The organism is Shewanella sp. S1-49-MNA-CIBAN-0167 (assembly GCF_040310145.1).
GTDB classification, from domain to species: domain Bacteria; phylum Pseudomonadota; class Gammaproteobacteria; order Enterobacterales; family Shewanellaceae; genus Shewanella; species Shewanella psychromarinicola.
Genome location: NZ_JBEOPO010000034.1, coordinates 1 through 57,671, shown reverse-complemented (window position 1 = coordinate 57,671; position 57,671 = coordinate 1). Strand labels below are relative to the sequence as shown.

Genomic DNA, 57,671 nt, shown 5'->3' with positions numbered 1-57,671 from the left:
TAGACACCGCAGATTTACCTGCACCTGACATATCTTCAATTTGCTTGTTCGTGTAACCCTGTTCGACCATCAGCTTGGCATATTCTAATTTTTGAAGAGGGCTGACAGTGATTTTAGTTTTTCTAATCATAATAAATACCTTTAAGATTTTGCTTATTTTAAGCTATAAATCTCTACAGTTTCATTAGACCATTACAAAGAGAACCGCAATCGCGATCCCCCAACCTTCAATATTTGGCATATTATATAAAAAACCCATAGTATTTCACTTCCTTATAATTTAAAAATAATCAGAGTTGTTTTCTACTTAACGTCATTCGGTTTATTAACTGGAAATTTAATTGGCCTTAACATTAGCAAGCTAAATATCTCTCTTATTAAATCGATACTATCTGCAGTTGCATAAAATCGCTTAACTCGAATAACGTCGAGCAGTATTTATAGCAAAAAAGCAATGGTACATTTTTTTGAGATGGTGAAAAATTACTAATCTCAAGTATCAACAATAACCATCAAGTGGCGAGTAACTTACTCCTATAATCAACGATTTTCAATAATCTAAATCACAAATTAGTGTATTTACTCTAAAAATATATGAAAATCACTATATATGGCTGTTTTTAAAGGTTTTAATATTATTATTTAAATTGAATTATAGAGCGGAAATCGATGTCGTGGCTAGACTATTATCAATTTTTTACGATAAAATAAACGTAAAAAGAACTAATATTTCTATGGAGTGGTTTATATAATAAATCACTAATAAAACATCGAGGTTTAATTTTGTGGAGTGAGTTGTACTCGAACACTTTATATTACCGATTACTAAAAAAGCACTTCAAGAAGTAAAATAAAAAAGGGTTCAGGATGTTTATAATCTAAAGTTTAATTAAATTTCTCTTTAATAAAATTTTATAAACTGCTGTGGTTGTAAATATTTCATTTTTGATGGATTAGGTTTGTGTCTACGGCTTTTTTTAACGGGTAGACTAAAAGTGCAAGATTTTTCTTTGCCGTATTCATTGCTAGGAACCGCTTTCGTTGGTCAGAACAATATAGTAAGTATAATTGGAAGTACAATTAGAGAGAGTGATAATGCCTCATTTTTTAGAACTACCCAATGGATTGAAAGCCATTAAAGAAAAGAACACTATTTATGTCGAGAAGCAGGCAAATTCAAAGCCAGCGGACCATTTTTTGCACGCAGTTGCTGGTGTTAACCTAATTGTCGTTCAGTGAAAACATATCTCGAGGTCGCGGCATTAGTATGACCAGTCTGCCTGAAGATGTTGTACTGACCCAATCTAAGATCAGTCAATGGGTCATCAACTAATCGAGGACAACGCTGCAGAGCATTGCAGATTATTTTTTATGGTGCGTTAAGACCCAATTAAACCAACCCATGCATTGACGGACGCCGCCAAAGTAGATCAGAACTTGAAAGGCGCGACACAACTGGTGCAACAGTTTTATGGTCATAGCAAAAAACACAACAATCGCTCGAAACAAAATTAACAATGTTCTCTGTGATCTTGACCATTACATTCAGGTGAGGGGGCGGGTTCACAATTTGAAGAATATCGATGTTGATCTTGTTGTTGCTCAAGGTTTACCTGCGAAAGTAGCAAGGTCGAAGACCCGCCGAAGGGCTCCCTTCTTGATACTGTAGCGCAAGTGGTCAGCCTATGGCTGAAGGTCAAGTCTTTGTGTTCGCCTTTTTTTGATCATGAGCATCTTTTTTAAGTCGCAAAGCGGGGTGATTGTGGCTTAAAAATACTGAGCATTAAACGCTAAATGAGTGAGCCATTAATGCTAGCCATTACAATGATCCGTTCATCAGGCCTTGCTCATTTTAATCATGCCGAATAACAATTTTCATATTTACTTTTTAGTTTCAATAGCTTAATAAATTGCACCGTGATGACCAAATAAAATACGATTCCTCGTTCTGCGCGAAGGTAAGCCACCGTATGCGATCTATTTTCGGTTGAGTTACAAAGGCGCTGAGCTTGTTAACTTCACCACTTTAATAGATTGGTGTGTGCTGAGAGGGTACAGTCAACGTCATAACGGCTAGAGGAGATTAAACCGCGACTTATACGAGTCTTGCAGTGTTTTAGAACGATCTTTATAATCAATCATGTCACCAATATTGATGATGATTTTTAAATCTTTAGTATTATTTTTCACCGACTCACCCAAGACTTCATTGGCATTGGTTTTTATAAATACTGGTAATATCGGCAATCTATTTTTCATCGCGATGATTTGAGCGCCTTCTTTAAACTCAGTCAATGTTTCATCACTCTTATTACGCGTACCTTCAGCGAACACACTAATAGAATAACCTTTGGAAACCTTGTTTTTAATGTCAGTAAAAAACGAACTCATTGTACTTGATTCTCTATCTAGCAATACTGTGCCAGCATTTCTGGTAAACATACCAAAGAAAAACGAATTATAAAGTTCTTTTTTCGCAATCCATAAACTGTTAATTCCCTTATGCTTTAGAGCAATCTCGACAATTAATGGATCGATAATACTTCGATGATTCGACACGATAAGATATTGACCACCTTGATTAACCTTCTCAATGCCTTCAACCTCTACACTAATATTTAAGCGTGATAATAGCGTTTCTGCATACTCCAACCGAATTCTCGTCATGTCATCGGGTGTGTGATCACCTTTTAGCTTAATACCGAACTTATTGGTTAAATAAAGGGCGTATATTGCTTGTTTAATTTGATTTAGTGTCAAGGGCGCTCCAGAAAATGACTGTCATAAAGTTGCTGCATCATAACAGTTTCGTCAGGGGCGGGTCTTTACTTTCTACTTTCTACTGTCAATGAGTTTGACTCGGTTGAAGACCTACTTGCTAAGACGTTTAGCCGTGTTAACGTCTTATGTGATAGTCAGTCGTTAAGATAAAGGTTTAATAACAGCTGCTGAAGACGTACTTGCCAAGAGACTATGAGCTATTGATCTTTCGAGATGCATTTTGCAGTATTTTGCAGCAATGTGTGGCCATTTTATCTAAGGCAGAGCCTATGAAGTATGGTTTTTCTACATCAACAATCTATAACGCAGCACCAATCCAAAACATTATTTACAGGCTCATTCCGCCCGAAAAATGCAGCTAAATGGTTGTACTTATTTCTAAGCAAGGGGGCATTATTACAAGCTATTAGCTTAAAATGACTCGGCGTCACCCTTGAAGCACGATTAGCCTTGGTTTATTTTAACAACATGTGAGCCCCAAAGATAAACACTCCCTAGTTGTTTCACCACTCACCGCTTCTTTAAGCCGTTTATAAATGTTTATTAAAACGCTTGGCCGCGAGCAACACCCCAATACAGGTAAAGCCGAGTAACCAAAGTGCATCCTGGCCTAATGACATAACTTCGGCTTCTCTAAGCACAATGCCTCGCACCATACGAATAAAATGGGTTGCAGGCAGAGCTTCCGCTACCCATTGGGCTCCAATGGGCATAGCTTCATAAGGGAACATAAATCCAGATAACAAAATTGATGGCATCAGCACAAAAATGGTTAACTGCATCGCTTGAAGCTGGGTTTTCGCAATGGTACTAATGACCAAGCCCAATGCTAAACTGGCGCAGATAAACAAGAAAGAAGCGAGTAGTAACGAATCTAAGCCGCCGCGGACCGGTACTGAAAATATCCAGTGTCCAGCACTGAGAATAATCGCCACTTGGATGAGTCCAACCAAGATATACGGAATGATTTTACCCAGCATAAGTTCCAGTGGGCGAACCGGCGTTACAATTAAAAACTCCATATTCCCCAGCTCTTGCTCACGAACAATCGCCGCAGAGGTGAACATAATCATCGTCATCGTTAGGATCACCGCCAGTAAACCGGGCACAATATTGACCACTGAGCGCTGCTCTGGATTAAAGTATTCAACCACTTCAAATGTCGGTACACTCATTGTGATTGAGCGGTTAGCCACTTCATCCAGTGGTAGTTTTCTTAGTGATCGGATTGTTGCGGCAACCATGGTATCGGAACCGTCCAATAGCCATTGTCCAACGGGTCGAGTAATTTGTGATGATCCCTGTTTTGGATCAAATGCAGGGTGAATTAACAGTCGTTGAGGCAAATCGACGGGTAAATAAAGCACGGCTTTGACTTCGCCATTAGTAATGGCTTTTTCAGCTTGATCGATAGAGTAATATTGATGTTTAAAGTCAACTGCTTGCGTAGCAATTACGGTCTGTTTGATTGCCCGGCTATAGGTGGTTTGACTCATGTCGATAATGCCAGCGGGCACATGGCGAATATCGGTATTGATGGCATAACCAAATAACATTAATTGCAGTAATGGGATCATCACAATCATGCCAAATGTCATCCGATCTCGAGACAGCTGTTTCATTTCTTTGAAGACAATGGCAACTAATCTACCCCACATGTCGACCTCCGGTACTGGTGACAAATACATCTTCAAGACTCGGACGAACGATTTCAAGCTGATGTTGATCACAAACAGTGCTCAGAAACTGCAAAGGCTCCGTTATAGACTCATTGACCAGTACTCTTAAGCGAGTACCAGATTGGGATGCTGAAATAACCGCGTCCACAGCAGTTAGTTTTTGTTTTAACTCCCTTATATTATCGCCACTGACTTCGATAACCGTGGCCCCCATTGATTGCATTAACTCACGCGGGGTTCCATTTGCCCGTTTGATGCCATTTTCTAAAATGGCCAATTGATGACAGCGCTCTGCCTCATCCATATAGTGCGTCGACACCAAAATCGTTGTGCCACTGTCACTAAGATCAAACAGGTGCTCCCAAAAGTCCCGTCGATTTTGCGGGTCGACAGCAGAAGTAGGTTCATCAAGAAACAGCAGTTCAGGGCGGTGCATGGTGGCGCACGCCAGCGCCAAGCGTTGTTTTTGTCCACCGCTCATGGTGCCGGCTAACTGCTTTTGTTGCGGCTCGAGGCCATATTGTTCCAATAAGCTTGCCACGCGGGTTTTATCTTTAACACTATAGATGGCCGCAACGAAGCGCATATTTTCCAATACCGTTAAATTGTCATACAAGGAAAATTTCTGCGTCATATAGCCAATTCGGCTTTTGAGCGACTCTTCATTACCTTGCAGTGGTAAGCCTAAAATAGTGGCCTTGCCAGCACTGGGTGTTAATAACCCAGTTAACATCCGTATGAGTGTTGACTTACCACAGCCATTGGGACCAAGAAAGCCATAAATACTGCCTTTCGTAACCTGTAAATCCAGTTGATCTACCGCGACTAAATCACCAAATCGACGGGTTAATCCTTGTGTTTCGATCACATATGCGGGTTGTTTCATGGTAATCGAACCTCGACACCAATCCCTATGGGTAAGTTTTGATCGCTCGGTAAGTCAATCTCAGTTAAATACATTAACCGGGCACGATCTCGCTCGTTCAGTGCGAAGTAGGGCGTAAAAGCTGGAGTACTTCGAATGTTACGCACGGTTCCCATGACAGGTTGTTCTTGACCATCAATCCATACCGCTACTGTGTCTCCTTGGCTAATTTTACCCAGAGCAGTGGCAGGCAAATACACCCGCGCATAAAGTCGGTCACTGGCAAGCAGTGTCACTAATTGAATGTTGGCCGCGACGCGGTCGCCAAGCTTCCAAGGTAAAACATCTACCACTCCCGCTTTGGGTGCTCGTATGCTTAATTCGGCTAAAGATTGTTGTGCATCGGCTAATGAAGCTTGTGCTATGTCAGCTTGCGCTTGCGCCTGCGCTACTTCTTCGCTGCGGGTACCATTTTTAAGCTCTAACCATTGCTGCTTAGCTTGAGTCAATTGGGCTGCCGTTTGATCTCTTACTGCTTTGGCAGAATCAAAATCGGCTTTTGCCACTATTTTTTTAAACCAAAGATCTTTCATACGCAGATAGTTTTTGTCTGCATCTTGCGCTTGTGCTTGCACTGCAAGCATCGCGGCATAGGCCGCAGCAAGCTGCTCTAAACGAGTGCCCGTTTGCAGTTGATTTAGCTTTGCTTGTGCTTGGACGAGGGTTGCTTGTCGCTGGTCAATCAGCCATTGCGCATGACGGGGATCAAGTTGTAGCAACAAGTCTCCAGCGTTCACTTTTTGTCCCTCTTCAACCAAAACCGAGCGGATCTGTTCCGCAACAGGTGCAGAAAGCATCATTCTGTCTCGTTCAACTAACCCCATTGCGCGATTACCTTCTTCCCCAGAACAACCTGCGAATAGAAGCATAATAGGTAACCAAAATAGCAGACGTTTCATCATTAAACTCCTGATCCTGAAGCTCGTATCGATGAGTCTCGGAATAATCCTTGATTCATCACCAGCATATTGTGTGCAAGCAGTTGGTCTAACATGGACTCGCTAAGGGGTAAATCCAATTCTTTGAGTAATACTTTGGGCGCAATCAGTGGAAAGACCATTAAGCTGATAAAACTTAAACGTACCCATTTGGGATCGAGCTGTGGATTGAGTTTTTGTTGATCGGATAATTCCTTAATCCAGTCTCCGGCATAACCGATCATCTCATGAATTACATTCGATACAATGGTGAACGCTTCATCACTATCCTGTTGATTCAATGATTGGAAAATTAATCTAGGCAGTGCAGGGGTTCTTTCCATCATTCGATAATAAGCCCGCATTAGTGCTTCTGGAGAGTCTTTTTGATTTTTTACATCATGTTTAAACACAATGGCCACGGGGGCAATCGTTTCTCTCACCATGGTTTCAAATAAACCTGCTTTGGAATCAAAGTAGTAACGGATCATCGCGGCATCGACACCAGCACGCCGAGCCAGTTCGCGAATAGACACTCGATCATAGCTGTTGTGAAGAAAACATCCTTGTGCCGCGTCGATGAGTGCAGCGCGAGTTTGGGTCTCCCCTTTGGGTCTTCCCGGTTTATCTGCCATCTCAAACTCCATTAATTCATCTATTGATGAATAATAGCAAAAACGGACAAAGAAAATAGAACATTAATTCCACAATGTATGATCCCGTGCGGAATTACATCAAGGAATGGTGTCTTATTAAGATTAATAAATAGTCAACAATGAGGTGCAAAATCATTTTATGACCAAAGCCATTGGAGGGGAATAAAAAAAGGGGCCGCGATAATTATTGTTGGTATTTGTGGCGATCTTTGTCGGGGTTAAGTCAGACAATATATTGTTGTTTATAAAGCGATGAATTGTTAATAAACGGATTGAGTAGTTGAAGGCATAAAACACTAGCCCCGATCAGATAAAATCTAATATCCTACCTGCAGAATATTCACCATCACAGCTGTGGATGAATATAAGCCTGTGGCGACTCTAATTTGACTCCCTTTATTAACTTATAACGATGCGATGGAGATCTGTTTATAGATTGTTTTTTATTTAGTTTGCTGTTGCCGTGTTTGTCCACACCGTGAAGACTAAAAACTAATTTGCTAAATCGATACCAACGGCTTTAATTAACAATGTCCGGACTCTCTTTGATTGAATGTTTGCACTTGTAATATGGCACATAGTGCCATTTGGTCAGGGGAGTCCATAACATTGGTTAGCTAACAAATTACACAGGGGACTAAATGAATCTAAACCTGTTTGACTCCTTTCCTATCGCTGGCGGCTATGTTGGTGTCTCGATACTCATGTTGGTTTTCAACGAAGTGGGCTATCAGTTCGGGGTACATGCGCGAACGAGTCAAGACAAGGAGGCTCCGAGCTCGTTAGGTTCAATGGTGGGGGGTTGTTAGCCATGCTCGATTTTTTGTCCTCGCCTTCACATTTTTTATCGCTTCTCATCAGCACGATCTTAGAAAACAGAATGTTCTCGAAGAAGCGAATTCAATTGGCACGGCATACCTGCGAGCTGACTTGCTTGATAAGCAATACGCAATAAAAGTGAAACACCTGTTGCGAGAATATGTCGACATTCTCCTAAAGGCCGCAAGTGGCAGCGCCCTAGACACGGCCATGGCAGGATCCGTTGAGATCTATGACCACCTGTGGGCACTGGTGTCAGCAGCAGCGAAAGAGCGCCCAATACAAACTCCTCACTAATGAACCAATCCATCAGTGACATATTTGATATGCACGAAAAACGATTGACTGCTGCGCAATCGAATTCCCAGCAGTGTCTGGACGGCGCTCATAGGCATCATCGCACTCACAATGATAACTATGGGTGCTGAGGTTGGGCTTACTGGTAAGCGAAGATTGGTGGCAATGATCCCTTTGGTACTGGCTTTTGCAGTGCTTGTGGCGCTCGTTGTGGATCTCAATCGTCCTCAAAGCGGGTTAATAACAGTAGGGCAGCAGTCGATGGTCGATCTGCAGCGCAGCATGAGTTGATAACATAAATAGCCAATGACGTTGGGCATGCCGCTATAGCTAACAACTTGCACAGCGAACACGTCACTTTATTGAAACCGCAGCATCGAAAAAGTGCAGACGCTGTAAAAGTGACAACGAGTATCTAACAAGCCGTGTTTCTGTTTGTTAAGAGGTGTGAGTTAATTAATGACAGCGAATAAAATCCGTTTCAGAATGTCAGCGTGGGCAAAGCAAAATAAAGCCCAATCAAGGCAGAAACCGATGGCGTTATGCTGAATTGAAAGACTCATACACTTTACTGAATTTAAAATGAAGACTTTAAGTGGGTGATAGCTATACTTACACTGAGGTTTGGTGCGCTGGCTTCTTTATTATTGATTTAACCTAATGCTGACAAGTTACTCATGATGGATACCGCGGTGATATTACCAATGCCTTTAATGCTTTGAAGGATAATTTTATTAGCCAGACATTCAGGGTTAAAACTCTGGCTGGCATTGTTTGCTGTCGACGCAATGGGTGAATATGAGCGATTGGTTAATTTAATTTGGCTCCCTTTCTTCACTTATAATGATAAGAAATATAGATGCCTGTTTATTTTTTATTTTGAAATAAGCCTGAAATTAGCAGCTGATTTTGTTAACATCCGTCCACAATATTCAATCGACTGTTAAATCGAAAGCTAAATTAAAAGCGCAAGGCCGCTCTAATCGAGGATTTATGAAGAAAAATCAGGATAAATACAGTATAGATAATACCGATTATACTGTCGGGCAAGATAACATTCAAAAATGGGGTTTTGATATACATAACCCTGTATTTGGAACGAGTGCAGGCTTAATCGCTATTTTTTTAATTGCTATTTTAATTATCGACCCAGCAACATCAAAAGAATTTTTAGACGGTATAAAATGGCAGATTATAGGTGCATTTGACGGCCTCTTTATGTGGTCTATGAATATTTTTGTGATCTTCTGTCTGGGATTAATTGTCTCACCTTTTGGTAAAATTCGCCTAGGTGGTGACGGCGCAAAAGCCGATCATTCAAGACTTTCCTGGATAGCGATGCTTTTTGCTGCAGGTATGGGCATTGGTTTGATGTTTTGGGGGGTTGCTGAGCCTGTAGCGTATTACACGGGCTGGTATGAGACACCACTCAATGTCGTCGCCAATACCCCAGCAGCAGCAGAGCTTGCACTGGGTGCTACTATGTTCCACTGGGGATTACACCCTTGGGCGGTTTATGGCGTAGTCGCCTTATCGTTATCTTTCTTTGCTTACAACAAAGGCTTACCGCTTTCCATACGGTCTGCTTTTTACCCGATATTAGGCGACCGCACCTGGGGTTGGCCTGGACATGTCATTGATATTATAGCTGTGATAGCCACATTATTTGGTCTGGCAACATCACTTGGTTTAGGTGCCCAACAAGCTGCGGGTGGTTTCCAGCACGTGTTTGGCATTGACGGTGACCTCTCCTTGCAAATCATTATTATTGTCGTAGTGACTATGCTGGCGGTTGTCTCTGTGGTACGCGGCCTTGAAGGTGGTGTTAAAGTAATCAGTAACGTTAATATGTTACTTGCTGCTGTTTTAGTTATTTTTGTTGCGCTTGTGACCGCTGCAGTTTCTATGGGTACTATTCCCACAACCATAATGGGTTATGTTAAGAATATTATCCCCTTGAGTAATCCAGTAGGTCGTGAAGATGAAGCTTGGATGCACGGCTGGACCGTCTTCTATTGGGCATGGTGGATTTCATGGTCTCCATTTGTGGGTATGTTTATTGCTCGTATTTCGCGCGGCCGTACGGTACGTGAATTTCTTACCGCAGTATTGATTATACCAACATCAGTGACTATCTTATGGATGTCTGTCTTTGGTGGTGTTGCTATTGACCAAGTTGTTAATGAAGTCGGCATATTAGGCAGTGAAGGGTTAACGGACGTTCCGCTTGCGATGTTCCAGATGTTTGATGCGCTGCCATTAGGTAATATTTTATCAATGATAGCTGTGCTACTGGTACTGGTTTTCTTTATTACCTCTTCCGATTCCGGGTCGTTGGTAATAGACAGTATTACTGCTGGTGGTAAAATTGATGCGCCGGTTCCACAACGTATTTTTTGGGCTACAATCGAAGGTGCTATTGCCGCTGTGCTACTGTGGGTTGGTGGTACTGAGGCTATTGAGGCATTACAAGCGGGTGCCATTTCGACGGCCTTACCCTTTACCATTATTTTATTGGTAATGTGTGTCAGTTTGTTGATGGGTATGCGTACTGAAAAGCATAATAAAAGCTAGTTTTTACACGCACAAAAAAGCCGATGATTGATTCATCGGCTTTTTTTTGTCTAGTAATGTGCTCTCATCACAGAGACGTTATAACCACAATTTTTTAATCGCAGTGTCGGGACTAAAATGATATTTAATTTGAGCCTGCAGTAATTCTGCGGTGGCAATCGCATCGGTTAAAGCATCGTGAGGCGCGTAAGCGGGTAAGTTGTAGCGATCACGACTATTAGCAAGACGAATGGACTCTGGGCGTTTTCTTTTAAAGAAATTAAGCAAGCCCGACGTATTAACCCGTTGCAAATTAGCCTCAATCTGCATGGTATCTATAACCGGAAAGATAATACCTTCATTAATCAACAAGCGTAAAGTGTGATCAAGAAAATCACGCTCAATATGCCGATAATGTACCACCACCACTTTTCCTGCCAGTTCAGCTAAAAGCTGCTCTAAAATACGCAACAGATCCGGTGCATCTTGTAAATCCGAGTGGGTGATACCATGAATAATAATTGAGTTTTCTTGTAATTTATCCTGTGGATTGAGATACCATTCTTTTGCTTTGCGGCAAAAAATACGCTGTAAATTAAAGGGTACCAAACCAATGCTAATGATGCCGTTTTTCTGTGAATCTAAGCCTGTCGTTTCAAAATCAAGCGCGACAAACTCAATATCATTTAACGGCGTTTCATTGCTATAGGTACCGGTATTATAAAAATCAGCCAAGCGTGGATCTTTACTGTTTTTGGCTTTTAATTTTAGCAAGGCTGCCCAGTTTAAAATCTCCTGGTTACTGAAATTGTTCATGAGTTAACCTTTAAAGTTTGTTTGAAGTATAGCGATATTTTAAAAAGTTTTGTGCATTGCTTAACACTAAAAAAGCATCTTTAAGATTGCGTCTTTCAAAATCAGACATACTTTCCGGTTCAATATTATTATCAGGCTCAATCCCAGACTCTATATCGGATGACTGATGACGCAAACGTACCAAAGAGATAAGCTCCATTGCATGTTGTAAATCTTCGCCTTTTGATTTAGGCAAAATACCTGCTTCGATAATATCATCTAAGCGTTGAAATGAGTTTTGCGATTGTGAGCCGATCGCCAAGGCATGCACTCGGATCAGATCCGCCAATGGTGCAGTACCACGACGTTTTAAATTAATAGCGTTATTATGGCGGCCATCTTTTTCCATCACAAAATCTTTAAAAAATCCCAGAGGGGGTTTACGATTAAGGGCATTGTGCGCCAAACAGGCTAAAAATCGGTTGTTTTTCTTGGTTTTGCGCAGGATAAATGCATTTAATTGCTCAGCCCATTTTACTCGGCCATAGACACCCGTAAGATCAAAGAAAATAGAGCAGTTTAATAAAGCTTGAGGGTTTGGATTATCTATCCAATCACCGAAACAATCTTCCCACTGAGATCGTGTTTTGCGAAACTCAGGGTTGCTTGCCATAATATCACCAGTGCAGTAACTGTAACCGCAGGCAGCTAAACCATCACAAACAAAATTGGCTAGCTTTTCAAAATAGGCACCATGCAACGCGACTTGATAGCTATTATCAAGGATTATGGCATTATCTTGATCGGTTACCATCAGTTGCTCATCACGAGCCATCGAGCCCAATGCTAAAAAGCAGTAGGGAACCGGCGGGGGGCCGAACATCTCTTCGGCAAGTTCTAATAAACGCTGTTTAAAGTTGCGACCGATTTCAGACATTGCCCGCCCGACCATATGTGAATTGGCATCTTCGTTAACCATGCGCACAAAACAGTTTTTTAACTGTGCAGAAAGCAGCACTAAATCCTCACTACTTTTCTGCTGAAAAATACTGCTTACAAATAACAAACTATTTTGCGATTCGTAACGGATAATATCTGCAACTTCAATCAGACCAATGGGCTTTTTATTTTTTAGAATAGGTAGATGATGAATGTTATAACGCAGCATGAGTAGCATTGCTTCAAAAATATAAGCGTTATGATCCAGTGAAATCAAATTGGTCGACATGACTTGTGAAATAGGATTATCAACATTTACCCCAGCTGCAATGACGTTAGCGCAGAGATCATGTTCAGTAATAATACCAACGAAACTGCTATCCTGCGGGTCTTCTATATCAGGATCATTTATTAATGCAGCAGAAACATTTTCTTCGGCCATTATCTTAGCTGCCGCTTGAATAGTGCTATTACAGGAAATAACGACTGCTTCTCTCGTCAATAATGTTTTCACTTTGGAAGTGGTCAGCGCATTAGCATCATCGCTTTTACCTTTTACCGCCTGTTTTAAACGGGTAGTATCTTCCACTTCAACAAAATCAGCAAAATCGTCATAAAGCTCGCATAAGTTAGTGAATACCGATTCTGGAATACAGTATACCAAGGTATCTTTTACCGCTTTGGCTGGGAAACGCACTTTATTATTGGTGAGTAAGCCCATTTGGCCAAATAACTGTCCCTGATCTAGACGATTGTACAGTTCACCTTTACGGCGATATAACTCTACTACCCCGCTGCGGATCATATACAGTTCACTGATTTTGTCATTAAAGTTAATAATCATGCTATCGGTACGGTAATAAGAAATCTCAACACTTTGCGCAATGTCGATTATGACTTGTTCTGGAAGCTGATCAAAAGGGGCGTACTGAGCGATAAAGCTTTTAATTTCGTGTAGTTCGGCTGACATTAATAGGCCTGCTAGTTGGTGATGACTGGAGCTTTTGTTTATATCGATTTAGATATTATACGAGTAAAGCTAAAATATGAGCAGCCATAATTTTTGCTGAATATTTAACTGTTGGTCTCGTCTTTAGTTACCTTGATTTGCTTGTCAGTAACAAATAATCGTTAGACCAAGATAAACAATCGTCAGTTTAAATGACACACCATACTATCACTGTGTTGGCGTATTGTACTTAAGCATTTCTGGGGGGCTGATAATATGACAGGAGAATTACACCTATATATTAACTATGAACATCGCCAAAAATGGATAAATTTTTTACTGGCAACCATCTTGGTGAATGAACGCTATGTTTATGCGGTGATAAGTAAATTGTTCATATATGACATGATAATCTTGATAGATCTCCCATTTATGTAAACTAACCTACTGTGATGATAACCCGATAATGCGGAGGTATTGGAGAACCGTAAACACGATTGTTCACAAAAATTTACCTACACGTTAATCTACACGTTAATTGAGACAAACAATATCAGTGTATTTGTACGGTATCAGAAACTGAACAGCAGGGTTTTAAGATGGAGTTCTACCGTAAAAAGGATAGCGAACAAGTGCTGCAACGGATTTTGTGCACCGTAGTGGTCTTTGAAAGATAGGCAAAATATGCACCAGCAAACTTTACTGCTGAGAAAGACGTTAATTCAAAGATACAAGATAATAGCAATCGATTCCAAAGAATTAACAAGAATATTGTCTATAATTAAGTGACTCGATTGTCTTATTTTTAATAAGACAATCTATTAATGATGAACTTAATGATGAACTTAATGATGAACTTAATGATGAACTTAATGGGAGATAAATCATGAGCAGTTGGATTTTAGTCGCAGATAGCGCTCATGCACGTCTATTTAACGCCGAAACAGCAAAATCTGCATTAAATGAGATTAAGAGCATGATCCACCCCGAATCAAGACAACATGAACAGAAGCTAACCTCTGATCTACCAGGACGTCAGGCTGGTGGTGCAACGTTTAGTCACCATGCTGTGGGAGGTAAAACAGAGCCCAAAGAGTATGAGGCGGTAGAATTTGCTAGAGATATATGTAGATACCTTGAGGCTGAATATAATGCGCAAAAATTTAGCCAATTGATCGTGGTTGCTGAACCTCAGTTCCTTGGTAACTTACGCAAGGTAATGAGCGACAACGTCGCTAAGCTTATTACCCTAGAAATAGACAAAGACATAGTTAAGCAGGACATTGCCACGATTCGAGGTCATCTGCCCACTATTCTTCCACATTTAACGTCATAATGCGGCCTAAGCATATTTTATTAATCCATATACAGTGGAGGCAACAAAATTTAACAAGACCCAGTAGACTATTCGAGGGTAATGCTTACAGTCCTTTGTCGCGTTTGTTGTTGGTATCGGTTTGTTTGTAGAGTTGCCTGCACTGAATCGAACGACGACAAAAAAAGCTTTAGTTGCAGCTAAAGCCTGGGTCTCATATTTCCCGAAAGGAGAATTATTTGTTATTAGATGGGGGTATCCATACCAGTTGCTATAGTAGACATAAAAAAGATGCACATAAGCAATGCATGATACCTAAAATGGACGCTTCAAGCATGGAGTACATCTACTAAATAAGTCCACAAAAACAACATAAAGCCTTTGTTCATTTCGTTGAAAAAAGCAGCGATCATCAACCAGTCTATTCATGACGCAAGGTTTCTATCGAGTCTAGTTGCGCGGCCTTACGGGCAGGGAAGTAACCAAAGATGACGCCGACTGCTGCAGAAAACAGAAAAGAGACAACTATTATGTCCAGATTGAAGACAAAAGGAATTTGCATCAAATCGGCCAGCGCAACTGAGCCCAGTAGCGCCAGTATTATGCCAACCATTCCGCCCAGAGAAGTCAGCATCACGGCTTCTACCAAAAACTGTAATAGCAGTTCTCGTTCCATGGCGCCGATGGCTAGACTGATTAAGACCCTGCGTTGGACAAATATCGGCACCCTGTGTTGCTGTCGGTTGTTGTTTATCTGATGCCATGTCACGAGCCTCTCATTATTTGAATATCTATCTCAAGGCTGGAGACCTTTGTGTTAATCATTCCTACAATACACTTGTGGTGATATTTTAACTGTGTAATGAGTTTATAATTCACTCCTTGTGCAAAATATATTATCCCGAGTCTGATGTTATTGATGGCATCTACCCATACTTTTCTTCAGCGTGGAGGCGTTTATTAATGGCCCTCTTAGTCCCACATAATAGAACGAGAGTACTGTTTTGGTTTTGACTGAATAAGCTTGATATTAAACGTGAACACTTGGATTATTGATACCGAGGTGTGCGGTAATTTATTATCAATAAAATCAGTTGTATATGATCTTTAATATGCAATATCTTTTCATTTAACGGTTATTTTTGTCATCATTTGATGCTTATTAACTAAACTAGAGATATTGTAATAGAGTTGATCAAGATCAAGCGTGTTCTTTCTCCCTGGGCCTAAACTTGTTAATGTTGATTAGTTCCAAGCCGTCTGATGATCCGTTGCAAACTTGTTTTTTGTTAGGGGATAAAATGAATTTTAAAGACTATTACACTGTATTAGGGGTAGAACCTGATGCGGATGATAAAGTAATAAAAAAAGCGTATAAAAAACTCGCGGTGCAGTACCATCCTGATGTGAGCAAACATCCTGAAGCAGAAGCAAAATTCAAAGAAATTAGTGAAGCCTATGAGGTATTACACAATACTAAAAAGCGTGCCGAATATGACGAGTTGCGCCATCATCACCTAAATAGAACCCAACATCGCTATGCCAATCAAGGTGGTGCAAATGGTGCAGGTCAAGATTGGGGCCAACAGCAAAGTGATCCACAAACTGATCAAGAATTTGCGGACTTTTTTAATTCAATGTTTGGTGGAAGGCATTCAGGCTTTGAGCATGGCGGGCAACAAAGAAGTCGCCAAGCTCAGCAGCCAAAAGGCCAAGATATCGAAATTGAGTTCCCGATGTTCCTTGAAGAAACCTTGGTCGACACTCTTAAGCCGGTAGCGTTTACCTTACAGCAACGTGATCCCCAAGGTCATGTTGTTGAGCAGCCCAAATCTCTAAAAGTTAAAATTCCAGCCGGGGTTATTAATGGCGAACGTATTCGCCTTAAAGGCCAAGGTGGACCGGGACCGACCAAAGCCGATAATGGCGATTTGTATTTACAAATTCGTTTTGCGCCGCATCCTTTATTTGATGTTGATGGTCGAAACTTGAGCATTGTTGTGCCTATTGCACCTTGGGAAGCCGTATTGGGTACCAAGCTTAAATTGCCCACGTTAACGGGTAATATTCAACTCAGTATCCCCGCCAATAGTCAGTCAGGACAGCGATTACGCATAAAAGGCAAAGGTTTACTCAGTAAAAAAGTGCAGGGCGATTTATTTGCGGTGCTTAAAATTGTGGTACCGACATCACCAGATGAGACAAGCAAGCCATTGTGGACTGAACTAGCCGAAAAAAATACATTCGACCCTCGTGCCAGTTGGAGTAAATAACCATGCTGCAGATTAATATAAACGAACAAGATTGTTGGTTGAGTAGCAATGAACTGTGTGAATGCAGCGATATTAGCTCGACATTATTACTTGAGCTCGTAGAGCATAGTATAGCCATTCCACTGCAGGGCGAGGTGATAGAACAATGGCAATTTAGCGTGGAAAATTTACATCAAGTTAAAAAAGCCACTCGAATTCAACGTGATCTTGCACTGGATTGGGGGGGCATTGGCTTAATTTTGCAATTACTCGATGAAAGAGAACAATTGGAGCATGAAGTCTATAGGCTCAAACAGCAACTTAGTCGATTTAAATCATAGGTACAAGTCGATTATCTGTCGGTGTGTTAGCAAAAAACACTAGTCGATCCACAGTGCTATTCGTATTTTCGGATCTTCCTGTAAGGATTGAGTCACGCAATAAATGCTGAAAGAGGCTATGATATTGATTAAAAAATGGATGGCATGGTTGCTGGCTAGTGTTGCTGACTAGGGTTGCTGTCTTTCGCTCATCATCTCAATATTTTAGATAAAGCGACTCTTAATCAGGAGGTTGCAGCAAGGTAACAAGTACATATGTAGGTTAGTAATTAATTAAAACGGGTTAATACGTATAAACCTTCCGCCAATCAATAACCTAATTTGACTGCGATTACGTTGATTAGCATCAGCGTTTTATATTCAACCCCAGAGTCACGTTAACAGGGTAAATTGCGGCTTACTCCCCATCCCACAAATGCTCGCTATTGTTAAGACACACAATCATTGTGTGTTGTTGGCGTATTAACCTTAATGACCGGCATTTAATACTCGCAAGATGGCTTTAGGTATGTACTCGAGTAGATCACTGGCAAGCACCCCATATTGGCTTAATTCATTTGCGGCTAACTCGCCTGCTAAACCATGCAAATATACCCCTAGGCACGCAGCGTTAAGTGGGCTGACGCCTTGGGCGCAAAATCCTGCAATCATACCAGTCAAGACATCTCCAGTACCGGCTTTGGCTAGCGCGCTGTTGCCAGTAGGATTAATGAAAACGTGATCCCCATCGCTTATGACGGTGTGCTTACCTTTAAGCACCACGAGCGTATTTAATTGTTTAGCCGCTAAGCTAGCAAAATGAACCCGTTGCGCTTGAATCATGTTGACATCTATATTTAATAACCGTGAGAGCTCTTTTGGATGTGGGGAAATGATGCTATTTTTGGTGAAACTAATCGATTTTTGCGCGGTGCTTGTAGGATGGTGAAGTAAACGACTCATAAAGTTCAGTGCATCCGCATCGAATATCACCGGATGAGTATTCGCTTGGATTTCTGTTAGCAGGGCATAAAAAAATTCACTATTACCATCAGGGACTATTAAGCCATTTATAGGGTTAGGGTAACGGTTCAATTGATCTGTACTTTGGCTAATGCTCAATCCACTGCCTATTGAAATTACACTGGCTTGTGCGAGTTTACCCCGAAGTTGTAAAACAGCTTGGGGGGCTATGGGTTGTGTATTTATATGTTTTATATCAATAGCTTGCTGTGCTTGGTGAGGTGGTAGGGGCAAGGTAACTACATTTGGGGTTTGCGAGCTCACACTGTCACAGACCGATGGGCTACTGGCTAATGTGACGTAACCTGCACCAACCCGCAGCGCTGATAAACTAGAAAGATATGCCGCCCCTCGATAATGTATCGAACCGGCAATATTCAGCACCTGGCCAAAGGTCATCTTATGACTGTCATCTGGCCTTGGCGGCAATATACTATTGATGTATTCGAGCGTTAGTGTATTCATTGGTCTTCGCTGATTAATATTAAATATTCATACAATAAAGTAGCACAAACAGAAAATGCTTAATGGCACCTAATGCAGAAATATTATGATATTTTTTACTCTGTGATTAACCCGTTAAGCTTGAATGTACCGTGGGCAATATTGTATCGATTATACCGCATGGGGTTAGGCATAATGTTAAGGGAAATGAATGACGAGAGTTGATAGGGCACAGGGATCATCTTTATGTATTTTACTGGTGATGATCAACGCTTTCTCGATTTAGCCGTCTGCCGTAGGTCAATGGCATTGATAACTAAACTAATGATAATAACGCATCATTTACAGTTAACGGGATTATGATTAAGTCTATCGCAACAATATGAGACTCATGTATGACACTGTGGCAAGCGAGTAAGCAAGATGACCCTCTGGCTCCCAATAAAAAGGATATTAGACAAGATCCTTTAATCGCTAAGTTACTTGGGAGGTTACCAGCACAACTGGTTCAATCTTATACTGATGAACAACTTGAGGGTATTAAAGGCGCGTTAGGTCCAAATACATGGGGCAGCCACTTTATTGATAATCGGGGAACATTTAAATTTCCGTTTATAAAGTGGCGTTTTTATTATGTATTTCTACTGGGACGAAATAAACGTGCTTACACACGTCGTGAAAAAAATGCCTCGTTAGCGATCATGGTAATGTTAGTTTTTACGGTTATATTTGCCTCGATGCTACTTGGTTTGCTGGTGCTTTATATTATCAAGTCAGCATTAGGTATCGATTTATTTTCTGACACGTCATTAGGTATTTGGGATCAGTTTAAGCAATGGTTAGGCTAACCACGTTTATTGATTGCTTTTAGCTAGGGTTTGTCTGATTGTCGGAATCAATATTTTATTGAGATGGTAAGTTGGGCTGTTTTTCCCCTGTAAACGCTAACAGGCCGTCGTCATCATCTTCTGCAAAGTTTAGGTAAGTGTTCTCCATCTTTTGGGTAAATAACCCTACTTTTTACACATACCGCTCACGCGACAACTGATGGTGTGCATTTGATTGACTATATCATTATGGGTAGGCGCTTTAATGTGCGTAATTTTGGTGTTACCTAGCTTATCTCCGCTCCGCGCACCTTCTAAAACAGCATGTGAAACTGAATGTTCAAATCTAGCGTACTGCCAACGCGTTTAATAAGTGTTACTGCACCGGTTTTGGCTTAACCCATTAATGAAGCACTGTGTTTTAGAAAAATTAGCCATTTAATAGACTACAATATGTATTCATAACATTGTTTATTAGTAATTTTTCAATCATTAAAACATCACAAGTCATTGATTGATATACACACCTAAATATCACAGACGTTTGTGTTACGTTCGCACCAGCATCATATATTTAATTAAAATAATTAGGATGTTTATGCAAGGTAATCTATTTAATACGACCAAAGGCCGATTGTTTTCCTTTGGTATGATGTATATTTCTGAGGGTATCCCATTTGGATTTACCAGTATTGCACTCGTCTCTATTATGCGTCAGTCTGGTTTAGGTCTAGACGTAATTGGGATTTTCACCGCTGCACTCTTTCTTCCTTGGACCTTTAAATGGGCGGTTGCCCCATTTGTCGATATTATCAAGTTCACCCATTATGGCGGTAGAAAAGCATGGATTGTTGCCTGTACCATAATGATGTTGATCACGTTATTGATCTCAGGGTTACTGGATGTTGTTGAAAATTTCGATGCACTAGTGAGTCTATTTATTCTACACAACATCTTTGCCGCCACACAGGATGTGGCTATTGATGCATTAGCAATAAGTAATTTGAAACCTGATGAGCGGGGCCGAGCCAGTGGTATTATGTTCGGTGGCCAGTATTTAGGTATTGCGATTGGTGGTAGTGGTGCGATTTTCATCTATGGCTATTGGGGTTTTGATGTTGCTCTTATGGTCATTAGCGTACTATTATTTCTGAATTTATTGTTTATTTTGTTTTTTGTAAAAGATCTACATATACAAAAAGCAAAAATAGTCACAGAAAAATCAGTTCTTCATGAATTATACGTTAGTTTTATCTACTTCATTAAAGCCGTCTTCGATAGTTTTTGGCTTTCGGGTAGAATACCGATCCTAGCCTTATTGTTTGCTTTTCTTCCTACTGGCACCATGGCTTTGGCTTATGCTTCCTTGCAGACTATTCAAGTCGATCTAGGCCTTAGCAATAATGAAATTTCTCAGGTAACATTACTCAATACCATTTTTGCGGGCATTGGGTGTGTCATCGGCGGATATTTGGCTGATATCTTTGGCTTGCGAAAGATGTTGTTTACTTTCTATTTCCTACTGATATTTCCCGGACTATATTTAGGTACAAGAATATATATGGCTGGCTTAGAAGATATTCATACTTATGAGTTTTACACCATTGCTACAGCGCATGGATTTATCTTTGGTATGGGCTTTGCCGTATCGATAGCTTATTTTATGGGTGCAACCAATCCTATGGTAGCGGCAACCCAATTTACAGTTTATATGGCCTTTGGAAACCTAGCCATTATGGTATCTAACTATTGGCAGGGGATTGTCTCAGAACATATGGGCTATGCTAATATGTTCTTTATAGAATCAGTAATTGTTATATTACCTTTAATACTCATACCGTTTTTAAGAACTAGAGAAGAGATGAAAGCTGAACAGACGTTGATTCGTTAACTTTATGGCGCTGGTGTTTCATCTTTTTTGTTATTGGCAGTGCCATTCAAACACTTTTTAATTAGTAAACCAAGGGGGGTAGTGGCAACAGTGGCTTGAGCGAATAAGCTGCCATTGGTACAATTTATTATCTTTGGTCGTGCTATTAGTGATATTACGCTGCGCCTTAAAGTATATGGCGCCATAGGAAAGTCACCATATCGAAAACCTGTCATTGAGTGTGTTCTATTTGTTTTATTTTTCGCAGGCATGAGTTTGTTACAAGTGACGTTATTTGGCGCGCATTAACCACCCATCTACATCGATATTTAAGCTGCCTGTTAGTGAGCTCATTATTGAATTATGCTTACTATTATTCACCGGATTTAAGCCCTTATTTGTCGTTAACTGCCCGTTAGCAATTATGGTGGTTGGTGTGTGTTTTAGTGTCATGGAGTGGATTATTAACCCCGACAGGTTACGTCAATGCCCATATAATCCGCACTCCGACGTGGTTACATCTAACCAATGAATTGATCTATTCATTTTATATTTAGCATCAGCTTTAGCCTTATATATTGTCTGTGCATTGCTGTGTTATTGGCTTATTAAACCTTTAGGCGACAACTGTCTTGAAAAACCCCGTTATTACCTAAAAATGAGTAAGTATGCCTCTTTAGGCAAAATAGACTAAAGCTTTAGTGATGTTCGGTGACATAGGTGGTTTGGGTTGATTTATCTTCAGAGGCTTGTGAGCATACCGCGATTTGTAAAGGTAATGCTGCAGCGTAAGGATGCAATGTATACACTGAATTTAGTCGCAGTTTGTGGTGCACAATTTACCCAATAGCCATTTTCTTGCCAAACATTTTGCCCAGGTACATCGTGAGCATTGGTAGTTTCACACTGATGGTAAAGCGCACTTCGTGATTGATGAGCTTGAAGTACGAGAGCGTTTAAACCCCATAGTTCAATTAACTGCGACAGGTAAAGCCTGCAACGTTTACTGGCTAGCCTTCGTGGGCTAAATATTGAATAATTTGTTCCATGTTTAGGTTAAAATCATCGGCGCGAACACATTTTACGATTAAGTCGTCAGTCACTGTTGCCAAATCAATCTTTTGCCCGACTTCGAAATGATCCGGTTTTAAATGATAAAACGGTTTCACAAGCGGGCGGATTGGGTCTTTAGGATTATGACTTTCAACAATAGCAAGTCTATTCGACTCAAGTTGAACCACTGAGCCGACAGGGTAAACCCCCATACAACGTATAAATTGATCGACTAGGTCTTTATCTAATTCATTTTTTTCAGCCAATGCCCGCAAAATACTAAAGGATTTGACTTGTGCATAACCTTGTTTGTAGCAACGATTGGAGGTGAGAGCATCGAAAATATCGCAAATACTGATCATCCGTCCGTATAGGGTAATTTTTTCTGCTGGCACACCAAATGGGTAACCTTGTCCGTTAAGTTTTTCATGGTGTAAAGTTGCCACCTCTAAACTTAGCGGGCTAATGCCTGGGGTGTTTTTCATGATTTCAATTGAATAGCTGGCGTGAGTTTTCATAATATGAAACTCTTCATCTGTCAGTTTATCAGGCTTATTTAAAATGCGATCGGGGACCATAATTTTACCCACATCATGTAAAAATGCACCGACTGCTAATTGATTAACAATATCTTTGTCGATTTTTTTATATACAGAAAACATAGTCATCAATACCGATACTGACACCGAATGTTCAAGTAAATATTCATCTTTATTGCGGATGTTAATCACACACGACAAAGCATTGGGATTATTGAAAATCAAATCTGTCGATTCGGAGGTGATTTTCTGCACCGGGTCCATTTCTAATGGCAAACCGTGTTGGGCATTATGGAATAACTGTTTTTGAATGTTTTTTGATTCATTAAATACTTGGCGAGCTTTAACTAATTCTTGATTAAAGAAATTTGCTTTCACATCGGTGCGTGCAGGCGTGACTTTACGAGGCGGTTGAGGCTTGAGCACATTGATTTTTTGCTCGACTTCTTTGATAATAACTTCAGTTTTACTGGTATCAATGAGTAGTTTAGTAACCGATTTTCGCTTTAGTGCTTCGATAACTCGTGCATTGTTAAGCACACCAGGTTTAGTTAGCGAAAACGTATCTTTGGGCTCGGTGATTTCGACCACATACATTCCAACACAAACGTCAGTAATGTCATGTTCAATCAGCATAAATCGGTTCCTCGGGCTATTTATCAGCATCAGAGCTATCAACTGTATCGTATAATTTAGCATACGATAGGCTACAATATCACGAATTTGATGCTGTAATATAAGCGAAATAACGCTTCGTAGAACAAGCTTTACCACAACCGTTATTCAAGGTTTATTTGTGGTGTTAATCAACTATGTTACAGGCAACATCATCAGAGTTTATGCCGAAATCACCTAAGGCTCAATGGCTTTGAACAATCGTTGTTTGGTTGTATATTTTTGTGCGGTTAATTAACTATATATCGTCAATACAGAATGTTAAACCAAAGTGTACAGCGGATGATATCTCAACAATTGATAATTCTCAAAATAGAGCCAGTATCTTTTACAAGCTGTAAACGGTATAAAAACTAGGTGTGAAACAAAGTATAAAGTCTGCTGTTTGAGTTGTTGTATTTTTTTAAAAATAATAGTTAACCCCACTATAATCACTAGCCTGGGTGTACTCTTTGCTACACGACTAAGGCTGAATCAGTAGCGCTTTTTTTGATGTTAATCATAAATGGGTTGGGATAAGCCGTGTTTGTCACCGCTCAATTGGGAATGTTTTTACATGTTGTTCAGCAAGGTTCGTTTGTCAAAGCCGGTTCGATATATGACATGGAGAATAGTTATTATCAACGTAAATTATGGCGTCAGTAATTGCCGTAGCGAGTGTCTAAGTTGCTTAAATACCGGCTCGTGACTGTAACAATGGTGCTGTATAACATCCACATTAGCTTGCCAGCCAATCTCTTTAAATTCAGACGGTAATAATACTAATTGACCGCTATTAACATAGTTATTGGCAATATGATTGGGTAGTAAACACCAACCATGTCCCTGCAATGCAAGTTCGAGCAAAATATAGTAATTGTCGGCGTACCAAGCATCTGGGCTAATTGCTGTCTGAAAGCTACTGGATTTAGTATTCCGCGAACGGATTAAGAGTTGACGATGCAATTTTAAGTTGGCTAAGTTATCACATATCTGTTGTGCTAAAGGGTGAACACTCGCCACATACATATCAAACTTAATTGACCCGATAGATTCAAAGTCGATGTGAGTCGGGATCGTTAACTCGCTGAAAATAATTCCGGTAACAGCCCGCTCAGTGTCAATCATATCGATTATATCAATGCTCGATGCCGTTAAAAACTCAAGCGTGATAGTTGGAAATTGAGCTTCGAGCTCATTAATAATATTAGACAGCTTTTGCAGCGGAATGCCTTCATCTAAACCAATTGTCAGCTCAGATATTGCTTGTTGGTCTAGGCTTTTGGCGCAATCGCGCAGGCGTTGATGTTGGCTCAGTAATACTTGGGCATGGGGTAGCAGTTTTTTTCCTGCTGGTGTCAATTGAGGATAACGTCCACTGCGATCAAATAGTTCGCTATTGCAGTCTATTTCAAGGTTTATCACATGCTGACTGATAACTGATTGCGCTTTATTAAGCGCTCTTGCCGCAGATGAAAATGACCCCGTTTTTACGGTTGCCACAAAGGCCTCAAGCTGTTCAATACTATACATATCGCTTTTACCGATACTTACTAACTTTAATGTATCTTTATATTGGATGAAAATAGTTAAAACGTCACCCCCCAATTGAGATATAAATGCAAAGTAGAGAAAGAATGTTTCACGCCGTGTCTTTTGAACTGATCGCCATGGCCTTTATTGTGCCAATAAGTGCGATAGTGATGAAGCAAAATAGCGCTGATATGTTACTGGTCAGTTTCGCTCTGTCGGTGTTTGCCGTGTTGTGGAATTATGTTTATAACTTATGGTTTGATCGTTTGTTTGGTGCGGAACGACTCGCGCGCACGATGTTTATCAGGGGAGTACATGTTTGCGGCTTTGAAGGAGGAATGCTTATAATCACAATCCCCTCAGTGTCGTGGTATTTAGGGTTAACCCTTGTCGATACCTTAATGCTGGAGGCGGGCCTGTTAGCTTTTCTTTTTATCTATACCTTTATATTTAATTGGCTTTACGACGTGTATCAACCGTACCAAAAATGGTTTGCTAATCTGGCACATTAATCTGGCTTATTAGTCTGGCCTTATATAGATTTACCCATTGATGTAAAAGAAGATTTAATCAAGAAACAACGTTTATATTCTATTACTGTCATCGTTGCTGTGGCATCATAATGCGTGAATAATGAAAAGCTGGATGCTAATAGTGAAAAAATACCGCTTAAATTGCGCTGCCATGTTTATCGCCAGTATGTCGATGCTAGGCAATCCTTTACAAGCCGACACACTCGTGCCGTTTACCAGTGATGGCTGCAGTGCATTTCCTGATGGCACTTTTGCACAGCAACAATTATGGTTGTCCTGTTGCGAACGTCATGATTATGACTACTGGAAAGGGGGGACATCTGATGAGCGTTTGGCATCAGATAAGGCATTACGTATTTGTGTGGCTCAAGTCGGCCAATCTGAAGTGGCATTATTGATGTTAGCCGGGGTCCGCGTTGGCGGTACACCTTATTTACCGACCCAATTTCGCTGGGGTTATGGCTGGCCATACCCAAGAGATTACGGTGCACTAACCGATGATGAGCGTCAACAAATCGAGCTTTTATCAGCCCAAAATCAGTAACTTCACCGTTTAAGTTGGACGAGGTGTTTACGTTACTTACTTGTAAAAATGAATCGGTATTGACGACTAAACACGTTAACCGAAGTGCTTTTTTGTCGGGGAAATATTAATCGCCATCGTCATTGTCACAAGCTAATATTAGCCGGCTTGCTTTACCGGAAATTGGAAACGCTACACAATGAAGCACTCGAATAAAGGTGTACGTGCCGTTGCGGTACTTGAAGCATCTAAAGGTCTATTGTCGTTACTGGTCGCGATTGGTCTACATATCTATGCCGGTCAAAACTTGTCAACGCTGGCAATTGAGCTAGTTACTCATTTACACCTAAACCCTGCTAGTCATTACCCTAGTATTTTTATTTCAGCAGTGGGTTCAGTGTCGCAATCAAGCCTGACGATACTGGCACTAGGCGCTGCGGCATATACTTTGGTGCGCTTTATTGAAGCCTATGGTTTATGGCATAACATGCGCTGGACCCAATGGTTTGCACTGCTTAGCGGCGCAATATATTTACCTTTTGAGTTTTATGAAATGATGAGCCACTTTAGCTTGCTCAGTGTGATTGTACTGCTGATTAATCTTGTGGTGGTCATGTATATGTATTTTGTGTTGTTTCCTCTTCGAGCATCAATATGAGATCCGCTTCAATGTTTGGTTACAGTTATTAATATAAAAGTATTAACAGAGTTTAATGGCCAGCGGTTGATCCATTAAGTGGTAATGTTAGTATGAATACTCACTAACATTAACGATGAGTTAGCGTAATCGCAATTAATTTACCCGAGTTTATTACGTTAATTTATGTAGACATTCAATAAACTTATTTATTAAATAAATGTTATTTGAATTGAGACCCGTTTTATTAGTGGTGTAATATTTGTTTTAACAGCGTGTGCTGTTTTCGTTGGTGTCATAATACGACGATAAAGACTCGCTGAGATACAATGTAAGCAACATGTTAAGAATAAACCATATTTATTGTTAATCTTGCTAGCTTGTCATCACCATTTATACAAATGCTGTAATGTTATGACTAATTAATTCTACTTTACGAGGAATAAAATGACTGACATCGATATTGGTATAAAAAAAGAAGATCGACTAAAAATTGCTGATGGCTTAAAAAGTTTATTAGCCGATTCCTATACACTATATTTGCAAACCCATAATTTCCATTGGAATGTCACCGGGATCCACTTTCGCGAACTGCACTTAATGTTTGAAGAGCATTACACTGAACTTGCGCTAGCGGTTGATGATATTGCCGAACGTATTCGCACCTTGGACGTGGCCGCACCAGGAACTTATAAAGAGTTTGCCCGTTTAAGCTCCATTAAAGAAATTGAAGGCGTACCGAGTTCAGCTGACATGGTCGATTTACTGACCAAAGGTCACGAGCAAGTGATCAAAACCGCGCGACAAGTGCTCAAATTAGCCCAAGCCGCTGAGGATGAGTCTACGGCAGCATTAGTGTCCGATCGAATGCGGATACATGAAAAAACCGCATGGATGTTAAGAGCGATGAGCAAGTAATCTACTTTAAGCATCATATTTAGGCTAACGTAGCCAAATCATTGGATGTAAAACTAAACCGCTGACTATGTTGCAGCGGTTTTTTTTTATTATACGGTGACGAAATCTATCGATCCAAGTCGCTAAAAACGATAATGTAGCATTTTGATTGTTTTGATGATGCTATTTTGACTGATAACCCCGCTCTTATTAAACTTGCTATGCATTTATTTGCTCAGCGAAATACTCTTCATCCCGACTCTAACTACCTAGCGGTACTTCCTCAAAGTATTGAAGAATCAATTGCTGTACAACAATTGATGATTAATCTTAATGGCACCATTGCGGGGTGGAAATGCTTAGTTCCACAAGCCAATGGTCAATTAATTGTAGCGCCCATTTTGCAAGGTCCGGTGAGTCATAGTATTGATTGCGCGATTATACCCAGAGTGACAGACGGGCAGGCGACAGCGCTGATAGAGCCAGAAATAGCGTTTATACTAGGGCAAGACATTGAAGCTTATCGTCAATACAGCCATAGTGAAATTGACCAAATGATTTCAGCTACGCATATGGCATTAGAGCTGATCCAGAATCGATTTAGCCGTGAGAGTCAACCGAGTTTTTATCAAAAACTTGCCGATGGACTAAGTAATCAAGGCCTGTATATTGGCCCTAAAATAGATAAGTCTGTCGCGTATAAAGCCAGTCATATCGATGTGGTGGTGAGCGAGTTTAAGACCCAAATGGTGCAGCAGTTTTCTGGGTTCCATCCGTGTGAATTACCACAAATGCCTGTGTATTGGCTGATTAATTACTTAGCAAAATTAGGCATTAATCTCAGTGCAGGGCAAGCGATCATTACCGGATCATACTGCGGTGTGGTAAAAGTGCCATTAGCGACAAAAATCAATATTGGCTATCATGGCATTGGTCAATTTGATGTGAGGTTTTACGATGCGCTGGCCTAATTTTACCGCTAAATAAATCTTGGCAGTAAAATAGGTGCAAAACTTTGTCGTTGCGTTATTTAAAAAGCGCCTTAGGCGCTTTGTTAACTTTGTATCTGAATAAAAAACTCTTCGAGTTGCTGGCTTACTGTTTCAGTATCGCCGGTGGCTTTTAGGTAAGAGCGTAAACCGATAATATGCACTTGTAGCTTTTTCGCGAGCTTATGTTTATCCAATTGAGCAGGCAAATCACCTTCGTTTTGAGCTTGCTCAATGATATTGACAAAGCGATGCTCAACTTGAGTCAATAAATCACGAGCGATGCTAAGGGTTTCTTGATGTGACTCATCAAGTTCTGAAAGCGTGCGCATCAACATACATAATTCACTGGGTACGGTTTCACTGCAAGGAGCCATTAAGCTGCGCAGATACTGCTTCAACCCGTCCCATACGTGGTCATTCTGCTCGATTTTATCATTTAAATTGCTAGCGGACGTTTGTGCATAATGAATTAATGTCTGATTATATAAATCAGCCTTACTACCGAATGCGGCATAAATGCTGCCCGGCCGCATGTCCATGATAGTTTGAATTTCTCGCGTAGAAGTGGCTAGAAACCCCTTTTGCCAAAACAGGTTTTTTGCTTTTTTGAGTACGTCTTCGCGATCAAATTTAGATATATTAGCCATTAGCCCCTCTTTAGTTAGATTATTATTTTACGTTAACTCGATGAGGTAAGGCCAGTATCTTTTGGTTATTTTTAACCATAACGGCCATTGTTGCTGATTATGCTTAATTATGGATGTGATATGAACTATTGATATTTAAACCAATAAAGCCGATTAAACAACAATGCAGCATTTGTGTGAGATTATTTGAATTCAAAATTGAGGGAAAAAGACAGCTGCAAGCATAAGTGGTGCTGTGATATTGGCGTTGTACTAGTAGTGATGTAATGGTGGCGTTGTACTAGTAGTGATGTAATGGTGGCGTTGTACTAGTAGTGATGTAATGGTGGCATTTTGATAGTGGCGTTATAGTTAGTACGGCTGTAATGAGTTGTTATAAACGATAAAGCGGAATTGAACTCATTTATTCAATTCCGCTTTGAAAACTAACCGCTACATTGACGCTAAAGTGAAATCTATCGTAAAAAACTGCCTTAATGAACGGCTAAGACCAAACCCCTTTTTCGGTTTTACCTTGAATCTCTACATCGGCCAGCTTGAATTCAGGCTTATTAGTGGTTTTAAGCTTAACTTGGTAGTCGCGGGTTAAGTTTACGATGGTCGGGGTGAGCAGCATAATGGCACTGATGTTAACTACTGTCATTAATCCCAGCGCCATGTCGGCCATGTTCCACACTTCTTTTAATGAGGCATTGGCTCCCCAATAAACCATGCTTAAATACAATAGTGTGTACCCGGTGCGACCATAGATGTTGTCGAGTTTAAATAAATGTAAATTACTTTCGGCGTAGGCGTAGTTAGCCACTACAGAAGTAAAAGAGAATAGAGTAATAATGATGGCAACAAACATATCGCCGCTAATGCCCATATGATAAGTCATGGCGTTTTGAGTGATACGAATACCTTCCATTTCACTGCCAATACTGCCTTGAGCCAGTAGAATTACAATGGCGGTACAGCTACACAACACCATAGTGTCAATAAACACCCCCAGCATTTGTACGTAACCTTGCGCAACCGGGTGATTTGGCACCGGCGTCGCGCCTGCGGCGGCATGTGGCACACTGCCCGCACCGGCTTCGTTAGAATACAAACCGCGTTGGATACCATTTTTAATGGCTGCACCAAGTGCGCCGGCCGCCGCTTCATTTAATCCAAAAGCAGAGTTAATAATATCCATCAATACTCCGGGAACTTGTTGGATATTAATGATGGTGACGGTTACCGCTGCCAAAATAAATGCCAGGCCCATAAAAGGCACCACGAACTCTGCAAACCGAGCAATGCTGCGAAGGCCTCCCATAACAATGATGCCAGCAATGAAGGTAATGACTGCCCCAGAATATACTGGCGAAATTTCGAAAGTGTGGTTGAGTGCGTCGGTAATGGTGTTGGCTTGCATGGCACTAAAACTAATGCCGTAACCGAGGAACAAACACAGGGCGAATAATACTGCTAACCAAGGTTTTTTGAGTCCTGCGCGGATATAATAGGCGGGTCCTCCGCGGTATTCTTTATGATCGTCTCGTACTTTATACAGCTGGCCTAAAATGCTTTCCGCAAAGCCGGTCGCCATACCCAGCAGTGCGATAACCCACATCCAAAAGACCGCGCCACTGCCGCCTAATGATATGGCCATGGCGACACCGGCCAAATTACCGGTACCGACACGGGCTGACAAACCTGTACACAAGGCTTGATAAGAACTAATGCCTGATCTGTCACTTTGGGTACTGCCTTTCATTACCTTAAACATATAGCCAAAATGGCGAAATTGAATAAACCTTAACTTCAATGAAAACCACACTCCGGCGAATACCAAGATATAAATGAGTACTTGGTATTCGCCCCACAGCACATTGTTGGCGAGCGATATAATGTCGTTAATCATTGAACAACTTCCTTGGTTTTATCGTTTTATTATTAGATATTTAAAAAGGTTACATTTAGAAAAAATGGCCTATAAATGCAAACACAGCCAAAGTCCAAATGCGTTAATAACCGTGAAAGAGGGGTTATAATGCGGTTGGTTGATTTTATGGCGTGAATTTATATGCATTGTAGCTACATATTTAATGCTAGGCGAGGCGTTTTTGTTACTTGTTAACTTTATTTTTGACTAAAAAGTGAGTCTGTTTCGCTGAATTAATATCGTTAATATTGGCACTGCAAGGGTAAATATTTGATAAAATACCCCCATAATTGCCGTGTTGTAAGGCACTCATATTTGAAAGCGGGTTCTTTAGCTTAATACATCATAAAAATTAGGATAAATAATAGTATGACAAATGCGAATCTGCCTTTTAATGCCAGCCAGCAACAATTAGCCTTACTGCGATTGGTTAATTGGGGGCTTAAAATTGGTCTTATTTTGTTTGCCACCGACTTATTTGGTTTAACAACTCCTCCAGTAACCTTGTCTTACGTGTTAATTTTTGAAGCCTGTTATGTGGGTTTTAGCTATCGCTTTCATCGACTCAGCATGAACAACAATGGTTTGTTGTTCTTAACCTTATTATTAGACACCTTGTTTTGGACTACGTGGTTATATTTCACCGGCGGAGCAACCAATGCCTTTGTCTCATTACTGCTATTACCGATTGCGATTTCAGCCATTACCTTACCCCGATGGGCTCCTTGGTGCTTAACCATAGTGTCGACGATATTTTATAGCTTGATGATTGTTGATATCACCGAACAAAATAGTGGCTCGGTAATGGAACACGACATAAGCCAAATACCAATGGACCACGTTATGCCAGCAAATCAGGCGATGCCCGCAAGTCAAAGTATGGACATGGGATCGCACTATTTAGGCATGTGGTTTAATTTTGTGATTTCGGCATTAGTGTTAACCGTCACCGTCGGCTTTATTGCCAAACGGATCAGACAGAAAAATGCCGAGCTGCGCTATTTACGAGAAGGCCAGTTACGCCAAGAAAAGATATTGGCCATAGGCACCGCATCAGCGCAAATGGCTCACCAACTAGCGACGCCGTTAGCCACATTACGTTTACTCACCGATGAGTTAGTTGATACTCAGCACGATGCTGAACAACTGGAATTGATCACCGAAATGCAGCACGCACTGAATCGCTGCGAAGTCACCTTAGCTGACTTACGTTTAGCGACCGAATCGATACGGGAGCAAAAACTAGCAGAACAGCGAGTCGATGAGTTAGTGGCAACCTTAACCGAGCAGATAAGTTTATTGATGCCAGAAGCGCAACTGAATATATCCATAGCACCACAAGTTGAGTCACGTATAGTGATGACCGACATGAGCTTGTTACCAGCATTAATGGCGTTAATTCAAAATGGCATTCAGGCCAGTGAAGATAATCAGCATCAGACCCGCGTAGATGTAAATATTGGCTTGTCACAACCCAAGCAACTGAGTATTACTATTCGTGATTACGGTGTGGGGATTGCGACTCATTTATTACAAACATTAGGCAGTAACATGGTAAAAAGTCCTAAAGGGATGGGCATCGCGGTATTATTAAGTCACACCAGCTTTGAGCGTTTAGGCGGTAAATTATACCTTAAACCTCATCCCGAATGCGGCACCGAAGCCATTGTGACCTTGCCGCTGAACGAACAAAAAGCGAGTTGACGCTATTTTAAACGAATAGAAGCGAATAGAAGTAAATAGAAGTTGAATTGAGAACACCATGAACAAGCTATTGATTATTGAAGACGATTTAGCCCTAGCCGCCATTTTAGCCCGCCGCCTCGGCAAGCAGGGTTTTGAGTGTAAAACCTGCCATCACGCCAGCGACAGCTTATTAATGGCAAGGCAATTTTTCCCCACCCATATCGTGCTAGACATGAAATTGGCCGACCATAATGGTTTATCGTTGATTAAACCGTTAAGACAACTTTTACCCCATGTACACATGGTATTGCTCACCGGCTTTGCCAGTATCGCCACCGCCGTAGAAGCCATCCGCCTTGGCGCAGACAATTACCTCGCCAAACCCGTCGACACCCAAACCTTATTAAATGCATTATCAGTCACGGCAGAAACAACAACTTATGATGCCATTGGGGAACAGCCTTTAACCCCCAAACGTGTCGAATGGGAACACATTCAACAAGTTCTCGCCAACAACAACGGCAACGTATCAGAAACCGCCCGCCAACTCGGCATGCACCGCAGAACCTTGCAACGCAAATTGCTGAAAAAGCCGACGGCAGATAATCGTTAGTATTGCGGACAATAAATTTTGATTGTTTTTAACTCGCACGGACAAACGTGGGTTAGTGCTTTAGATCTTAAAATGACTCTTGCTATTAGGGGAATGTATGGTTTTCTTCCCGTTTTTGCGACAAATTTACTACATCGGGATTTTAACAGCGGAACTAGTGGTTAAATATCAGAGCAGATCGACACGTTAAACTACTTCTGTAGTCGTCATAGCAATGATCTCAATAATGGATTTTATCGATCCAAAGCATACATTTGGTCATTTAACCTTATGAAGAGAGTACCACAATATTTGTGACCCTCATTATATAGCGTAACGCCTAGATCGAACCATAATGTTCGCTTTTTTATGTTATAGAATCATTTTAATCATAATTTTGATTAGCTCAAACTTAGTACGCTAATTATATCATCAAAAGCTAATTCGAGATTGACTAAGCTATTACGTGCAGTGTCAATATTGCCCTGTTGATATTGATGCTGTATTGCATGAGCAATAAAATGAATATTATTATGAGCTTGTTCAAGTCGCTGTATGTATTGTGTTTCAAATAATGTCCTGTGCTTTTCTCGACGGATCCAGTTGCCACATTGACAAGACTGCACATCAAGAATAGGCCAGAGTGCATGGTCATCTGGAGACGATACTATCTTTTGTCTAAATGTCTCTCTCCACTGAGCATTAAGCATAGTGAATATCGCCAAACTGTTTTCGGTATTATTACGATGCTTATTGCCACTAACACGCCAGTTTTTATTCGGAGTATAGTTGCTAAGCCATGGTAAAAAAGCTTTAGCTGGCATTGGTTTCGCTATCCCATAACCTTGAGCTTGCTCACAGCCCATTAGTAGTAGCATGAGACCGTGTTCTGTGCTTTCAACACCTTCAGCAATAACATTGCGGTTAAATGATTTCGTTAACGCAATGACGCCCTCAATGATGGAGTAGTCACTTGGATTATCCAACATGTCAAAAACGAAACGTTGATCGATCTTAATTGTATTCACCGGTAAACTTCTTAAATGGGTTAACGATGAATAACCGGTACCAAAATCATCCAAAGCAAAACTGACGCCTAGCCTGTTTTGGCATGTCTCGATAATATGATTAATGGTATTGATATCGCCAAAAGCAGAACTTTCCAATATCTCTAATTGTAAATATTGAGAATTGTTACTGGGGTACTTAGCTAAACTCTTTTCTAGATTGACGACAAAAGAGGGCGAGAGTAGATGGTTTGATGAGATATTGACACTGACTTCAAGGTTAATAACTTGCAGTTTCCAATCATCAAGTTGCTGTAGCGCCTCATTGATAACCCATTCGCCAATCCTAACCTCTAATGGCGTACCATCGATAAAGGGTAAGAAGTCTAATGGGGGAATGAGTCCTTTTCCTGGATGGATCCAACGTATTAAGGCTTCAACCCCAAAAACATGGCCACTAACCATGTTAACTTTTGGCTGATAGTACAATTGAAATTCATGATTACCTAAAGCTTGTTCAATTTCTTCTAGGAGATGGTTCTTTTGGATAATACGTTGGTCTGAATCTGGACTGTATAATCGGGAACGATCCTTACCTGCCAATTTAGATTGATACATCGCGTGATCAGCGTGGCGTAGTAAGGTATCTATATCAGCATTATCTGACGGGTATAAGGTTACACCACTAGAGACGGTAATATGATGTTGAACATCATCAATAAAATAAGGTTGCGCCAGTGCTTGATGAATACGCTTTATGGTTGCTTCATATTGTGATGCCAATTCAATATCATTAAGTAATATTGCAAATTCATCGCCACCTTGACGTGATACTGTATCTTCTTCTCTAATACAAACTGTGATGCGGTTTGCTACTTCAATTAATAAACGATCTCCCGCTTCATGACCATAGTTATCATTTACCGGTTTGAAATCATCTAAATCAAAGAAGCATACCGCAAGTTGGTGTCCTGTTCGCAGACTATGGGCAATGGATTGCTGAAAACGATCTACAAATAAAGCGCGATTAGGCAGTTTAGTGAGTACATCATAGTGCGCCATCATATTGAGTTGATCTTGTTGTCGTTTGCTACTGGTAATATCAGAAAACATCCCGACATAGTGAGTCACTTCATCGTGGTCATTTGTTAATGATGAAATGGTGAGTAATTCAGCATAGAGTTGTCCCTGCTTTGTCCTGTTCCATACTTCGCCTAGCCAGTATCCATGTTCCGAGACGGTTTGCCACATCGCGGAATAAAATTGCGGACTATGCTTACCCGATCTCAAGATTTCTGGCGTTTTGCCAATAATGTCCTCACGGCTATAACCAGTGATTTGACTAAATGCAGGATTAACATCAACGATGTGCTGTTGGGCATCGGTGATAATGATGCCTTCGTGGGTATCACTAAAGACCCTAGAGGATAATTGAAGTTTTTCTTCGGCTTTTTTTTGCTCAGCAAGCAACCTTGATTGTTTAATCGCACTGAAACTTGATGTTGAAATAATATCGGCAAGTTTGGCATAGAAATGCATTCCTCGAGTGACCTCATTGCGGGTGAAGCGGGGGACTCTGTCAAGTGCAGCAAGGTATTCTTGTTCATCAAAGCCATAATTGTTTGCTTGCTTTCGGAATAACTCAACATCAGGGACCTCATCCTGATAAAAGAACTGGCCAATGAAAACATTGCCGAGATGCTTGCCTCCGATAACGATAGGAGTGACCATTTCGAACATATTGTTCTTGCAGTTGTATTCCTTAAATGTTCCATGCTCTACACCGTGTGTGAGGAACAAATCGCTCTCAAGACAATTTTTTCGCGTATCAGGATGACAACGGTGAAATTGAGTGCAGATATCTTGCCAGCCCACGGCGACTAAAATATTGCCTTTGATATCAAGTACCGCACCTAACATACCGGTAAGATCATAAAAATCATCCATCAGGGATTGCAGCGCCTCGGCATCAATGATATCGGATAGTGCTAATGAATCAATATCAGCATCGGGTTCTAATATCGCTTTTAGCTTGTTTCGGATAGTCGCTTCACTTTGGCGTAAAGTCTCTTCGGCTTTTTTACTCTCAGTAATATCTTGGATAAAACCTGATATTTTTTGCGGTTTTCCATCACTATCCGTGACCACTTTACCTCGACACTCTATCCAGCGTTCCTCACCATCACTGGGTCTTATGATCCGATACTCGACATGGTGTTCTTTGCCACTAAAGAAGCATTCTTTAACGGATGCAATAAAGGTTGGAAAGTCGCTTTTATTCATGACTTCACATATGGTGTCTGGCCCAGCTTTAGATGTTTTGACGAGTCCAAATAAAGCGTACATTTGATCAGACCAAATGGCTGTTTGCTGATCTGCCAGCAACTCCCAATAGCCTATTTGTGCATAAACTTGAGCCTCAATTAGCCTCGTCTCACTTTCTTTAAGTTGTGCCAACGATTTTTTATAGTTAGTGACATCTCTGGCAACACCTAATATGCCGATTAAGTGACCATTATTATCTCTCATCGGGGTTTTTATGGTTTCGACAAGCTCAATGTGACCGTCATCGGCAAACGTAAGTGACTCTTCATTGACAGTAGCTTCTCCGGCAATTAAAGCTTTGTCATCATTGTTGCGGAAAAAATTGGCAAGCTCATGGTCTACAAAGTCATAATCCGTCTTACCCACAATCTCATGTTCTCGAGCGCCAACCATCCGTTCAAATTTTGAATTGCAGGCTAAATAAACCCCTTTTGCATCTTTTAACCAAATCATATCGGGGACGGTATTTAACAATGTTTTTATCAGTGCCTGACTAGACTCTAACTCTGAAAATAATGTGTGTTCTTCGGTGACATCTCTAAACACCAGTACCACGCCACTAATGTCACCAGCAGGGTTGCGTATAGGGGCGCCTGAGTCTGCAATTTGGTATTCAGATCCATCTTTGGCAATAAGCATAGTGTGATTAGCTAGCCCGACGATTAAACCGGTTTCGAGTACCTTTTTTACTGGGTTATTAACCGGTTCGAATGTGAGAGCATGAATAATATTGAAAACCGCCGTTAACGGTTGTCCTATCGCTTGAGCAGCGGTATAGCCAGTGAGTTTAATCGCCACTGGGTTTATGTAGGTTACAGTGCCATGGGTATCGGTCACAATCACAGCATCACCGATAGAGTTTAACGTAATCCGCAGGCTTTCTTCTTGCTTATGTAACGCCAGTATATGGTTGTTTATCCTAGTGTTGTAGCGCAGCAATAAGCCAAGTATAACCAACCCTACGATAAGGGTCAGGGCCATCAACAACTGTTGCATGAGTTTAAATGTTTGCAGATCGTTAATGATGATTTTCTGTAAGGTGGTTTGAACATGATCAACAGCAAGATTAAGTTCTAAAAAGGCTTGATCAAACTGTTGATCAATATTAGAACCAATACCGGATGTTGATTGTGCATTCCAGCGTAGTTGAGCAATTTGACGGAAATGCTGAAGATCGACAATTGTGTCTTCTATTTGCAGTCGTAAATGAGGATCGTTAAGTGCGAGGAAAGTGTTTTCATTATTTACGCCACCATCAAGCATTGCTTGTGCATACCATGCTGACTGATCAAGATGAGTCCATATCGCCTCGATATCAATAGTTGGGTCACCACTAATCGCCTCTTCAAACCACAAATGAGCCGTGGTCGCTTCAAGTTTGATCTCCATCGCCGCATCAACTAATGGTGAGTAGCGTACTGCTATATCGCGTCCGGTGTTGAATGAGTAGTAAACAATCGCCATGATGAGCAACGTTACCGGTATAGAAATAAACTGTATTCTACGAGAGCCAGCTTCCATATGATGCATCCATATTTAACACAATAAATTAAATTTTTTATAGGCAAAAATGTTTTTTTATTTCAATTTTAAAGTCATATTTCTTCGCCATAAAAACTCATACAAGTAAATCTATTAACAATATCATAACTTAAGCTAAGATCACTTTGATTGACGTCAATCTTAATAGCGCTAATTTTCGTAGACTCGCAATCGTCGTACATTTTATGTCCGCAGAGGATGAGTTATTGTGCAATATCAAAAATAAAATATTGGATAATGCTATAAAATACAGTTTGTTAACAAATTTCTACCATAGGCTAAAATGGGGTGTGGTCAACTTAGTTTGCTATCCTCGACATTGACTGTTCATAAACACTTTGCTGCATGACGTAATCATCGGCCTATAATATTGAGAAATAGGCTTTAGCATGATAGAACTCACTCAAATCAAGTAGCGTTCAAGATGGTAAAGCAAACTGGCTAACAAGCTTTGGAACGCAAATGAGTTAGTCTGTTCCGCCAGCGCGCGTTTAGCCCCATAAAAGTGACAAACTTCATTATCTGCAGACAGTTAGCCATAAAAAAAAGGCCTCTATATTAATAGAGGCCCAATAATCTTATTCAGATTAAAAACGATACCTTTAATTTGCATCCATCCCCATTCCCATAGTAAATAAATACAGAGTAAAGTCACCAAGCATAGTGTAGACATTTGATTGCGACTCAAAGTCATCAACCAAACAACGCCAAAGTGTCGTATCAAACAGGTTATAACATCAGTGTTAAATATGTTATTTAAATCGGGGGAGATGTCACTGACGTCACCCATCAACTGAGTCTGCTGAATCTACCCAAGCAGGGCAATCAAATAGTGCCAAACTGCGACACCATGTCGCAGTTAATATGAGAGGCCCTTTACATTAGGTGAACCTTTCACATTACCTAATCTGTTGATGTTGTAATGGCCTTGATATTGATTCCGCTCATGTGTGGCAAAAATACCAGTTATGCCATGGTAGGCGTCTCATTATGATAGCGCCTAAACGGTGTGCACTGACTAAATAAAATGCTCTGATTAAGTATCTGCTGTGAATGAATATTCATAAATTTATCGATGGTTTAGTCAAATAAAAACGATATTGAAATCTGTAAGCAACTCAATTTAATGGGTCGGTGCATCCAGAAAATACTCACTAAGGTGCTAGCTATTTATCAATATTTTGTTAAGTGAACTGCTGGGATTAACGTTATTGTTATTAATAATTTTTGTTGAATTAACCAATGACTTTTTCTCGATTCATCATCATTCATATCAACAATAAAGCCTAAATTTAAGTGCGTCATAGTGTCGCGTAAACTAGGCTTAATTTTAACGCCGATATTCAATATTACAAAAATGGAAAAGTCTGTAGCGATATTTGTTAAATTAGCACTACATTTTATAAGGGTATCGGAATACATTGTACCTACGATTATGAGTTGTTGGTCATGATGTTGAATAGCTCAATGTGATTTGACTCATGTTTAATGACGCTTTTGGGGATAACACCGCCTTATGAAAATAGCACTATTTATACCTTGTTTAGTGAATCAAATGATGCCCGATGTGGCCATCGCAACCCTGACATTATTGGAAAAGCTAGGCCATGAAGTGATTTTTCCGCCAGGGCAAACCTGTTGCGGCCAACCGATGACAAACTCAGGCTGTTTTGATGAAGCCAAAAATACCACGCTTAAATTACTCAATGCATTTAAAGGTGTTGAGTGTGATGCCATTGTATGTCCTGCTGCCAGTTGCCTTGTGGCAGCCAAAGAAAACTTTCACGAATTTGATGGTAGCCAAGAGGCACAAGCTGTCATCAGTAAGCTTTATGAGTTGACCGAATTTTTACATGACATCGCGCCGATTAAAACCTTCAAGCGTTCAGTGGCGGCTAAAATTAGTATTCAAATGAGCTGCCATGGGATCCGTATGCTTAATTTGGCGACGCCCACAGAACAAATGGGTAAAAAACGCTTTAATAAAGTGGAAGCTGTGTTGGCCAACATTGCTGGGCTCGAGATTGTCTATCCGGCGCGTATCGATGAATGTTGTGGCTTTGGTGGCACGTTTGCCGTAGATGAAGGGGCGGTCTCCGCTAAGATGGGTAAAGATAAAGCTCAAGCCCATGCGGCAACGGGAGCTAAATATGTGGTGGGGTTTGATCCCTCATGCTTGTTGCATTTAGATGGCATGATCCGTCGCCAAAAATTACCGATAGAAACCCGTCACATTGCCCAAATCATTAATGATGCACTGTAGGAGCGACCATGACTGAATTATATTCTGCATCCGGTTCAAAGGTGCATGCCCATAAAGCTGAAATTTTTTGCCGCGATGAAACCCGTGTCGATTGGCATTCTAAAGCCCTTTGGGCATTACGTGAAAAACGTGATCGCGCCGCGGGCAGTATACCCGAATGGGAACAATTAAGGCTGCTAGGCTCACAACTTAAACTTCATACCTTGAGCCACTTAGCGGATTACCTTGAACAATTTGAACAACAATGCCTTAGCAATGGTATTAAGGTGCATTGGGCTAAAGATGCTCAGCAACATAATGAAATTGTCCAAGGTATTTTAGCTCAACATAAAGTTAAGAAACTGGTTAAATCAAAGTCGATGTTAACTGAAGAATGCCATATGAATCCGTATTTAGAACGCCATGGCATTGAAGTGGTTGATACCGATTTAGGTGAACGCATTATTCAGTTAGCCAATATGCCACCATCGCACATTGTGGTGCCAGCCATTCACATGAAAAAAGAAGAAGTGGGTGAGTTATTTCACCAACAGTTAGGCACTAAAGCCGGTGAATCAGATCCTTTGTATTTAACCCGTGCTGCTCGAGCGCATTTGAGAGAGAAATTCCTCACTGCCGACGCCGCCATGACCGGTGTCAATATGGCCATTGCCGATCAAGGTGCTATCGTTGTGTGTACCAACGAAGGTAACGCTGATATGGGCGCTAACTTACCTAAGTTGCAATTGCACTCAATGGGCATCGATAAAGTGGTTCCTAATATGGATTCTGTAGGGGTGTTGTTGAGGACACTGGCCCGAAATGCCACAGGGCAACCCATTACCACCTATTCATCGTTTTACCGTGGTCCACAAGATGGCGGTGAGATGCACGTGATCATTGTTGATAATGGCCGAAGCGATATGATGAAGGATAAAATTTTAGCCGAGTCGCTAAAATGTATTCGTTGCGGTGGCTGCTTAAACACTTGTCCTGTATATCGCCGTTCAGGTGGTTATAGCTATAACTACACCATTCCAGGCCCTATTGGTATTGCCGTAGGTGCCAAGCATGATGATACCAATTCTATCCCTTGGGCATGTACGTTATGTGGCAGTTGCACTTACGTGTGCCCAACGATGGTGCCTTTGGATAAAATTATTGCTCATCATCGTCGTTTAAAAGCGGAGGCCAAGACCTTGCCTTATGGCAAAGGTAGCTATATGCCGTTAGTTGGCCGTTTTATGGGCAATGAAACCTTAATGAATACCTCTATGTCAGCAGCAAGATTAGCATTGCGGGTATTACCGGGAAGTTTACTCAAGCCATTTAGCGGTGCATGGGGGAAATATCGCGAATTACCTGTCGCGCCAGAGTCAAGCTTTGCCACCTGGTATAACAAGAATCGGAGCCGTTAATATGTCTAATAAAAATAGTATTTTATCTGAACTATCGAAATCGGCATTGGATAATCATGCCATGCCAGACATTGATGTAGTTGCTAATAATGATGATCTTGTTGGCCAATTTAGCGCAAGTTTAAAGACAGTCGCAGGGACGCTTCACAGCGAAGGCGGCTTAGTATTGCTACAACAGGCCGTCGATGATCTGATAACACAAAATATGCAGGTGATCTCGTTGATGGAGGGGATTAAAGGCAATCGTCAGGTGCCTGCAACCGCTCATGATCTGGCGGATATTGATTATGCGGTTATTCCAGGCGATCTTGGTGTGGCCGAAAATGGGGCTATTTGGGTCAATCAACCCAGTCATCGAGTGACGCCGTTTATTTGTGAAAACCTTATTCTTGCCATATCGAAAGATAATATTGTCGCCAATATGCATCAAGCGGTTAAACAAGTATCGCTGCAACAAGGTGAGTTAGGATTATTTATATCTGGTCCGTCTAAAACCGCTGACATTGAACAAGCATTAGTGGTGGGGGCCCATGGCGCCTGTAGTTTAAATGTGTACTTATACTAGGCATTAGTAACTAGTAACTAGTAGCTAGTGACTAGTTACGAGTTATTAGGTGCTAGTCATTAGTTGCTAGTCATTAGTCGCCAGCTGTTAGTTGCCAGTGATGCCATTGACTGAGTGTGTCAGTCGATGGCATCACGCTAACCTATAGCAATATAATTCGAATCGCTTAGGTTAGGAAAACGCCCGCTATTGAAGCAAAATATTCAACTTCAACTTCAACTTCAACTTCGCATGCAAATTTAAAGTATCAAAAATCGAATCGAGTTAGAACAAGTCGAAGATAGTGGCTGCACGTTGCTGCATAAACTCAATAAACAACTTCACTTTTAATGGTTGTTGGCGACGTTGATGATACAAAATACTGATGCGACGATGCTCACCAGCCCATTGTGGTAATACATGCACGAGTTCACCGTTCAATAATTGCTGTTTCGCAAATAATTCAGGGCCATATAAAATCCCGCCATCACCGACAGCTGCCCGTATTGCGCCGTGTAAATCCCCTAGGGTTAATTTAGCGGGACCATCGTAATAATACTGCTCACCATTGTGATGTTTTAAGGTCCAGTTAAACAGCGGCCACACTTTAATTAACTGATAATCAACTAGCTGCTGCGGATGGTGCAGCTCAATGAGTTGCTTAGCATATTCAGGTGATGCATATAGGCCGTAGTTTAATACCCCCAATGATGTAGATACCCAAGATGAGTCTGGTTGTGCGCCACCGACAATGGCAACGTCGACTCCTTCGTCAATTAAATCAATGGTGCTGTTATTTTGGGTGATGTGCAGTTGAATGTGCGGATGTTGTTTCGAAAAGTCGTTGATGGCCTCAATTAATATCATCGAGGTTATCGAGACGGGCGTAGATATCCGTAGGGTGCTTTGCGGCTCGTTTATGGTTTGACCACAAATACGATCAAATTGTGCCACTACATTATGGTAACGATCAAATAACGCGCCGCCTTCTTCAGTTAATCGCAGCTTTCGCGTGCTGCGCATAATCAACTGAGTATTAAGGCTTTGTTCCAATTTACTTATCTTGCGGCTGACAGTGGCAATGGGCAACTGTAACTCTTGTGCAGCAGATGAAAAACCACCTGCATTGACCACATGGACAAACAAATGGATCAATTCAAGTTGGCAAGCTAAGTGTTGGCTCATCAAGAGACCCTTATTGTATTTATCGTTCTATTAATCGATACATCAATCTCTTTATATCATTGAGTGTAACGCAACATAGGGTGTAACAGATAGCTGAGTGAGCATCGAACCACAATGGTGTGATGAGTCATACCTCGGCGGCTAATATTAGCATGGGGTGAGGTAAGGTGTATTGAGTGACATCATAAATTAGGAATGGCTAACGCTTTAGGGTTAATTAGATTAATTGTCGACAAAAAGTACCATTTAGGGTTGTTATACGTTACAAAGGTGCTATATTGTCGACAACTTGTTTTGTATAGCTGTTTTTAATGTCTGTTTTTATTATCCAAGGTATAAATATGATCCAGCCGATTACTTCTGCAGATAAGACCTTCGTAGCCCTTAGAGACGATATAGTCGAAGGTCGTATTCAGGCTGGCTCTAAATTGAGCGAAACTGAATTGTCGACAAAGTACGCCGTGAGTAGAGCCGTGATCCGTGAAGCCATTAACCGCTTAGAGTCGTGTCATATTGTTGAGCGTAAAGCCAACGTAGGCGCTCGTGTTGTGGCGTTATCTCCACAAGGGTTGATAGAGCTGTATCAAGTGCGTGAATCACTTGAAGGCATGGCTGCACGTTTAGCGGCAAAGAACATGACCGATGTCGAAATTACCGATTTAAACCATTTATTACAATCCCACTTTGACGAGGTCAAAGGGGGCGAGTCTTATTATCAAGAAGCCGGTGATGTTGATTTTCATTATCGAATTATTTTAGGCAGTAAAAATAAACACCTAATTTCAATGCTGTTTGATGGCATTTATCATTTAGTGCGCATGTACCGGGTGCAACTTAGTATGGCCGGTCCGAGAGTGACCACCGCCTATGATGAACACAAACACATTGTTCAGGCCATTTTCAATCGTGACGCAGAATTAGCCGAAATGCTGATGCGCCGCCATATTATGTATTCTAAAAACAGTATCGAACATAAATTATCGTAGCGATTTGCGTGTAGCGTTTTACGCCCACAGCCATAATTACAAAGAGGAAAATATCATGAGTGCAGGTAAAAAATTTCGTCAAGCCTTAGCCAACAATAATCCACTGCAAATTGTTGGTGCCATTAATGCTTATACCGCCATGATGGCAAAAAAAATTGGTCATCAAGCGATATATTTGTCTGGTGGTGGCGTGGCTAACGCCTCTTATGGTTTACCCGATTTGGGCATGACATCGCTAAATGATGTGCTGGTTGATGTACAGCGGATTACGTCTGCCTGTGACTTACCTTTGCTGGTGGACATTGATACCGGTTGGGGCGGGGCATTTAATATTGCTAAAACCATTCGTGATATGGAAAAAGCCGGCGCAGCAGCTGTGCACATGGAAGATCAAGTGGCACAAAAGCGCTGCGGCCATCGTCCTAATAAAGAAATTGTGCCAGTAGAAGAAATGGTTGATCGGATTAAAGCGGCAGTCGATGCCCGCATTGATCCAGATTTTTTCATTATGGCGCGTACTGACTCATTTGCTCAAGAAGGTCTCGAAGCCGCCATAGAACGTGCAAAAGCTTATGTTGCTGCTGGTGCTGACGGTATTTTTGCTGAGGCCATTAAAACCGAACAACATTATCGCGCGTTTGCTGAAGCACTTGATGTGCCTATTTTGGCCAATATTACAGAGTTCGGCCAAACCGAATTATGGAATAAGCAACAATTAGGCGAGTGGGGTGCATCTATGGTGTTATACCCATTAAGCGCGTTCCGTGCGATGAACAAAGCAGCTGAAAATGTTTACAGTGCAATTTTAATCGATGGTGACCAAAAAGCCGTGGTTGATACTATGCAAACGCGGATGGATTTGTATGACTATTTAGGTTACCACGATTATGAGCAAAAATTAGACAGTCTATTTGCCGAAGGTAAAAACAAATAACCACCCAGCACAACAGATTGACAGGTTTACGACTAAAATAAAAAATACCCTACAATCGCGATTTAGCAGCGCTAAATCGCGAACAGCATAGAAAGGAAGATATTATGGTAGACAAGAAATTATCAGGCGCAGGATTACGCGGTCAGAGTGCTGGCGAAACAAAATTATGTACTGTAGGTAAATCAGGTTCAGGCCTGACGTATTGCGGTTACGATGTTTCTGATTTGGCTGATAACGCTACCTTTGAAGAAGTCGCTTATTTATTATTTAACGGCGAACTGCCTAGCCAAGCGCAATTAGCTGCTTATAAAACCGAATTAACAGCGCAGCGTGATTTACCCGATGCCCTTAAAGCGGTATTAAAACTCATTCCTGCTGATGCGCACCCAATGGATGTAATGCGCACCGGTTGCTCGTTTTTAGGTAACCTTGAGCCAGAAGTCGATTTTACTCAGCAGAATAAAGCCGCCAATCGCTTGTTAGCCGCATTCCCAGCGATCATGTGTTATTGGTATCGTTATAGCCATGACGGTGTAGACATTGATTGCACCACCGATGAAGACTCATTAGGCGGTCATTTCCTCAAACTACTGCACGGTAAAACCCCGTCAGAGATGCACCGTAAGGTGATGGATGTGTCACTTATTTTGTATGCAGAGCATGAGTTTAACGCTTCAACCTTTACTGCACGAGTATGTGCCTCGACACTATCTGATATGTATTCTTGTGTTACCGGTGCGATTGGTACATTACGTGGTCCTTTGCACGGTGGTGCTAACGAAGCGGCGATGGACATGATCCAAAAATTCAGTTCGCCAGCTGATGCTAAAGTGCAAATGGCGTTGATGTTAGCCCGCAAAGAAAAAATCATGGGCTTTGGCCATGCCATTTATAGCGAGTCGGACCCTCGTAATGTGATCATTAAAACGTGGTCAGAAAAACTGGCTCATGAACAGGGTGATACGTCGCTATATGACATTTCTGTCGCCTGTGAAGAGTTTATGTGGGACACCAAAAAGCTATTTTGTAATGCGGATTTCTTCCATGCCTCGGCTTATTATTTTATGGGCATTCCAACCAAGTTATTTACCCCCATTTTTGTCTGTTCACGTTTAACGGGGTGGGCGGCACATGTGATGGAGCAGCGCTCGAACAACCGCATTATTCGTCCAAGTGCTGATTATGTTGGTAGCGAACCTCGTAAAGTGGTTCCTATCAGCCAACGCTAATTTGATGATCGCGTCATCATCATGATGACGCGACTTTTTCGATGATCATCTATTAATTATCACATATTGATCACCGATCGCCGAATTTACTGTGGATGTTGTTATGAATACTGATTATCGTAAACCTTTACCTGGCACAAAATTAGACTACTTTGATACCGAAGAAGCCGTTGATGCTATTGCGGCCGGTGCTTATGCCAAACTGCCTTATTGTTCACGGGTGTTTGCCGAAAACTTAGTCCGTCGTTGTTCTCCTGAGACGCTTACTGATTCGTTAAAGCAGCTTATTGAACGCAAAAGTGACCTCGACTTTCCGTGGTACCCGGCCCGTGTGGTGTGTCATGATATTTTAGGCCAAACCGCATTGGTTGACTTAGCCGGTCTGCGTGATGCCATTGCTGAAAAAGGTGGCGACCCTTCAAAAGTAAACCCAGTGGTACCGACCCAATTAATTGTCGATCACTCACTTGCGGTAGAGCATGCCGGTTTTGAAAAAGACGCGTTTGAGAAAAACCGTGCCATTGAAGATCGCCGTAATGAAGACCGCTTCCATTTTATCAACTGGACTAAAACCGCCTTTAAAAACGTCGATGTTATCCAACCCGGTAACGGCATTATGCATCAAATTAATTTAGAGCGTATGTCGCCTGTGGTACATGCACTCGATGGTGTGGCGTTTCCAGACACCTTAGTGGGCACCGACAGTCATACGCCTCACGTGGATGCATTAGGCGTTATTGCGATTGGCGTAGGTGGCTTAGAAGCTGAAAGCGTCATGCTAGGACGTGCATCTTACATGCGTCTGCCTGATATTATTGGGGTTGAGGTTACGGGTAAGCCGCAATCTGGCATTACTGCCACCGATATAGTACTTGCGTTAACTGAATACTTACGAGCGCAAAAAGTAGTGTCATCGTATCTTGAGTTTTATGGTGAAGGTACCAGCCATTTAACCCTTGGCGATCGTGCCACCATTACCAATATGACCCCAGAATACGGCGCCACCGCGGCAATGTTTTATATCGATAGACAAACCATCGATTACTTAACCCTAACGGGTCGTGACGACGCCCAAGTTAAATTAGTCGAAACCTATGCTAAACAAGCGGGTTTATGGGCAGACACCTTAACGGGTGTTGAATATGAGCGGGTACTGCATTTTGACCTATCGTCAGTCGGTCGCAATATTGCTGGGCCATCAAATCCGCATTCTCGGGTGCCAACCTCAGAATTAGCGGCGCGTGGCATTAGTGGCGTGGTTGAAAACGAACCGGGTAAAATGCCCGACGGTGCAGTCATTATTGCCGCCATTACCAGTTGTACTAACACCAGTAACCCACGCAACATGATAGCAGCTGGTTTATTGGCTCGTAATGCCAATGCACGTGGCCTATTACGTAAACCTTGGGTGAAATCGTCACTGGCACCTGGCTCAAAAGCGGTGCAATTGTATTTAGAAGAAGCCGGTTTATTACCTGAGCTTGAACACTTAGGTTTCGGCATTGTCGGCTTTGCTTGTACCACCTGTAACGGCATGAGCGGCGCGCTTGATCCGGTTATTCAACAAGAAGTGATTGATCGCGACTTATACGCCACAGCAGTATTGTCGGGCAACCGTAATTTTGACGGCCGTATTCATCCCTATGCCAAGCAAGCCTTTTTGGCATCACCGCCATTAGTGATAGCCTATGCCATTGCTGGTACGATTCGCTTTGATATTGAAAAAGATATCTTAGGCATCGATAACCAAGGTCACTCGGTCACCTTAAAAGATATTTGGCCAACCGATGAAGAAATCGATTCGGTTGTCAAAGCCAGCGTCAAGCCAGAACAGTTCCGTAAAGTGTATGAGCCAATGTTCGACATTAAAGTGGAATATGGCAGTCACATTAATCCGCAATATGATTGGCGTCCACAAAGTACCTATATTCGCCGTCCACCTTATTGGGATGGAGCATTGGCGGGTGAGCGTACCATGAAAGGTATGCGTCCATTAGCCGTTCTGGGCGACAACATCACTACCGATCATTTATCGCCATCAAACGCGATTATGCTCGACAGCGCTGCAGGGGCTTACTTACACAAAATGGGCTTACCAGAAGCTGATTTTAACTCTTATGCTACCCACAGAGGCGATCACTTAACCGCCCAACGAGCCACCTTTGCTAATCCTAAATTGTTTAACGAGATGGTGCAGGAAAACGGCAAGGTTAAACAAGGTTCCCTGGCGCGCCTTGAGCCAGAAGGCCAAGTGACACGCATGTGGGAAGCGATTGAAACCTATATGGAGCGAAAGCAGCCACTGATTATTATTGCTGGCGCTGATTATGGCCAGGGTTCGTCACGTGACTGGGCGGCCAAAGGTGTGCGTCTTGCTGGAGTTGAAGTGATTGTTGCTGAAGGGTTTGAGCGTATTCACCGCACTAACTTAGTCGGTATGGGTGTGTTACCGCTTGAGTTCACTGCAGGTCATAATCGTCATACTTATCATATTGATGGTACTGAAACCTATGATGTTTTGGGTGATCGCAAGCCGGGTGCCATGTTAAAGGTGATCATGACGCGTAAAAACGCTGAGCAAGTGACCATTCCTGTTAAGTGTCGTGTTGACACTGCCGAAGAGTTGTCAATTTATGAAGCTGGCGGTGTATTACAGCGCTTTGCCCAAGATTTTCTAGCGTCTGAAGGCTCGAAGTAATCATGTCGTTACCGCAAACCCTTATCTCGATTAATGATCAACAGGCATAAGGGTTTGCTTATTTTTAAGCTTAACAGGAATATCTGATGACTCATTTACCACAAATGAAAATTCCCGCGACGTATATGCGCGGCGGCACCAGTAAAGGGGTATTTTTTAGTTTAACCGACTTGCCTGCTGCAGCCCAAGTGGCTGGGGCTGAACGTGATGCGTTATTACTGCGAGTCATTGGCAGTCCCGACCCTTACGGTAAGCACACTGATGGCATGGGCGGCGCGACCTCAAGTACCAGTAAAACGGTGATTTTATCTAAAAGCACTCAAGCAGATCACGATGTTGATTACTTATTTGGCCAAGTCTCGATTGATAAGCCGTTTGTCGATTGGAGTGGTAACTGTGGCAATTTGACCGCCGCGGTGGGTTCATTTGCCATCAGTAATGGGTTAGTTGACGCTCGTCGGGTGCCGCAAAATGGCACCGCAGTAGTGCGTATTTGGCAAGCCAATATTCACAAAACCATTATCGCTCATGTACCGATAACCCACGGTGAAGTACAAGAAACCGGTGATTTTGAACTCGATGGCGTGACGTTTCCTGCTGCTGAAGTGCAAGTCGAATTTCTTGATCCTGCCGACGGTGATGGTGCAATGTTTCCGACGGGTAATGTGGTTGATGAACTTGACGTACCTGGCGTGGGGACTTTTCTAGTCACCATGATCAATGCCGGTATTCCGACGATTTTCATCAATGCTGCAGATATTAACTACCTTGGCACTGAGCTACAAGACGCCATAAACAATGACGATAAAGCCTTAACCATGTTTGAAACCATTCGTGCTTATGGCGCGGTTAAAATGGGCTTAATAAGTGATATCGACGAAGCTGTCGCTCGTCAACATACGCCGAAAGTCGCCTTTGTTGCGCCTGCCGCTGACTATGTGTCATCAAGTGGCAAAAGTGTGACAACCACAGATATCGACCTGGTCGTTAGGGCATTATCTATGGGGAAATTACACCATGCCATGATGGGTACCGCTGCGGTGGCTATTGGCACTGCGGCTGCCATTCCGGGGACGCTAGTTAATTTGGCTGCCGGTGGGGGAGACAGAACGTCCGTACGTTTTGGTCATCCATCTGGAACTCTGCGCGTTGGTGCACAGGCTGAATTAGTGCAAGGTCAATGGCAAGTCAAAAAAGCCATCATGAGTCGCAGTGCACGGGTACTGATGGAAGGTAAGGTGAGAGTACCACAATAGTCACGGCTCTGTTTATTACCCAAAACCTCGGCATGTCCGAGGTTTTTTAATTTTATCGATAAATAAACAGCTTAACTTGACAAAAAAAAGAATATTAATTTATTAGAAACAATAATTTATGTGAAAAACGTTATCTTGTTATAAAATTGTAATCTAAGTTAAAAAATGCTTGATCCCTTAGGCAAATTAGTATGTCATATGCTGAGTTTATTTGTCCCAATATTGATGCGTATTAAGTCATCTTTATGTCATTAAAAAAGTCTCTAATTAAGGAACTACCTCGTTGTTGTGATCTATTAAATACACTAAGTTCTTTTTAATCTTGTTAACTTAAAAGTTAATAAGCGAGACGATTATTAATCATTCATGTATTAACATGAAACAGATTGCTGACAGAGTCAATGAATGGCGCCGAGGGCAATACAAAAGGAAACAATTATGGTTGAACACATTACAGGCATGCTGGCATTAATCGGTGTGCTGTCGCTTTTGTGTCAATGGGTTGGTTGGAAATTACGTCTACCAGCAATTTTACCACTTCTATTATGTGGTCTACTGTTAGGGCCAGGGTTAGGTGTATTAGATCCAGATGAAATTTTCGGCGATTTATTGTTTCCTATTATTTCTTTAGGTGTTGCGGTCATTCTGTTTGAAGGGGCACTAACACTTAATTTTAAAGAAATTAAGGAGCATGGCCGCATGGTGACACACCTCGTCACGATCGGCGCTTTTATTACTTGGGCGTGTATTGCGCCCGCCGCCCATTACCTTCTCGGTTTTGATTGGGCTATCGCCATGTTATTCGGCGCATTAGTAGTGGTAACGGGTCCAACCGTGATTGTACCAATGTTGCGTACTGTCAAACCCAAATCAAATTTGGCCAGTATTTTACGTTGGGAAGGTATTGTTATTGATCCCATCGGTGCGTTATTAGCGGTACTTGTTTTTGAGTATATTGCCGCCGCCGCCGATCCAACCACTCATGTGTTGAATGCGTTAGGGCTAACCTTACTGCTTGGATTTGGCTTAGGCGCCGCGGCAGGTTTTTTGACCGGTATCGCAATCCGTAAAAACGTGTTTCCACATTATTTGCGTAATACTGCCGTGCTCACTATCATGCTGGGTATTTTTGTCGGTTCTAACATCTTACAAGAAGAGTCTGGTCTGTTAACCGTAACCGTTATGGGGATTTGGTTAGCCAATATGCGTGGCGTAGACATCGCTGATATCCTCGAGTTTAAAGAGACCCTAACGGTACTGTTAATATCAGCGCTATTTATTCTATTGGCGGCTCGTCTTGATTCGGGGGCGATGCTTGATCTTGGTTTTGGTGGTCTTGGCGTACTATTAGTGGCGATGTTTATTGCGCGTCCATTAAGCATTTGGATTTCTGGCTTAGGCACCAACTTATCGTCAAAAGATAAGTGGTTTTTAAGTTGGGTTGCACCTCGCGGTATTGTGGCGGCAGCCATTTCATCTTTATTTGCAATTAAGTTAGAGTCGGTTGGGTTAGAAGGCGCGAGTTCGATTGTGCCGTTAGTATTCTTAATCATTATTGGTACGGTAGTGATCCAAAGTTTAACCGCCGGTCGTTGGGCGGCATTTTTAGGGGTAAAAGAAGGCTCAAACCAAGGGGTATTGATATTTGGAGCATCAAAATTCTCCCGTGAACTGGCTTTAATTTTAATTTCCAAAAATATTAAGGTCATTTTAGCCGATAACAACTGGGACAACATTCGTCAAGCGCGCATGGTCAATATTCCGGTATATTTTGGTAATCCTGCCTCAGAGCATGCCACTAATTACATGGACTTAAGTGGCATTGGCCGAGTGTTAGTGATATCGCCTTACCGTCAGTTAAATCCGTTGGTAATATTTCACTTCCAAGATTTAATGGGCACAGAAAAAGTTTATGGTTTAAATAATGCTGACAGTGCGAGTGCTCGTCATCAGTTGTCTGAATCCTATCTAAAACGCTTATGTTTGTTTGGTGAGAATATCTCTTATGCCAAGATTGCCACTTTAATGGCAAAAGGCGCGGTACTGAAAATAACTAACATTACCGAAAACTTTACCTTTGCACATTTCAAAAAACGCTATGGAGAAACGGCTATGCCTCTGGTTTATTTAACGAAAGAAGGTAAAGTTAAAGTGTTCTCTGGCGTTGAAGCGATTGTTCTCCCTGTGGGTATCGAGTTAATTAGCTTATTGCCGCAAGAAGCACAAGATCAAGCGGTTATTCAGCGAGCTGTAGATGATGAAGCGGAGCGGAAAACCAAAGCATTAGTTGAAGCAGATGCAAAAGTGGCAGCTGAAGCGAGAGTCGTTCGTGAAGCACAAGAAGCGCAGCTTCGTGCAATTGAAAAGTCACGCCGTAAAGAAGAAGAGCTTGCTCTGTTTGAAGTGGATGAAAAAGCCCGTTGATTAGCTGAAAAAGCGACACTAGTGCAGCAGGAAACCAGTGAGTTATCCAATAAGTTAACTGAACAAGAGGTTGTCAAAAAGACCGCTAAGGATCAACTCGCCGCAACACCCGTTGACGATGCGACTCGCGATACTGTCTGTGAACTTAAAACCGGCGAAGAACCTAAAGTGGTGTAATTCACTGTGAGGTGATTATTAGTGACATTTCGTCTTAATTAGCTTGATAATAATGTAAAAGGCTTAGCAGTTGCTAAGCCTTTTTGTTGCTCATGCAAGGGTCATGTAACTGTCATACGATGGGATTGAGCTGAATTAATCTGCCAGTGTCGCTAATACCACTTCATGATGATCTTTGGTTTTGAACTTGTTGAGTACATGGCTAACGTTACCATCAGTCCCCACGACAAAACTTAAACGCTGACTGTATAACCACTGAAAGTATACCTAATTAATTATTTAATTTAAATCCCTATATTTTACAATATTTTGTGTATTTTTATTGTGTCGGTATGGTGTACCTTTTTGTATACCGGTTAAAAAATTTTAAATGTTTACCGGTATGTTTAAGTATATTAAACTTGTTTAAAATATCTCTTTTTTCACAAAACAAGTATTAAAATACTGATGCTAAATAAACATCTTTGAGGATAATATGGAATTTTTACCTTTAGGTACACAAGTCTCAGATTTCACCCTTAACAATCAAAATGACGAAGCAATCTCATTAAGTCAGTTCGCAGGAAAGAAAGTATTAGTTTACTTCTACCCCAAAGCTATGACACCTGGTTGTACAGTGCAAGCACAGCACCTGAGAGACATTAAGGAAGAGTTAGAAGCCCATAATGTAGTTGTCCTTGGTGTTAGTCCAGATCCAGTTAAGCGACTAGCCAAGTTTGCTCAGAGAGACGAACTTAATTTTCATCTACTATCAGACGAAGACCATGCTATAGCTGATCGATTTGGCATCTGGGGATTAAAGAAGTTTGCGGGGAGAGAATATGAGGGTATTCATCGTATTTCTTTTATGATATCTGAGAGTGGAACAGTTGATCATATCTTTGATAAGTTTAAAACAAAAGACCATCACACTGCCATACTTTCGCATTTAGAGTCATAACCTTAAATTATCGTTGTTTAGTATCAGGGATGGTCCCTGTTACTAGCCATAGACGAACTATTGCGACTTCGTGAATTCAAACAAGTAGCAATAGATCGGATAAATCAAATATCCTTCGTGTATTAAAACATCTTCTGGTGTCCTCCGACACCAAGATCCGAATATTTTTAACAACAAATTTACAACATTTGGGTTAACTTGATCTGACGGCACATGTAACTTGGATATTTCTACCCAAAGCTTGTTAGTGCAGAGGTAGAGTGAGTTTCTACTACTCTGAAATTTCAGCACAAACTGACGTTGTTTTACGCAAAACTACCGTTTTCGATTTGTTTCAGGTAAGTCAGAATATGCTCAGATAAACCTTTTTCACATGCCTCTATAGCAGTCATGTTCCCAAAAGCAGGAATCGGTTCGTTTAACCAGCTAAATGCCTCTTCAGAACTACCACTCCAAGATATCAAAAGTGAAGAGACATAGATTACTTCTTCTTTTGAATAATAAAGACTCAGTAACTTTTGAAGCTCAAACCTATCACCCATTCGATTTAATCCTCGTAGCAAAGTCATATGACCTACATCATGAAGATGAAGCATTATTGCTGACACCTTCCGCACTAATTTACTTCCACCTTGTAACTACACTTGGGTGGCATAATTTCATCAAATTCGCAATCGAGTGCGATTGCCAGTTTATATAGCGTTTCTAATTTGACATTGACAAGCCCACGTTCCATTTTCCCGTAGTTTCCTCTTTCAATACCAGCCAATGTAGCAAAGTCTTCTTGAGAATAACCTGCATTTTTACGCATTAATCTTAGCATTTTACCAAAATCAGTCACTAAATCATTCACCCTATTTTCCCTTCAGGTAAATTCTTTAGATTTTCATGTTGAGGTGTAAAGCACCACGCCCTATAATACCCATTATTGAGTTTATTTTAGGTCATGTAGCAATGTTAGATCCCGTTGTCGCTCAAGTTATTGAAGCAGGAAATTTTGACAATTTCACTACGAGTGATGTTAGGTCTGCATTTCTAGCATTAAAAAAAGATCCCAAACTTGATCCAAGCAACGTGAGGCGAATGATCTATTCCGAGCTCTTAAAGCTTGTTAGAAAAGGGTGGCTGAAGAAGAGTATCTCTAAAGTTAAAGGCCAAACTCGCTTTAGTAAAACCAGTCTTTTCGATGCTAATAACCTTCAAGTAAAAACTATAAGTTTCGAATCAATAGCGGTTACTAAAACAGATGGCCATCATCAAAAATTATTAGACAAGTTGGTTTGCTACAAAGCCGAGTTGCTGCAAAGCATTGGAGAGTCAGAGGCCTATAAAGATATTTACTTAGATATGCCTGAACTAGTTGACGAGATCCAACCCAAATATCATATGGCAAGAGATAACAACACGAAGCTGCTAGGCAAGATTAAAGCTATTGAAGACATTATTAGGCAGAGAACATGAACCTTAGACCTTGGCAAGAGCACTGTATTAACCAAGCATTGAGCAACTATTCTAATGGATACAATCATTTTTTAACGCAAGCTACACCAGGTGCAGGGAAGACTCTAATGGCGTCAGCGTTAGCGAGTTACCTTTTAAAAAATAAGCTCATAGATTTAATCATATGCTTTTCTCCTTCATCAATTGTTGCTCAAGATTTCGCTGAAAGCTTAGAAACACAAGCAGGGGAACGATTTGATGGTCTTATGGGAGCAAAAGGTCGGTCGTTAACATACCAGAGCCTTCAGTTTCTTGATGGCCAATTTTGGCAGTTATTCGAATCAAACCGCATATTCGTTATTTTCGATGAAATTCATCACTGTGCTGGCTCAAACCTTGGAAATGCAAATTCGTGGGGGGAGCAGATTTTACTCAATATTCATGATAGAGCTAAATTTACTTTAGCTCTAACTGGCACTCCTTGGCGCTCTGACACCGCACCTATTGTTCTGTCAAAATATATTCAATCTGACAGCGAAATCGCATGTGATTATGTCTATGGTCTAGCTGAGGCTGTTCGTGACAAAGTTTGTCGAGTGCCTCAAATTGTTGCTGTAGATAATGTGAAAATTTCGGTTGTCGATACTAATACCACACAGGTATTTACTAGCTTTAGCGATTTATTGTCAAACTCAAATGTCTCGTATCAACAGGTCATCGAAAATGAGGCTGTGCTCAAGTTTTTGATCACAGCATCACATAAAAAGCTATCGAAGATTAGGCTTGTAAATCCAGATGGAGCAGGGCTTATCGTCGCATCATCTGTTAGCCATGCAAACATGATATCTTCTTTGATGAAATCTTGGTTTAAAGAAGATGCAGTAGTTGTCACCTACAAAGAAAGTAATTCTAACAGCATTATTCAGCGTTTTAGGCACTCCCAAGCGAGATGGATTGTTTCAGTTGGAATGATAAGCGAAGGGACTAATATCCCACGTTTACAGGTTTGTTGTCACCTGACGAACATTAAAACCGAAATGCATTTCAGACAAATTTTGGGCCGAATTCTAAGACTTACAGGATCGCCTAATCAGCAAGCTATCTTATATATGCCCGCAGAACCCAAATTATTGAAATATGCATACAGGGTGAAAGAGGATATTCCTTTCGAAGCCGATGTTGTCAATTTTGAAAACATGAAAGAGAAGAAAGAACATGATAAAAAATCAAATGACTTATCAATTTCTTTTGACTTGCCGGTGACACAAGCATCAAATAAAGGGCTAAATTTAGAGCTTTCAAGCCCAAAGACAGAGACATCTGCTAGTAGGTCCAGTAATGAAAATGACACAAAAACCAAAGACCATGCACCTGAGGTAAAAGAGCATGATCTATCATCTTCATATAAAAACCTTATCAATAACTTTGGACGATTTAAGCAAGAGACCATAGCTTTGGGGCTTTTAGATTTCAATTAATTCGATCATATTGTTATTTTTATATGATTACGTAATGCAATCAAGTTGGTTACAAACTCGTTAGTTAGAGCATTTTGCTTGAATACAAATTTGGGGCATTAAAATTCATTTTAAGAGAGCGTTACATATAACGCCTTAACGTCATTACAGTGCGTTTTTATCAAGATAATTTCTGAATTTTTTTGCCGTTCAGCGGTTAGGGCTAACACTTTTATGCCCGTGCGACCTGAGGTCGTATGAAGCGCTGTTCACCGCGATAAGAGTGAACCATCTGTATCACCAGATGC

The 57,671-nt window shown here is 41.3% G+C and carries 47 protein-coding genes and 2 pseudogenes (1 of these 49 running past the window's edge); 28 read left to right on the top strand and 21 right to left on the bottom strand.

Annotated elements, in window-relative coordinates; genetic code table 11:
- The 6 genes and pseudogenes from AAEZ00_RS15655 to AAEZ00_RS15630 form a co-directional block, all read right to left on the bottom strand.
- A pseudogene (locus AAEZ00_RS15655) lies at window positions 1–130 on the bottom strand (transposase) (its annotated part extends 175 nt beyond the left edge of the window); the annotation flags it as partial.
- Window positions 131–2,073: 1,943 nt separating this feature from the next.
- Complete coding sequence (locus AAEZ00_RS15650) at window positions 2,074–2,760, bottom strand: lysophospholipid acyltransferase family protein (RefSeq protein WP_351089020.1); 687 nt, start codon at window positions 2,758–2,760, stop codon at window positions 2,074–2,076.
- A 551-nt stretch (window positions 2,761–3,311) separates the two neighbouring features.
- A complete protein-coding gene (locus AAEZ00_RS15645; RefSeq protein ID WP_124011602.1) occupies window positions 3,312–4,439 on the bottom strand; it encodes an ABC transporter permease in 1,128 nt (375 codons plus the stop codon).
- Window positions 4,429–5,346 (bottom strand): ABC transporter ATP-binding protein, encoded by a 918-nt coding sequence (locus AAEZ00_RS15640; RefSeq protein WP_124011601.1) that lies wholly within the window; start codon window positions 5,344–5,346, stop codon window positions 4,429–4,431. The genes AAEZ00_RS15645 and AAEZ00_RS15640 overlap by 11 nt, the downstream gene beginning before the upstream one ends.
- Window positions 5,343–6,287: an HlyD family secretion protein gene (locus tag AAEZ00_RS15635; protein ID WP_351089018.1), complete on the bottom strand. Its 945-nt coding sequence runs from the start codon at window positions 6,285–6,287 to the stop codon at window positions 5,343–5,345. The genes AAEZ00_RS15640 and AAEZ00_RS15635 overlap by 4 nt, the downstream gene beginning before the upstream one ends.
- On the bottom strand, window positions 6,287–6,937 hold the full coding sequence (locus AAEZ00_RS15630; protein WP_351089016.1) for a TetR/AcrR family transcriptional regulator: 651 nt from the start codon (window positions 6,935–6,937) through the stop codon (window positions 6,287–6,289). Before AAEZ00_RS15630 ends, AAEZ00_RS15635 begins: the two co-directional genes overlap by 1 nt.
- Window positions 6,938–7,599: 662 nt before the next feature.
- Here AAEZ00_RS15630 and AAEZ00_RS15625 point away from each other — a divergent pair.
- Window positions 7,600–7,767 (top strand): hypothetical protein, encoded by a 168-nt coding sequence (locus tag AAEZ00_RS15625; RefSeq protein WP_351089014.1) that lies wholly within the window; start codon window positions 7,600–7,602, stop codon window positions 7,765–7,767.
- Between the two features lie 959 nt (window positions 7,768–8,726).
- Here the strand turns inward: AAEZ00_RS15625 and AAEZ00_RS15620 are convergent.
- Window positions 8,727–8,912, bottom strand: a complete 186-nt coding sequence (locus tag AAEZ00_RS15620; RefSeq protein ID WP_101031860.1) for a hypothetical protein — start codon at window positions 8,910–8,912, stop codon at window positions 8,727–8,729.
- A gap of 155 nt (window positions 8,913–9,067) precedes the next feature.
- Between AAEZ00_RS15620 and AAEZ00_RS15615 the strand changes: the two genes are divergently transcribed.
- Window positions 9,068–10,648, top strand: a complete 1,581-nt coding sequence (locus AAEZ00_RS15615; RefSeq protein WP_351089012.1) for a BCCT family transporter — start codon at window positions 9,068–9,070, stop codon at window positions 10,646–10,648.
- 78 nt (window positions 10,649–10,726) lie between these two features.
- On the opposite strand, the gene AAEZ00_RS15610 is transcribed toward AAEZ00_RS15615, so the two are convergent.
- Both AAEZ00_RS15610 and AAEZ00_RS15605 read right to left on the bottom strand, forming a co-directional pair.
- Window positions 10,727–11,443, bottom strand: a complete 717-nt coding sequence (locus tag AAEZ00_RS15610; RefSeq protein WP_351089010.1) for a 3'-5' exonuclease — start codon at window positions 11,441–11,443, stop codon at window positions 10,727–10,729.
- Window positions 11,444–11,453: 10 nt separating this feature from the next.
- On the bottom strand, window positions 11,454–13,331 hold the full coding sequence (locus tag AAEZ00_RS15605; protein ID WP_124011593.1) for a DUF294 nucleotidyltransferase-like domain-containing protein: 1,878 nt from the start codon (window positions 13,329–13,331) through the stop codon (window positions 11,454–11,456).
- 865 nt (window positions 13,332–14,196) lie between these two features.
- Between AAEZ00_RS15605 and AAEZ00_RS15600 the strand changes: the two genes are divergently transcribed.
- Window positions 14,197–14,646 carry a host attachment protein gene (locus tag AAEZ00_RS15600; protein WP_124011592.1) on the top strand — a complete coding sequence of 150 codons (450 nt, stop codon included), beginning with the start codon at window positions 14,197–14,199 and terminating at the stop codon, window positions 14,644–14,646.
- 400 nt (window positions 14,647–15,046) lie between these two features.
- On the opposite strand, the gene AAEZ00_RS15595 is transcribed toward AAEZ00_RS15600, so the two are convergent.
- Window positions 15,047–15,394 carry an ABC transporter permease gene (locus tag AAEZ00_RS15595; RefSeq protein WP_351089008.1) on the bottom strand — a complete coding sequence of 116 codons (348 nt, stop codon included), beginning with the start codon at window positions 15,392–15,394 and terminating at the stop codon, window positions 15,047–15,049.
- A 532-nt stretch (window positions 15,395–15,926) separates the two neighbouring features.
- Between AAEZ00_RS15595 and AAEZ00_RS15590 the strand changes: the two genes are divergently transcribed.
- Both AAEZ00_RS15590 and AAEZ00_RS15585 read left to right on the top strand, forming a co-directional pair.
- A complete protein-coding gene (locus tag AAEZ00_RS15590) occupies window positions 15,927–16,898 on the top strand; it encodes a DnaJ C-terminal domain-containing protein (RefSeq protein ID WP_335687519.1) in 972 nt (323 codons plus the stop codon).
- Between the two features lie 2 nt (window positions 16,899–16,900).
- Window positions 16,901–17,218 carry a chaperone modulator CbpM gene (locus AAEZ00_RS15585; RefSeq protein WP_351089006.1) on the top strand — a complete coding sequence of 106 codons (318 nt, stop codon included), beginning with the start codon at window positions 16,901–16,903 and terminating at the stop codon, window positions 17,216–17,218.
- Between the two features lie 468 nt (window positions 17,219–17,686).
- Here the strand turns inward: AAEZ00_RS15585 and AAEZ00_RS15580 are convergent, their stop codons facing one another.
- Entirely contained in the window at window positions 17,687–18,685 is a 999-nt protein-coding gene (locus AAEZ00_RS15580; protein ID WP_351089004.1) for an NAD(P)H-hydrate dehydratase, read from the bottom strand.
- Window positions 18,686–19,059: 374 nt separating this feature from the next.
- Here AAEZ00_RS15580 and AAEZ00_RS15575 point away from each other — a divergent pair, with 374 nt between their 5' ends.
- Together AAEZ00_RS15575 and AAEZ00_RS15570 are read left to right on the top strand one after the other, a co-directional pair.
- Window positions 19,060–19,512 (top strand): hypothetical protein, encoded by a 453-nt coding sequence (locus AAEZ00_RS15575; protein ID WP_351076206.1) that lies wholly within the window; start codon window positions 19,060–19,062, stop codon window positions 19,510–19,512.
- A 577-nt stretch (window positions 19,513–20,089) separates the two neighbouring features.
- Window positions 20,090–21,382, top strand: a complete 1,293-nt coding sequence (locus tag AAEZ00_RS15570) for an MFS transporter (protein ID WP_351089002.1) — start codon at window positions 20,090–20,092, stop codon at window positions 21,380–21,382.
- Between the two features lie 677 nt (window positions 21,383–22,059).
- On the opposite strand, the gene AAEZ00_RS15565 is transcribed toward AAEZ00_RS15570, so the two are convergent.
- A complete protein-coding gene (locus AAEZ00_RS15565; RefSeq protein WP_164839490.1) occupies window positions 22,060–22,197 on the bottom strand; it encodes a hypothetical protein in 138 nt (45 codons plus the stop codon).
- 174 nt (window positions 22,198–22,371) lie between these two features.
- Window positions 22,372–23,589 carry a cyclic di-GMP phosphodiesterase gene (locus AAEZ00_RS15560; protein ID WP_124011583.1) on the bottom strand — a complete coding sequence of 406 codons (1,218 nt, stop codon included), beginning with the start codon at window positions 23,587–23,589 and terminating at the stop codon, window positions 22,372–22,374.
- Window positions 23,590–24,150: 561 nt separating this feature from the next.
- On the opposite strand from AAEZ00_RS15560, the gene AAEZ00_RS15555 reads away from it, so the two are divergent.
- Entirely contained in the window at window positions 24,151–24,273 is a 123-nt protein-coding gene (locus AAEZ00_RS15555; RefSeq protein ID WP_351076199.1) for a hypothetical protein, read from the top strand.
- Here AAEZ00_RS15555 and AAEZ00_RS15550 read toward each other — a convergent pair.
- Window positions 24,259–25,140: a LysR family transcriptional regulator gene (locus AAEZ00_RS15550; RefSeq protein WP_124011582.1), complete on the bottom strand. Its 882-nt coding sequence runs from the start codon at window positions 25,138–25,140 to the stop codon at window positions 24,259–24,261. The two genes, AAEZ00_RS15555 and AAEZ00_RS15550, sit on opposite strands and share 15 nt — an antisense overlap.
- Window positions 25,141–25,226: 86 nt before the next feature.
- Here AAEZ00_RS15550 and AAEZ00_RS15545 point away from each other — a divergent pair, with 86 nt between their 5' ends.
- The 5 genes from AAEZ00_RS15545 to AAEZ00_RS15525 all read left to right on the top strand — a co-directional run bounded on the left by AAEZ00_RS15545 (window position 25,227) and on the right by AAEZ00_RS15525 (window position 28,701).
- Window positions 25,227–25,652 (top strand): PACE efflux transporter, encoded by a 426-nt coding sequence (locus tag AAEZ00_RS15545; protein ID WP_124011581.1) that lies wholly within the window; start codon window positions 25,227–25,229, stop codon window positions 25,650–25,652.
- Between the two features lie 172 nt (window positions 25,653–25,824).
- Window positions 25,825–26,217 carry a hypothetical protein gene (locus AAEZ00_RS15540; RefSeq protein WP_124012118.1) on the top strand — a complete coding sequence of 131 codons (393 nt, stop codon included), beginning with the start codon at window positions 25,825–25,827 and terminating at the stop codon, window positions 26,215–26,217.
- 178 nt (window positions 26,218–26,395) lie between these two features.
- The gene (locus AAEZ00_RS15535; protein ID WP_124011580.1) at window positions 26,396–26,854 is read left to right on the top strand and encodes a DUF2127 domain-containing protein; all 459 of its coding nucleotides are present in this window, start codon (window positions 26,396–26,398) and stop codon (window positions 26,852–26,854) included.
- Window positions 26,855–27,280: 426 nt separating this feature from the next.
- The gene (locus tag AAEZ00_RS15530; RefSeq protein ID WP_124011579.1) at window positions 27,281–27,751 is read left to right on the top strand and encodes a Dps family protein; all 471 of its coding nucleotides are present in this window, start codon (window positions 27,281–27,283) and stop codon (window positions 27,749–27,751) included.
- A 167-nt stretch (window positions 27,752–27,918) separates the two neighbouring features.
- Window positions 27,919–28,701, top strand: coding sequence for a hypothetical protein (locus tag AAEZ00_RS15525; protein ID WP_124011578.1), 783 nt, complete (start codon window positions 27,919–27,921; stop codon window positions 28,699–28,701).
- A gap of 83 nt (window positions 28,702–28,784) precedes the next feature.
- On the opposite strand, the gene AAEZ00_RS15520 is transcribed toward AAEZ00_RS15525, so the two are convergent.
- On the bottom strand, window positions 28,785–29,369 hold the full coding sequence (locus AAEZ00_RS15520) for a TetR/AcrR family transcriptional regulator (RefSeq protein ID WP_124011577.1): 585 nt from the start codon (window positions 29,367–29,369) through the stop codon (window positions 28,785–28,787).
- 484 nt (window positions 29,370–29,853) lie between these two features.
- Window positions 29,854–31,260 (bottom strand): alanine/glycine:cation symporter family protein, encoded by a 1,407-nt coding sequence (locus AAEZ00_RS15515; protein ID WP_351089000.1) that lies wholly within the window; start codon window positions 31,258–31,260, stop codon window positions 29,854–29,856.
- A gap of 390 nt (window positions 31,261–31,650) precedes the next feature.
- On the opposite strand from AAEZ00_RS15515, the gene AAEZ00_RS15510 reads away from it, so the two are divergent.
- Complete coding sequence (locus tag AAEZ00_RS15510; protein WP_124011575.1) at window positions 31,651–32,985, top strand: sensor histidine kinase; 1,335 nt, start codon at window positions 31,651–31,653, stop codon at window positions 32,983–32,985.
- Window positions 32,986–33,043: 58 nt separating this feature from the next.
- Entirely contained in the window at window positions 33,044–33,580 is a 537-nt protein-coding gene (locus AAEZ00_RS15505) for a response regulator transcription factor (protein ID WP_124011574.1), read from the top strand.
- Window positions 33,581–33,960: 380 nt separating this feature from the next.
- On the opposite strand, the gene AAEZ00_RS15500 is transcribed toward AAEZ00_RS15505, so the two are convergent.
- The gene (locus AAEZ00_RS15500; protein WP_164839489.1) at window positions 33,961–38,412 is read right to left on the bottom strand and encodes a PAS domain S-box protein; all 4,452 of its coding nucleotides are present in this window, start codon (window positions 38,410–38,412) and stop codon (window positions 33,961–33,963) included.
- Between the two features lie 1,537 nt (window positions 38,413–39,949).
- On the opposite strand from AAEZ00_RS15500, the gene AAEZ00_RS15495 reads away from it, so the two are divergent.
- From AAEZ00_RS15495 to AAEZ00_RS15485, 3 genes are read left to right on the top strand one after another with little or no spacing between them, the layout of a single operon-like run.
- Entirely contained in the window at window positions 39,950–40,696 is a 747-nt protein-coding gene (locus tag AAEZ00_RS15495) for a (Fe-S)-binding protein (protein WP_101031805.1), read from the top strand.
- 8 nt (window positions 40,697–40,704) lie between these two features.
- Window positions 40,705–42,093, top strand: a complete 1,389-nt coding sequence (locus tag AAEZ00_RS15490) for a lactate utilization protein B (RefSeq protein ID WP_101031803.1) — start codon at window positions 40,705–40,707, stop codon at window positions 42,091–42,093.
- 1 nt (window position 42,094) lies between these two features.
- Window positions 42,095–42,658, top strand: coding sequence for a LutC/YkgG family protein (locus tag AAEZ00_RS15485; RefSeq protein WP_101031800.1), 564 nt, complete (start codon window positions 42,095–42,097; stop codon window positions 42,656–42,658).
- A gap of 264 nt (window positions 42,659–42,922) precedes the next feature.
- Here AAEZ00_RS15485 and AAEZ00_RS15480 read toward each other — a convergent pair whose 3' ends face one another.
- On the bottom strand, window positions 42,923–43,822 hold the full coding sequence (locus AAEZ00_RS15480; protein WP_124011571.1) for a LysR family transcriptional regulator: 900 nt from the start codon (window positions 43,820–43,822) through the stop codon (window positions 42,923–42,925).
- Between the two features lie 341 nt (window positions 43,823–44,163).
- On the opposite strand from AAEZ00_RS15480, the gene AAEZ00_RS15475 reads away from it, so the two are divergent.
- The 7 genes from AAEZ00_RS15475 (at window position 44,164) to AAEZ00_RS15445 (ending at window position 53,526) form a co-directional block, all read left to right on the top strand.
- The gene (locus tag AAEZ00_RS15475; RefSeq protein ID WP_101031794.1) at window positions 44,164–44,808 is read left to right on the top strand and encodes a GntR family transcriptional regulator; all 645 of its coding nucleotides are present in this window, start codon (window positions 44,164–44,166) and stop codon (window positions 44,806–44,808) included.
- A 55-nt stretch (window positions 44,809–44,863) separates the two neighbouring features.
- Window positions 44,864–45,742, top strand: coding sequence for a methylisocitrate lyase (gene prpB / locus AAEZ00_RS15470; protein WP_101031792.1), 879 nt, complete (start codon window positions 44,864–44,866; stop codon window positions 45,740–45,742).
- Between the two features lie 104 nt (window positions 45,743–45,846).
- Window positions 45,847–46,971 carry a bifunctional 2-methylcitrate synthase/citrate synthase gene (gene prpC, locus AAEZ00_RS15465; protein WP_101031790.1) on the top strand — a complete coding sequence of 375 codons (1,125 nt, stop codon included), beginning with the start codon at window positions 45,847–45,849 and terminating at the stop codon, window positions 46,969–46,971.
- Window positions 46,972–47,074: 103 nt separating this feature from the next.
- On the top strand, window positions 47,075–49,669 hold the full coding sequence (gene acnD, locus AAEZ00_RS15460) for a Fe/S-dependent 2-methylisocitrate dehydratase AcnD (protein WP_351088997.1): 2,595 nt from the start codon (window positions 47,075–47,077) through the stop codon (window positions 49,667–49,669).
- 86 nt (window positions 49,670–49,755) lie between these two features.
- Complete coding sequence (gene prpF / locus AAEZ00_RS15455) at window positions 49,756–50,925, top strand: 2-methylaconitate cis-trans isomerase PrpF (protein ID WP_124011569.1); 1,170 nt, start codon at window positions 49,756–49,758, stop codon at window positions 50,923–50,925.
- A 438-nt stretch (window positions 50,926–51,363) separates the two neighbouring features.
- Entirely contained in the window at window positions 51,364–53,349 is a 1,986-nt protein-coding gene (locus AAEZ00_RS15450) for a cation:proton antiporter domain-containing protein (RefSeq protein ID WP_351076179.1), read from the top strand.
- Between the two features lie 21 nt (window positions 53,350–53,370).
- Window positions 53,371–53,526, top strand: coding sequence for a hypothetical protein (locus tag AAEZ00_RS15445; protein ID WP_351088995.1), 156 nt, complete (start codon window positions 53,371–53,373; stop codon window positions 53,524–53,526).
- A 135-nt stretch (window positions 53,527–53,661) separates the two neighbouring features.
- Here the strand turns inward: AAEZ00_RS15445 and AAEZ00_RS15440 are convergent.
- Window positions 53,662–53,766: pseudogene (locus AAEZ00_RS15440) on the bottom strand (thioredoxin-dependent thiol peroxidase); the annotation flags it as partial.
- A gap of 235 nt (window positions 53,767–54,001) precedes the next feature.
- On the opposite strand from AAEZ00_RS15440, the gene bcp reads away from it, so the two are divergent.
- Window positions 54,002–54,466, top strand: a complete 465-nt coding sequence (gene bcp / locus AAEZ00_RS15435) for a thioredoxin-dependent thiol peroxidase (protein ID WP_351088993.1) — start codon at window positions 54,002–54,004, stop codon at window positions 54,464–54,466.
- A 305-nt stretch (window positions 54,467–54,771) separates the two neighbouring features.
- Here the strand turns inward: bcp and AAEZ00_RS15430 are convergent, their stop codons facing one another.
- Both AAEZ00_RS15430 and AAEZ00_RS15425 read right to left on the bottom strand, forming a co-directional pair.
- Window positions 54,772–55,008 carry an MbcA/ParS/Xre antitoxin family protein gene (locus tag AAEZ00_RS15430; protein WP_351088991.1) on the bottom strand — a complete coding sequence of 79 codons (237 nt, stop codon included), beginning with the start codon at window positions 55,006–55,008 and terminating at the stop codon, window positions 54,772–54,774.
- A 74-nt stretch (window positions 55,009–55,082) separates the two neighbouring features.
- Complete coding sequence (locus AAEZ00_RS15425; protein ID WP_351088989.1) at window positions 55,083–55,319, bottom strand: helix-turn-helix domain-containing protein; 237 nt, start codon at window positions 55,317–55,319, stop codon at window positions 55,083–55,085.
- A 101-nt stretch (window positions 55,320–55,420) separates the two neighbouring features.
- Here AAEZ00_RS15425 and AAEZ00_RS15420 point away from each other — a divergent pair, with 101 nt between their 5' ends.
- Window positions 55,421–55,927: a VspR family transcription factor gene (locus AAEZ00_RS15420; protein ID WP_351088987.1), complete on the top strand. Its 507-nt coding sequence runs from the start codon at window positions 55,421–55,423 to the stop codon at window positions 55,925–55,927.
- Window positions 55,924–57,384 (top strand): DEAD/DEAH box helicase, encoded by a 1,461-nt coding sequence (locus tag AAEZ00_RS15415; protein WP_351088985.1) that lies wholly within the window; start codon window positions 55,924–55,926, stop codon window positions 57,382–57,384. The genes AAEZ00_RS15420 and AAEZ00_RS15415 overlap by 4 nt, the downstream gene beginning before the upstream one ends.
- Window positions 57,385–57,671 lie beyond the last annotated feature (287 nt).

Bases quoted from the DNA above. Each gene is read 5' to 3' on its own strand.
- AAEZ00_RS15520 (WP_124011577.1), bottom strand. From the start codon at position 29,369: ATGGCTAATATATCTAAATTTGATCGCGAAGACGTACTCAAAAAAGCA.
- AAEZ00_RS15505 (WP_124011574.1), top strand. From the start codon at position 33,044: ATGAACAAGCTATTGATTATTGAAGACGATTTAGCCCTAGCCGCCATT.
- AAEZ00_RS15500 (WP_164839489.1), bottom strand. From the start codon at position 38,412: ATGGAAGCTGGCTCTCGTAGAATACAGTTTATTTCTATACCGGTAACG.
- AAEZ00_RS15450 (WP_351076179.1), top strand. From the start codon at position 51,364: ATGGTTGAACACATTACAGGCATGCTGGCATTAATCGGTGTGCTGTCG.
- AAEZ00_RS15600 (WP_124011592.1), top strand. From the start codon at position 14,197: ATGAGCAGTTGGATTTTAGTCGCAGATAGCGCTCATGCACGTCTATTT.
- AAEZ00_RS15415 (WP_351088985.1), top strand. From the start codon at position 55,924: ATGAACCTTAGACCTTGGCAAGAGCACTGTATTAACCAAGCATTGAGC.
- AAEZ00_RS15605 (WP_124011593.1), bottom strand. From the start codon at position 13,331: ATGTCAGCCGAACTACACGAAATTAAAAGCTTTATCGCTCAGTACGCC.
- AAEZ00_RS15630 (WP_351089016.1), bottom strand. From the start codon at position 6,937: ATGGCAGATAAACCGGGAAGACCCAAAGGGGAGACCCAAACTCGCGCT.
- AAEZ00_RS15495 (WP_101031805.1), top strand. From the start codon at position 39,950: ATGAAAATAGCACTATTTATACCTTGTTTAGTGAATCAAATGATGCCC.
- AAEZ00_RS15625 (WP_351089014.1), top strand. From the start codon at position 7,600: ATGAATCTAAACCTGTTTGACTCCTTTCCTATCGCTGGCGGCTATGTT.
- AAEZ00_RS15580 (WP_351089004.1), bottom strand. From the start codon at position 18,685: ATGAATACACTAACGCTCGAATACATCAATAGTATATTGCCGCCAAGG.
- acnD (WP_351088997.1), top strand. From the start codon at position 47,075: ATGAATACTGATTATCGTAAACCTTTACCTGGCACAAAATTAGACTAC.
- AAEZ00_RS15420 (WP_351088987.1), top strand. From the start codon at position 55,421: ATGTTAGATCCCGTTGTCGCTCAAGTTATTGAAGCAGGAAATTTTGAC.
- AAEZ00_RS15480 (WP_124011571.1), bottom strand. From the start codon at position 43,822: ATGAGCCAACACTTAGCTTGCCAACTTGAATTGATCCATTTGTTTGTC.
- AAEZ00_RS15530 (WP_124011579.1), top strand. From the start codon at position 27,281: ATGACTGACATCGATATTGGTATAAAAAAAGAAGATCGACTAAAAATT.
- bcp (WP_351088993.1), top strand. From the start codon at position 54,002: ATGGAATTTTTACCTTTAGGTACACAAGTCTCAGATTTCACCCTTAAC.
- AAEZ00_RS15575 (WP_351076206.1), top strand. From the start codon at position 19,060: ATGACACTGTGGCAAGCGAGTAAGCAAGATGACCCTCTGGCTCCCAAT.
- AAEZ00_RS15510 (WP_124011575.1), top strand. From the start codon at position 31,651: ATGACAAATGCGAATCTGCCTTTTAATGCCAGCCAGCAACAATTAGCC.
- AAEZ00_RS15590 (WP_335687519.1), top strand. From the start codon at position 15,927: ATGAATTTTAAAGACTATTACACTGTATTAGGGGTAGAACCTGATGCG.
- AAEZ00_RS15490 (WP_101031803.1), top strand. From the start codon at position 40,705: ATGACTGAATTATATTCTGCATCCGGTTCAAAGGTGCATGCCCATAAA.
- AAEZ00_RS15610 (WP_351089010.1), bottom strand. From the start codon at position 11,443: ATGAACAATTTCAGTAACCAGGAGATTTTAAACTGGGCAGCCTTGCTA.
- AAEZ00_RS15430 (WP_351088991.1), bottom strand. From the start codon at position 55,008: ATGGGTGATAGGTTTGAGCTTCAAAAGTTACTGAGTCTTTATTATTCA.
- prpF (WP_124011569.1), top strand. From the start codon at position 49,756: ATGACTCATTTACCACAAATGAAAATTCCCGCGACGTATATGCGCGGC.
- AAEZ00_RS15535 (WP_124011580.1), top strand. From the start codon at position 26,396: ATGAAGCACTCGAATAAAGGTGTACGTGCCGTTGCGGTACTTGAAGCA.
- prpB (WP_101031792.1), top strand. From the start codon at position 44,864: ATGAGTGCAGGTAAAAAATTTCGTCAAGCCTTAGCCAACAATAATCCA.
- AAEZ00_RS15635 (WP_351089018.1), bottom strand. From the start codon at position 6,287: ATGATGAAACGTCTGCTATTTTGGTTACCTATTATGCTTCTATTCGCA.
- AAEZ00_RS15545 (WP_124011581.1), top strand. From the start codon at position 25,227: ATGCAAAGTAGAGAAAGAATGTTTCACGCCGTGTCTTTTGAACTGATC.
- AAEZ00_RS15485 (WP_101031800.1), top strand. From the start codon at position 42,095: ATGTCTAATAAAAATAGTATTTTATCTGAACTATCGAAATCGGCATTG.
- prpC (WP_101031790.1), top strand. From the start codon at position 45,847: ATGGTAGACAAGAAATTATCAGGCGCAGGATTACGCGGTCAGAGTGCT.
- AAEZ00_RS15640 (WP_124011601.1), bottom strand. From the start codon at position 5,346: ATGAAACAACCCGCATATGTGATCGAAACACAAGGATTAACCCGTCGA.
- AAEZ00_RS15585 (WP_351089006.1), top strand. From the start codon at position 16,901: ATGCTGCAGATTAATATAAACGAACAAGATTGTTGGTTGAGTAGCAAT.
- AAEZ00_RS15540 (WP_124012118.1), top strand. From the start codon at position 25,825: ATGTTTATCGCCAGTATGTCGATGCTAGGCAATCCTTTACAAGCCGAC.
- AAEZ00_RS15550 (WP_124011582.1), bottom strand. From the start codon at position 25,140: ATGTATAGTATTGAACAGCTTGAGGCCTTTGTGGCAACCGTAAAAACG.
- AAEZ00_RS15570 (WP_351089002.1), top strand. From the start codon at position 20,090: ATGCAAGGTAATCTATTTAATACGACCAAAGGCCGATTGTTTTCCTTT.
- AAEZ00_RS15560 (WP_124011583.1), bottom strand. From the start codon at position 23,589: ATGCTGATTGAACATGACATTACTGACGTTTGTGTTGGAATGTATGTG.
- AAEZ00_RS15475 (WP_101031794.1), top strand. From the start codon at position 44,164: ATGATCCAGCCGATTACTTCTGCAGATAAGACCTTCGTAGCCCTTAGA.
- AAEZ00_RS15615 (WP_351089012.1), top strand. From the start codon at position 9,068: ATGAAGAAAAATCAGGATAAATACAGTATAGATAATACCGATTATACT.
- AAEZ00_RS15645 (WP_124011602.1), bottom strand. From the start codon at position 4,439: ATGTGGGGTAGATTAGTTGCCATTGTCTTCAAAGAAATGAAACAGCTG.
- AAEZ00_RS15515 (WP_351089000.1), bottom strand. From the start codon at position 31,260: ATGATTAACGACATTATATCGCTCGCCAACAATGTGCTGTGGGGCGAA.